This is a genomic window from Actinocrispum sp. NPDC049592, from assembly GCF_040675465.1.
GTDB lineage: Bacteria > Actinomycetota > Actinomycetes > Mycobacteriales > Pseudonocardiaceae > Kibdelosporangium.
This window is the reverse complement of the sequence record NZ_JBFAPA010000023.1, coordinates 56703-114373: the sequence shown is the minus strand read 5'-3', so window position 1 is coordinate 114373 and position 57671 is coordinate 56703. Positions and strand designations below refer to the sequence as shown.

General features: G+C 69.1%; 48 protein-coding genes and 1 pseudogene (1 of these 49 only partly in view). 23 read left to right on the top strand and 26 right to left on the bottom strand.

Features of this window, described 5'->3' with window-relative positions; all coding sequences use genetic code 11:
- From fxsT to AB0J95_RS43145, 8 genes and pseudogenes are all read left to right on the top strand, one after another.
- Positions 1-1260: the 3' end of an FxSxx-COOH system tetratricopeptide repeat protein gene (fxsT, locus tag AB0J95_RS43180; protein ID WP_364771330.1), read on the top strand. Its footprint begins 1686 nt before the window's first position; the window shows 1260 of its 2946 coding nt (coding positions 1687-2946); the start codon falls outside the window, past its left edge; the stop codon is at positions 1258-1260.
- 102 nt (positions 1261-1362) lie between these two features.
- Positions 1363-1554 (top strand): annotated as a pseudogene (locus tag AB0J95_RS43175) (cytoplasmic protein); the annotation flags it as partial.
- 29 nt (positions 1555-1583) lie between these two features.
- Positions 1584-2195 carry a hypothetical protein gene (locus AB0J95_RS43170; RefSeq protein WP_364771545.1) on the top strand — a complete coding sequence of 204 codons (612 nt, stop codon included), beginning with the start codon at positions 1584-1586 and terminating at the stop codon, positions 2193-2195.
- Positions 2196-2332: 137 nt separating this feature from the next.
- Positions 2333-5221, top strand: a complete 2889-nt coding sequence (locus AB0J95_RS43165) for an AAA family ATPase (RefSeq protein ID WP_364771328.1) — start codon at positions 2333-2335, stop codon at positions 5219-5221.
- A gap of 100 nt (positions 5222-5321) precedes the next feature.
- Positions 5322-6440, top strand: a complete 1119-nt coding sequence (locus AB0J95_RS43160) for a hypothetical protein (protein ID WP_364771326.1) — start codon at positions 5322-5324, stop codon at positions 6438-6440.
- Positions 6441-6478: 38 nt separating this feature from the next.
- Positions 6479-8377, top strand: a complete 1899-nt coding sequence (locus AB0J95_RS43155; protein WP_364771324.1) for a hypothetical protein — start codon at positions 6479-6481, stop codon at positions 8375-8377.
- Between the two features lie 111 nt (positions 8378-8488).
- Positions 8489-10018, top strand: a complete 1530-nt coding sequence (locus AB0J95_RS43150) for a right-handed parallel beta-helix repeat-containing protein (protein ID WP_364771322.1) — start codon at positions 8489-8491, stop codon at positions 10016-10018.
- Between the two features lie 18 nt (positions 10019-10036).
- Positions 10037-10885 carry a hypothetical protein gene (locus AB0J95_RS43145; RefSeq protein ID WP_364771320.1) on the top strand — a complete coding sequence of 283 codons (849 nt, stop codon included), beginning with the start codon at positions 10037-10039 and terminating at the stop codon, positions 10883-10885.
- Positions 10886-11011: 126 nt separating this feature from the next.
- Here AB0J95_RS43145 and AB0J95_RS43140 read toward each other — a convergent pair whose 3' ends face one another.
- Positions 11012-12184, bottom strand: a complete 1173-nt coding sequence (locus AB0J95_RS43140; protein ID WP_364771318.1) for an alpha/beta hydrolase — start codon at positions 12182-12184, stop codon at positions 11012-11014.
- A gap of 70 nt (positions 12185-12254) precedes the next feature.
- Between AB0J95_RS43140 and AB0J95_RS43135 the strand changes: the two genes are divergently transcribed.
- Positions 12255-12863 (top strand): helix-turn-helix domain-containing protein, encoded by a 609-nt coding sequence (locus tag AB0J95_RS43135; RefSeq protein ID WP_364771317.1) that lies wholly within the window; start codon positions 12255-12257, stop codon positions 12861-12863.
- Positions 12864-12888: 25 nt separating this feature from the next.
- Here the strand turns inward: AB0J95_RS43135 and AB0J95_RS43130 are convergent, their stop codons facing one another.
- Both AB0J95_RS43130 and AB0J95_RS43125 read right to left on the bottom strand, forming a co-directional pair.
- Positions 12889-14655: a DJ-1/PfpI family protein gene (locus AB0J95_RS43130; RefSeq protein ID WP_364771316.1), complete on the bottom strand. Its 1767-nt coding sequence runs from the start codon at positions 14653-14655 to the stop codon at positions 12889-12891.
- A 99-nt stretch (positions 14656-14754) separates the two neighbouring features.
- A complete protein-coding gene (locus tag AB0J95_RS43125; RefSeq protein WP_364771315.1) occupies positions 14755-17370 on the bottom strand; it encodes an AAA family ATPase in 2616 nt (871 codons plus the stop codon).
- A gap of 129 nt (positions 17371-17499) precedes the next feature.
- Between AB0J95_RS43125 and AB0J95_RS43120 the strand changes: the two genes are divergently transcribed.
- A complete protein-coding gene (locus AB0J95_RS43120) occupies positions 17500-17973 on the top strand; it encodes an SDR family NAD(P)-dependent oxidoreductase (protein ID WP_364771313.1) in 474 nt (157 codons plus the stop codon).
- A gap of 98 nt (positions 17974-18071) precedes the next feature.
- Positions 18072-19505: a S8 family serine peptidase gene (locus AB0J95_RS43115; RefSeq protein ID WP_364771311.1), complete on the top strand. Its 1434-nt coding sequence runs from the start codon at positions 18072-18074 to the stop codon at positions 19503-19505.
- 31 nt (positions 19506-19536) lie between these two features.
- Here the strand turns inward: AB0J95_RS43115 and AB0J95_RS43110 are convergent, their stop codons facing one another.
- Positions 19537-20100: a ferric reductase-like transmembrane domain-containing protein gene (locus AB0J95_RS43110; protein WP_364771309.1), complete on the bottom strand. Its 564-nt coding sequence runs from the start codon at positions 20098-20100 to the stop codon at positions 19537-19539.
- A gap of 101 nt (positions 20101-20201) precedes the next feature.
- Between AB0J95_RS43110 and AB0J95_RS43105 the strand changes: the two genes are divergently transcribed.
- Both AB0J95_RS43105 and AB0J95_RS43100 read left to right on the top strand, forming a co-directional pair.
- The gene (locus AB0J95_RS43105; protein WP_364771307.1) at positions 20202-20870 is read left to right on the top strand and encodes a response regulator transcription factor; all 669 of its coding nucleotides are present in this window, start codon (positions 20202-20204) and stop codon (positions 20868-20870) included.
- The gene (locus tag AB0J95_RS43100) at positions 20867-22237 is read left to right on the top strand and encodes a HAMP domain-containing sensor histidine kinase (protein WP_364771306.1); all 1371 of its coding nucleotides are present in this window, start codon (positions 20867-20869) and stop codon (positions 22235-22237) included. Before AB0J95_RS43105 ends, AB0J95_RS43100 begins: the two co-directional genes overlap by 4 nt.
- Here the strand turns inward: AB0J95_RS43100 and AB0J95_RS43095 are convergent.
- Genes AB0J95_RS43095 through AB0J95_RS43085 form a run of 3 tightly spaced genes read right to left on the bottom strand, consistent with a single transcriptional unit; the run spans position 22207 to position 24521 of the window.
- Entirely contained in the window at positions 22207-22794 is a 588-nt protein-coding gene (locus AB0J95_RS43095) for a hypothetical protein (protein WP_364771305.1), read from the bottom strand. The genes AB0J95_RS43100 and AB0J95_RS43095 overlap by 31 nt on opposite strands.
- Positions 22791-23093: a hypothetical protein gene (locus AB0J95_RS43090; protein WP_364771304.1), complete on the bottom strand. Its 303-nt coding sequence runs from the start codon at positions 23091-23093 to the stop codon at positions 22791-22793. Before AB0J95_RS43090 ends, AB0J95_RS43095 begins: the two co-directional genes overlap by 4 nt.
- A 51-nt stretch (positions 23094-23144) precedes the next feature.
- A complete protein-coding gene (locus AB0J95_RS43085; RefSeq protein ID WP_364771543.1) occupies positions 23145-24521 on the bottom strand; it encodes an amidohydrolase family protein in 1377 nt (458 codons plus the stop codon).
- 146 nt (positions 24522-24667) lie between these two features.
- On the opposite strand from AB0J95_RS43085, the gene AB0J95_RS43080 reads away from it, so the two are divergent.
- The 7 genes from AB0J95_RS43080 to AB0J95_RS43050 all read left to right on the top strand — a co-directional run bounded on the left by AB0J95_RS43080 (position 24668) and on the right by AB0J95_RS43050 (position 30966).
- The gene (locus AB0J95_RS43080) at positions 24668-25477 is read left to right on the top strand and encodes an IclR family transcriptional regulator C-terminal domain-containing protein (protein ID WP_364771302.1); all 810 of its coding nucleotides are present in this window, start codon (positions 24668-24670) and stop codon (positions 25475-25477) included.
- Between the two features lie 69 nt (positions 25478-25546).
- Positions 25547-26692 (top strand): CoA transferase, encoded by a 1146-nt coding sequence (locus tag AB0J95_RS43075; RefSeq protein ID WP_364771300.1) that lies wholly within the window; start codon positions 25547-25549, stop codon positions 26690-26692.
- Entirely contained in the window at positions 26685-27470 is a 786-nt protein-coding gene (locus tag AB0J95_RS43070) for a citryl-CoA lyase (RefSeq protein WP_364771298.1), read from the top strand. The genes AB0J95_RS43075 and AB0J95_RS43070 overlap by 8 nt, the downstream gene beginning before the upstream one ends.
- A 10-nt stretch (positions 27471-27480) precedes the next feature.
- Positions 27481-28344, top strand: coding sequence for an extradiol ring-cleavage dioxygenase (locus AB0J95_RS43065; RefSeq protein WP_364771296.1), 864 nt, complete (start codon positions 27481-27483; stop codon positions 28342-28344).
- Positions 28341-28703: a hypothetical protein gene (locus tag AB0J95_RS43060; RefSeq protein ID WP_364771294.1), complete on the top strand. Its 363-nt coding sequence runs from the start codon at positions 28341-28343 to the stop codon at positions 28701-28703. The genes AB0J95_RS43065 and AB0J95_RS43060 overlap by 4 nt, the downstream gene beginning before the upstream one ends.
- 2 nt (positions 28704-28705) lie before the next feature.
- Positions 28706-29647 (top strand): zinc-binding alcohol dehydrogenase family protein, encoded by a 942-nt coding sequence (locus AB0J95_RS43055; protein WP_364771292.1) that lies wholly within the window; start codon positions 28706-28708, stop codon positions 29645-29647.
- A 194-nt stretch (positions 29648-29841) separates the two neighbouring features.
- Positions 29842-30966: a transcription termination factor Rho, short form gene (locus AB0J95_RS43050; protein ID WP_364771290.1), complete on the top strand. Its 1125-nt coding sequence runs from the start codon at positions 29842-29844 to the stop codon at positions 30964-30966.
- 3 nt (positions 30967-30969) lie between these two features.
- On the opposite strand, the gene AB0J95_RS43045 is transcribed toward AB0J95_RS43050, so the two are convergent.
- Positions 30970-32697 carry an FAD-dependent oxidoreductase gene (locus AB0J95_RS43045; protein ID WP_364771288.1) on the bottom strand — a complete coding sequence of 576 codons (1728 nt, stop codon included), beginning with the start codon at positions 32695-32697 and terminating at the stop codon, positions 30970-30972.
- Positions 32698-32957: 260 nt separating this feature from the next.
- Here AB0J95_RS43045 and AB0J95_RS43040 point away from each other — a divergent pair, with 260 nt between their 5' ends.
- The 3 genes from AB0J95_RS43040 (at position 32958) to AB0J95_RS43030 (ending at position 37499) form a co-directional block, all read left to right on the top strand.
- Positions 32958-33170, top strand: a complete 213-nt coding sequence (locus AB0J95_RS43040; protein ID WP_364771286.1) for a hypothetical protein — start codon at positions 32958-32960, stop codon at positions 33168-33170.
- Between the two features lie 72 nt (positions 33171-33242).
- Entirely contained in the window at positions 33243-36869 is a 3627-nt protein-coding gene (locus AB0J95_RS43035) for a hypothetical protein (RefSeq protein WP_364771284.1), read from the top strand.
- A gap of 3 nt (positions 36870-36872) precedes the next feature.
- Complete coding sequence (locus AB0J95_RS43030; protein ID WP_364771282.1) at positions 36873-37499, top strand: hypothetical protein; 627 nt, start codon at positions 36873-36875, stop codon at positions 37497-37499.
- A gap of 4 nt (positions 37500-37503) precedes the next feature.
- Here AB0J95_RS43030 and AB0J95_RS43025 read toward each other — a convergent pair whose 3' ends face one another.
- The 18 genes from AB0J95_RS43025 to AB0J95_RS42940 are packed head-to-tail and all read right to left on the bottom strand — an operon-like array spanning position 37504 to position 56809.
- Complete coding sequence (locus tag AB0J95_RS43025) at positions 37504-38058, bottom strand: alpha-ketoglutarate-dependent dioxygenase AlkB (protein ID WP_364771280.1); 555 nt, start codon at positions 38056-38058, stop codon at positions 37504-37506.
- Between the two features lie 9 nt (positions 38059-38067).
- Positions 38068-38349 (bottom strand): hypothetical protein, encoded by a 282-nt coding sequence (locus tag AB0J95_RS43020; protein WP_364771278.1) that lies wholly within the window; start codon positions 38347-38349, stop codon positions 38068-38070.
- A complete protein-coding gene (locus AB0J95_RS43015; protein ID WP_364771276.1) occupies positions 38342-40393 on the bottom strand; it encodes an ATP-binding protein in 2052 nt (683 codons plus the stop codon). The genes AB0J95_RS43020 and AB0J95_RS43015 overlap by 8 nt, the downstream gene beginning before the upstream one ends.
- 4 nt (positions 40394-40397) lie before the next feature.
- Positions 40398-41945 carry a hypothetical protein gene (locus AB0J95_RS43010; RefSeq protein WP_364771275.1) on the bottom strand — a complete coding sequence of 516 codons (1548 nt, stop codon included), beginning with the start codon at positions 41943-41945 and terminating at the stop codon, positions 40398-40400.
- The gene (locus AB0J95_RS43005; RefSeq protein WP_364771273.1) at positions 41942-42448 is read right to left on the bottom strand and encodes a hypothetical protein; all 507 of its coding nucleotides are present in this window, start codon (positions 42446-42448) and stop codon (positions 41942-41944) included. Before AB0J95_RS43005 ends, AB0J95_RS43010 begins: the two co-directional genes overlap by 4 nt.
- A gap of 17 nt (positions 42449-42465) precedes the next feature.
- Positions 42466-43581, bottom strand: a complete 1116-nt coding sequence (locus tag AB0J95_RS43000; RefSeq protein ID WP_364771271.1) for a hypothetical protein — start codon at positions 43579-43581, stop codon at positions 42466-42468.
- Positions 43578-45521, bottom strand: a complete 1944-nt coding sequence (locus AB0J95_RS42995) for a hypothetical protein (RefSeq protein WP_364771269.1) — start codon at positions 45519-45521, stop codon at positions 43578-43580. The genes AB0J95_RS43000 and AB0J95_RS42995 overlap by 4 nt, the downstream gene beginning before the upstream one ends.
- Before the next feature lie 2 nt (positions 45522-45523).
- On the bottom strand, positions 45524-46711 hold the full coding sequence (locus tag AB0J95_RS42990) for a hypothetical protein (RefSeq protein ID WP_364771267.1): 1188 nt from the start codon (positions 46709-46711) through the stop codon (positions 45524-45526).
- 13 nt (positions 46712-46724) lie between these two features.
- On the bottom strand, positions 46725-48602 hold the full coding sequence (locus AB0J95_RS42985) for a phage tail protein (RefSeq protein WP_364771265.1): 1878 nt from the start codon (positions 48600-48602) through the stop codon (positions 46725-46727).
- The gene (locus AB0J95_RS42980; protein ID WP_364771263.1) at positions 48599-50569 is read right to left on the bottom strand and encodes a putative baseplate assembly protein; all 1971 of its coding nucleotides are present in this window, start codon (positions 50567-50569) and stop codon (positions 48599-48601) included. Before AB0J95_RS42980 ends, AB0J95_RS42985 begins: the two co-directional genes overlap by 4 nt.
- The gene (locus AB0J95_RS42975) at positions 50566-52446 is read right to left on the bottom strand and encodes a putative baseplate assembly protein (protein WP_364771261.1); all 1881 of its coding nucleotides are present in this window, start codon (positions 52444-52446) and stop codon (positions 50566-50568) included. The genes AB0J95_RS42980 and AB0J95_RS42975 overlap by 4 nt, the downstream gene beginning before the upstream one ends.
- The gene (locus AB0J95_RS42970) at positions 52443-52847 is read right to left on the bottom strand and encodes a GPW/gp25 family protein (protein ID WP_364771259.1); all 405 of its coding nucleotides are present in this window, start codon (positions 52845-52847) and stop codon (positions 52443-52445) included. The genes AB0J95_RS42975 and AB0J95_RS42970 overlap by 4 nt, the downstream gene beginning before the upstream one ends.
- A complete protein-coding gene (locus tag AB0J95_RS42965; RefSeq protein WP_364771257.1) occupies positions 52844-53533 on the bottom strand; it encodes a phage baseplate assembly protein V in 690 nt (229 codons plus the stop codon). The genes AB0J95_RS42970 and AB0J95_RS42965 overlap by 4 nt, the downstream gene beginning before the upstream one ends.
- Positions 53530-54705 carry a type IV secretion protein Rhs gene (locus tag AB0J95_RS42960; RefSeq protein WP_364771255.1) on the bottom strand — a complete coding sequence of 392 codons (1176 nt, stop codon included), beginning with the start codon at positions 54703-54705 and terminating at the stop codon, positions 53530-53532. The genes AB0J95_RS42965 and AB0J95_RS42960 overlap by 4 nt, the downstream gene beginning before the upstream one ends.
- Positions 54705-55376 (bottom strand): LysM peptidoglycan-binding domain-containing protein, encoded by a 672-nt coding sequence (locus AB0J95_RS42955; protein WP_364771253.1) that lies wholly within the window; start codon positions 55374-55376, stop codon positions 54705-54707. Before AB0J95_RS42955 ends, AB0J95_RS42960 begins: the two co-directional genes overlap by 1 nt.
- Positions 55373-55558, bottom strand: a complete 186-nt coding sequence (locus AB0J95_RS42950) for a putative phage tail protein (RefSeq protein WP_364771251.1) — start codon at positions 55556-55558, stop codon at positions 55373-55375. The genes AB0J95_RS42955 and AB0J95_RS42950 overlap by 4 nt, the downstream gene beginning before the upstream one ends.
- Before the next feature lie 4 nt (positions 55559-55562).
- The gene (locus AB0J95_RS42945) at positions 55563-56036 is read right to left on the bottom strand and encodes a phage tail protein (RefSeq protein WP_364771249.1); all 474 of its coding nucleotides are present in this window, start codon (positions 56034-56036) and stop codon (positions 55563-55565) included.
- The gene (locus tag AB0J95_RS42940; RefSeq protein WP_364771247.1) at positions 56033-56809 is read right to left on the bottom strand and encodes a phage tail sheath subtilisin-like domain-containing protein; all 777 of its coding nucleotides are present in this window, start codon (positions 56807-56809) and stop codon (positions 56033-56035) included. Before AB0J95_RS42940 ends, AB0J95_RS42945 begins: the two co-directional genes overlap by 4 nt.
- Positions 56810-57671 lie beyond the last annotated feature (862 nt).

The following is a 57671-nucleotide window of genomic DNA, read 5'->3' as shown; positions in this document are numbered from 1 at the left end:
CGCATGCACGGCCTGCTGCAGCGTGCGGTCCGCGAGCAACTGCCTGGGGCGCGGGCGATCGAGGTGGTCCGGGCGGCGGCCGACGCACTCGTCGCGTGCTGGCCCTCGGTGGACGTGGAGCAGGGGGCGATCTTCCGCGCGAACGCGGGTGCGTTGCAGCAGAACGGATCGGCCACGATGTGGCGGCCGGGTGAGGGCATTCACCCGTTGCTGATCCGCACGATCGACAGCCTCGGGTCGGCCGGGCAGCTCACCGCGGCGATCCGGTTGGCGCGGGAGTGGAGTGAGGTCGCGGCCGCCCGCCTCGGCCCGGCTCACCACGACGCTTTGGTGCTGCGCAACAAGCTGGCCGGGTGGCTCGGCGACGCCGGGCTGCTGGAGGATGCGCTTGCGTGCCTGCAAAAGCTCGTGATCGACATGGCCGCCCTTGGTCCAGACCATCCGACCGCGATCGCCGCGCGGCAGAACCTCGGCTACCAGTACGGCCAGGCCGGTGATCTTCCTCGGGCGGTGGCCGAGCTGACCAAGGCGCTGGCCGATCACACCCGCACGTTGGGCCCGGACCATCCGACGGTGTTCGGGTGTCACAGCCAACTTGCTTACTGGCGTGGGAAAGCGGGCGACACCGCCGGGGCCGTCGCCGACCTCGACTCGTTGGAACCCCGGGCCCGCCGTGTTCTCGGCCCGTTGCACACGATCACTTTGGACATCCGCGCGAACCGCGCCCGCTGGCTCGGGCACGCCGGTGATCACACCCAAGCGTCCACCGCGTTCGCCGATCTGTTGGCCGACGCGGAGAAAGTCCTCGGGTCCGCACACCGCGACGTGTCGGTCTACCGCCACAACGCGGCCTACTGGCGGTGGCAGTCCGGTGACGCCGAGGGCGCCGCGCGCGTGTTCGCCGAGGTCCTCGCCCAGCGCCTGCGCATGTTCGGCCCCAAACACCGCGACACCCTCGCCACCCGCCAGCACCTCGCCTGCGTCCGCGCCGAGCTCGGCGACCCCACCGCCCTCACCGACCTCGAATCCACCGTCACCGACATGACCGAGCTGTTCGGCGACACCCACCCCGCCACCCTCAGCGCCCGCACCGACCTCGCCGACCTCCACGGCCACCTCGGCAACCCCACCCTCGCCGCGTCAGCACTGGCGGACATCCTCGCCGACCACCTCCGTGTACTGGGCGCGGAGCACGAGTCGACCGTGCGAACCCAGGAACGGCTGGCCCATTGGCAAGCCCTGCCGGTCAGTCCGCAGTAGACACACCAGGGATTGGACCCGCGGTAACCCGGGTACTCCAGGGCGCGATGCGGACTTTTCTTCCGTACCCCGGCTACGGCTGGCGGCACCATCCCGCCCCACGTGCGTAGTCAGCCAGAGCTGGCGCCTGCCGACGAACTGCCGCCGTGGCTGGGCGACACGTCCTTCCACACCAGTCACCAATCCGCGCTTGTCCGCAAGGACGCCGCCCACTACCGCCCACACTTCCCGGATGTGCCCGACGACCTGCCGTACGTATGGCCGTCCTCAGACTGCCCCCGCAGGCCACAGTGACAATGAGGGACACTGCCGGGGTGATCACGATGGAGGCGGTGCTGGAGGTCTATGGCGGTGACGGCTTCGGGCTGTGGCCGGTTGCTGAGGTCGAGGGGTATGGGTTCATGGCGCTCAACGGCGGCCTCACGCCTGCCGAGGTCGGGACCGCGGTGATGCGCATTGCCAGCGCCAACGACATCGATTCCGGGCACGACGAGCGGCCGCCTCGGCCTGCGGACCCGCTCGGCGCCTTCCTGCACGGCCTGCTCACCGTCAACAGCCTGATCGCGCCCGGAGGGTTGCGGGTGGTTGACGGCGTCGCGGTTGTGCCGGGTTGTTGCAGTGGTCTTGAGGATTGGCGTGAGTGGTACGGCGTGCTCGATGGAGATGGGTGCGCGTCCTTCGGGCACGATCCTTTGCCGACCGCCGAACGTCGTGATGAGATCGTCCGACTGACCGTGGACGCCGAGCACGAGGGCGGCCCGGTGATCGACCTGTCGGTCGCTGAGCTGCGGGGCCTGCTGGTCCGCGCCGAACGTGACCTCCTCGATTTCCTCGCCCTGGCAACAGACTGGGCCCACCACCAGCTCTCTCACCACGCCGACTCGGTCACGGCCGCTCTTGCGCGTGCATTGGATCTGCGCCGGGAAGGGCAGTGATCCTGCAATTTCGGGGTGGGAGTGGACTGAGGGGCAGGCCAATGGGGCGTTTGGCGGGGTGATCCGTGGTGGGATGAGCCGGGATGAGCGGAGTTGTGGTGGGGTCGTGGCCGGATGGACCGCCGATGGTGCGGTTGGTGAGTCCGGCGATTGTCGGCCGCGAACGGGAAATGGGGGTGTTGGGGTCCGCGCTCGCTGATGCGAGGGGTGGGCGGGGTGGCGCGGTTTTCGTTGTGGGGGAACCGGGTTTGGGCAAGACGCGGGTGGTGCGTGAGGTTGTGCGCGTGGCGACCGCCGCGGACCAGGCCGTGATGCAAGGCAGGGCGACGTCGCCGTCGGTTCAGTTCCGTCCGCTCGCGGAGGCGTTGTTCTCGGCGCTGCGGCACAGTGGTGTGCCGGACGATCCCGAGCTGGCACCGTACCGGCACGCGTTGTCCCGGCTGGTGCCCGAGTGGCGCATGGAGCGGGTGCCCGGGGACGACGATTCCCTCGTGGTTCTCGGCGAGGCGGTGCTCCGGTTGCTGCGGCGGCTCGGGCGGGAGCGTGGTTGCCTTGTGGTGCTCGATGATCTGCACGACGCCGACGCCGAAACCCTGGCGGTTCTCGACTACCTCATCGACAACCTGGCCGGCGAACCGATCCTGGTGGTCGGCACACTCCGGCCGGATCCAGGCCGGACAGCGGATCTCGTCCGAGCGGCACAGCGGCGAGGCGTGGCCACCGTGCTCACACTGTCGCATTTGGACGATCAACAGGTACGGACGCTGGTCGCCGGCTGTCTCAACACGGCGGTCGAGCGGTTGCCCCAAGACGCCATCGGCCACCTGATCCGGTACGGCGAGGGAAACCCGTTCTATGTCGAGGAACTGCTGGCCGAGATGGTCGAAACCACCGGCGGCGACAGCCGGCACGGAGTTCCGGCAGCCGTCCTCGCCAGCGTCACCGCCCGGGTCGAACGCCTCGGCCCGCGCGGACTGGGTGTGCTGCGGTCTGCCGCCATGTTCGGCCAGCGGTTCCCCGCGCCGCTGGTGCGTGCCGTGACCGGTGTGGACGAGGCCGAGCTGCTCGGGATCCTGCGGGCCGGTGTCGACGGACGCCTCATCACGGTGCAGGACGACGGCTACTCGTTCCGGCACGCCTTGACCATGGAGGCGTTGCGGGCCGGGATGTTGCCACAGGAACGAGCCGCGCTGGCCGTCCGGACCGCGCAGGCCATCGAAGTCGGCCACCCCGACCTGCCAGGCGAATGGAGTTTGCTCGCGGGTGAGCTCTGGCAGCTCGCCGGCGAACGGGAACGCGCGGCGGAACTGCTCGGCCAGGCCGGTCGGCGGGCCGCGGCGCAAGGTGGGCTCAGCACCGCCATCGGGCTGCTCGAACGCAGCCTGGCCCTGCTGGACAACGGCGGCGACCTGCCGCCCGCCACCGCCCCAGTGCTGGAATCCTTGTTCGACGCCCTGGTAGCGGCCGGAGAAGTGGTCCGCGCCACGGACCTCAGCGCCCGGCTGGACGCGGCCGCTCCGAAGGAAGTGCGCATCACTGTCCACTTAGGACTAGCCAGAGCCGCCGCCAAGGCCGGGGAATGGACGGCGGGACGGCACGAACTCGGCAAGGCCCGGCGGCTGCTCGGTACACACGCAGGACCCGCCGCCACAGCGGCAGTGGACGTCGTCGCGGCACAGCTAGCGTTCACCGACCCCGCCCCAGGCAGGCTGGCCGAGGCCGAAGCGCTGGCAAAGCGCGCACTGGACGCCGCGACCGTGGCCGGCCTGCCAGAAACCGCTTGCGAGGCACTGGAAGTCCTCGGCACCTGCGCAAGGGTGCGTGACCTCGACGAAGCCGAGGCGCTGTTCGGCCGCGCACTGGACATCGCCGTGCGGCACGAACTCACCATGTGGCGCATCCGGCTGCTGTTCCACCTGGCCGCCCAGGTGGGCATCCGTTCCGCCGATCCGGCGGACCTGGTCGAGGCGCGACAGGTGGCGGGCGCGGCGGGCGCGTTGGTCACGGCCCTTGACATCATCGCCGAGCTGGCCGTGGTCCACCTGACTCGCGGCGAGTACGAGGAAGCGGAACGGTACGCCCGCGAGTGCGAACAGACCGCCCGCCGCCTGCGGCTCGGCGAGATGCCGTTGTTCGGCCTCGGCCTGCGGGTGTGCATCAGCGCCCATCAGGGCCGCCGCGCGGAAGCCACCGACCTGCTGGCCACATACGAGCACTTCGGCGGCGCGGACTGCGACTTCTCCTCCGCGGTATGGGGTTTCGGCATGGCGTTCTGTTCTTTGCTTGAGGAGAACCGGGAACGCGCGCTGACCGAGTTCGGCAACGCGGTCGAGGCGGAGGCCAACCGACCGCCACAGTACGTTTCCTACGCGCACGGACCGCGCCTGCTCCTCGCTGTGCTCGAAGGCAAGGAAGGTCGCGAGGACTACGAGAAGGCGCGGTCAACGGCCAGCGGGAACGCCCGATGGAACCGGGTGTTCCTGACGCTGGCCGCTGCTGTCCTCGCCGGGCGGGAAAACCGGCCGGACGCGGTCAGCCTTGCAGTGCAACAGTTCCACGAGGAAGCGGCGCCGTTCCCGTTGGCATTCCACCTCGGCTTGCGGTTGCTCGGCGGCGCGGCTGTCGACGGCGGGTGGGGCGATCCGGCGCCGTGGTTGCGCGCGGCGGAGGCGTATTTCCACACGACGCCCGCGCCACGGGTGGCCGCGGCCTGCCGGGCCCTGCTGCGACAGGCGGGCGAATCGGTCCAGCAGCGGCGGCGCGGAATCGACGCGGTACCACCACAACTGCGTGGCCTCGGGGTGACCGTTCGCGAGTACGAGGTGCTCGTGCTGCTCGCGGAACGGCTGAACAACCGTGAGATCAGCGAACGTCTTTTCGTGTCCCGAAGGACGGTCGACACGCATGTCGCGAACCTGCTGGCGAAGACCGGCCAACCGGACCGGGCCGCGCTGGCACAGCAGTACGTCGAGTCCATCGCCCCTGCTCAAGGCGACGAGCCGGCGGGGCTCGGCAATTCTGAGTAGGGCCAATCAGGAATCTCGGTATGGCTGCCGGATCAGCTTCGGCCGTTCGGTGGTTAGCGTTGCCGGGCAACATCAACCGGGGTCCACAGGGGAGCAACTGATGACGATGACAGGGTCAGCACCGATTACCGTCTGGCACTTCGACGACCGGCTGAAAGTCCCGGACACCTCCGAACTGCATGGCGTCACGGCCGTGTCAGTGACCGAGGCCTGGGCCGTGGGCAGCGTGGCAATCCTCGAAGGCACACGCAGACAAGCCTTGGTGGGACGGTGGAACAGCGACTTCGGCCGCGTGCCAAGCGCTCCGGTCGACCCCGCGCTGGACGTTCACCTCACGGCCGTGGACTGGGCCGGCGACACAGTGTGGGCCGTCGGTTACGTCTCCGACACCGTCAAAAGCACGCGGGCAAGGATCGAACGCTATGACCGGCAGTCTGCGGGGTCTGCCGGTGAAGCGGTGCCCGGCCCGCTCACCGATGGCGACAGTGCTCTCTACGGAGTGGCCATGGTGTCGGACAAAGACGGTTGGGCCGTCGGCGGGTCCGGCCCGGGCAAGAACGGTCTCACCAGGACGTTGATCACGCACTGGGACGGGACCGGCTGGACCGCGGTCCCGAGTCCAAGCCCTGGTACCCAGTACAACCAGCTCAACGCCGTCGCGGCCAGGTCCGCCGACGACGTGTGGGCGGTCGGGCACTGTGTCGACGTGGCCAGCGGCGGCCGGACCGAAGCGCTTGTCGTGCACTGGGACGGATCCGGCTGGACCCGGGTTCCGGTCCCGCGCACGCCGGGCGGCGGCGACCAGCTCCTCGGTGTGGCCGTGATCGGCAAGGACACCGTGTGGGCGGTCGGCACCAGCACCCGCGTGGTGCAGAACCCGGCCGGACTGCACACCGCGCTCGCTCTGCATTGGGACGGCTCGGTCTGGCAGGCCATCCGTCCCGGTGGGCCGGTCACGCAGTTCAGTGCTGTGGCAGCGAAATCGGAGACCGAGGTCTGGTTCGCCGGGTACGCCGAGGCCACCCCCGGCGCCGAGACCGCGCACATCGAACGCTGGGACGGGGTGCGGATCAGCCCCGACCGGCCGATGACGAACGACGCCCCGGCGTCGGCGCTCAGCGGCATCACCGTTGGGGCAGGACACATCGCGGCGGTGGGCTGGCGGACCACGACCGGCGGGCAGACCCCGCAGGCGGCGGCGCTCGTGCCGGCCGGCTGACATTCGGCCGTTCGTCCACAATGGAGGGGAGAGAAAGGATGGGGGCTGGGTTGTGCGACACCGGGGGAGGTGTCGCGGTCATCACCGGGGCGGAATCGCTGCTCGCGGCCGGGATCCAGGCGCAGGAGGTCGAAGGCGACCTGCTGGCCAGCCGGCGGTTGTTCGACGCTGCCTACGGTGAGGGCGTACGAACCGGCGACGGGCCCGCGATGGCAAGGGCCGCTTTGGGCTTCGCCGGGTTGTGGGTGCACGAGCACCGCACCGCCGCCGCGTCCGGGCTGGTGCGGGAACGTCTGCAGCAGTCGCTGAAGGTGCTCGACCCGGCGTCCGCCCTGGCGGTGCGGGTCCGGGTGCGGCTGGCCGCCGAGGCGGACTACCGGACCGGCGAGCACGCCACGACACTGGCCGCGCTGCGGCAGGCGAGGGCATCGGCGGATCTCGACGCGCGGCTGGAGGCGCTGAGCCTTGCCCACCAGTGCATGCTGGGTCCCGAGCATGCCGGGCAGCGCCGGGCACTGGCCGACGAACTGGTCGGCGCGGGTGTGAACGGGGCTCGCCGGACGGAACTGCTCATGGGCCTGTTGTGGCAGGTGACCGACCTGTTCCTGGACGCCGATCGCCAGGCCGAACGAAGGCTGCGCGAGCTGCGGGCCATGCTGGCCGAGCGGGACCACCAGGCGATCGGGTTCGTGGTCGACGCCATCGACGTCATGCTGGCCATCCGCGCCGGCCGGCTGACGCACGCCGAGCAGCTCGCCAGGGACTGCTTCGAACGCGGTGCACAAGCGGGCCACGCCGACTCGGCGGCGTGGTACGGCACGCAGCTTGTCGCGATCCGTTGGTACCAAGGCAGAGTAGCCGAACTGCTGCCCATGCTCACCGAACTCGTCGACGCGCCCACCATCAGCGCGGTGGACGACTCGTTCCAGGCGATGCTCGCGGTGGCGGCGGCGACGGCCGGAGATCACCCGACCGCCGAGCGGCTGCTGGCGCGGTTGCGCGGCCGAGGCCTGTCCGAGTTGCCGCGATCGGGCAGCTGGCTGGTCACCATGTGCGCCATCGTGGAGACGGCTCACCTGCTCAGCAATGCCAAAGCGGCCGCCCGGTGTTACGAACTGCTGGCGCCCTTCGCCGACCTGCCGGTGATGGCCGGGCCCGGGGTCGCCTGCTTCGGTTCGGTGCACCATGCGCTCGGCGTGGCGTCGTTGACGATGGGAGAGACGGACCGAGCGGTGGCTCATCTGCGCGAAGCCGTGCACCGCGACCTCGCGTTGGGCCACTGGCCCGCGGTCCTCGTTTCCCGGCGGCGCTACGCCCAGGCGTTGATGTACCGGAGTGGGCCGGACGACGAGGCCGCGGCGCTCGAGCAGCGTGCACAGGCCGAGCGGCTGGCGTCCGCGTTGGGCGATACGGTGAACATCGGTGCCGCGGCGCCGAACTCGGCACGGCCGGCAAGCATGACCCGGTCCGGCAGCCGGTGGCGGGTCGAGTGGGGCGCCCGGGCCGTCCTCGTCGACCACAGCGTCGGCATGTTGCACCTCGCCGTGCTCACCGCCAACCCCGGCACCGAGATCGCCGCGATCGAGCTGGTGGCCGGTCTCGACGCAGTGGCACGGGTGGTCAGCACAGCGTCCGTCCAACCCGTCCTCGATCCCGAGGCGGTGCAACGCTACCGGCGGCGTCTCGCCGAACTTCGCGATGACACCACCGCGTCCGCCCGGCGGGAACGCGAGTGGGTGCTGGCCGAACTGTCCGCCGCGACCGGCCTCGGCGGACGCCTGCGCACGTTCACCGACGGCCAGGAACGCGCAAGATTGGCCGTGGGCAAGGCGATCCGGCGTTCGCTGAGCCGGATCGAACAGGCCGACCCCACCGTGGGCGCCCACCTGCGGACCGCGATCCACACCGGGGTTCGTTGCTGGTACCGGCCTTCCTGACGCGCGGGGACCTGTCCGTGGTGTTCGCGCGGCTGGTGCCGTCCGATCCGGTTGGTCTGCGTGGCACGCCATGGCACGCCACAGAAGGTGAACGGACAGGAAGGACCGGACATGAAGATCACCAGCCGGCGGGCGCTGCTGGCGGCGGCAATGATCACCACACTGACTGCCGGGGCGGGTGTCGTGGTTCACGCGGACGCGCCGCCGAAGGCCGGGGCCGGACCGAGTGGCTGCTTCGACCCAGCGGCTTTCGGGGCTGTGCCGGACGATGGTGCCGACGACCGGGTTCCGATCCAGGCCGCGATCGACGCCGCGACCACCGCTGGTGGCGGCACCGTGTGTCTGGGCAGCGGGCGGTGGCGGGTGACCCGGGCGCCGGTGGGTTCGTTCGACCGGTTCGCCGCGCTGTCAACGCATGGCGCCCACCTGACCTTCACCGGCACCGGGCCGGGCACGGTCCTCGAACTCGTCGGCGACCAGCAGGCGGGAGCCGTCGCGGTGCTCTCCCTCGACCCCGGCGCGAGCGACATCACGGTGGCACAGCTGAAAATCGACACTTCGGCGACGACGAACACCGACGAGCAAACGCATGCGATCGCCATCGGATCGGGGGTGTGCGCGGGTGCTACCTGTTCGCTGCCGGTCGCGGACATCACCGTGCGCGACGTGGTCTTCGCCCATCCGGCCACTCCCGGGTTCCGCAAGGGTGACTGCATCCGGTTGCTGGGCAACACACCTGCCACCGCGGTGCGGCGGGTGACGATCAGCGGCGGGTCGTTCACCAGCTGCGCACGGTCCGGGATCGGTGTGCAGCGCAACGTGTTCTCGCTCGCCGTGCTGGGCAACCATTTCGGTGAACAGATCGGTGACACCGCGTTCGACGGTGAGGCGACCGGCGGTGACTGGGACGACGGCCTGCGACTGGAAGGCAACTCGTTCGCGGACTCGACCGTCACGTTCAGCGCGTCGCTGACGTCCTACCGGCACGCCACGATCACCGGCAACACGTTCAGCGGACGCGGACTTTCCCTGTACCGCACGCAAGACGTCATCGTCGCCGACAACACCTTCGACGTGACTGCAGTGGACGGCAGCGGCGCCATCGACATCGCGAACGTGGCCAGCGGCGACAAGATCGACAACAACCTGATCCGCCGGCACGGGGTTCCTGGTACGGCGATCAGGATCACCCCGCACAGCGGCGGTATCCCGGCACAGATGACGGTCACGAACAACACCATCATCACCGACGGCGACTCCAACGGGATCTACGCGGATTCGGTGCGCGATATCGGTATCCGGGACAACGACATCACGTTCACCGAGGCCGCGCCGAACGGGTCCGGCATCCAGCTGCAGGCCATCACCGGGCCGTTCAACGAGACGATGATCACCGGCAACACCATCACCGGACCGCTGTCGGACACCGGCGCCAACACCTACTTCGCGGCCGTGCGCCTCGACTCCCGGCCCGAACTGTTCCACGGCGTGACGGTCGCGCTCAACGCGTCGCACGGCGCCATCCGTTCGCTCCAATGCTCACAGCGCGCGCCGGGTGGGTTCGCGGAACCGATCGTCTCGACCGGCAACCGGTGGAACGTCGCACCGACCTGCGTGGCAGTCCTGCAACCAGGCCAGTAGCCCAAGGAGGAATGCGCCATGAAACTACGTGCCACCACGGTCGTGCTGGCCCTCACCGCCGGTGCGGTCGTGGCAACCGCCGTGCCCGCAGCGGCAGCGGTCAGCCCGAACACGTTCACGGTGGTGCTCAACTCGACCGCGGTCGCGCAGTTCACCCGGGGGTTCGCCACCGCGACCTGCCCGGCCGGTTCCGCCATGGTGTCCGCGGGCGGTGGTGGCGACGCGATCAACAGCATCGCGCCCACCGGGTTCGGCACTTCCGCGACTGTTAACATGACCGCAAGCGGTGCCGGGGAAAGCGTTTTCGCGCAGAGCCAATGCGCGCCCACCGCACAGTTCGCGGACTCCTTCGAAACCCGCGCACTGTTCCCGAACAACGGCACCAACCAGTACAGCGGCTCGGTGACCTGCCCCACCGGCTACTTCTCGTTCGCGGGCGGCGGGTTCTTCCAAACCGCCGCCGGCCTGGTCAGCACCACCGACTTCTTCCTGCGCACCAACACACCCACCGCACGCGGCTGGCGGGTGGAGGCGATGAACAACACCCGGTCGGACTCCCTGGTCGTGGTCGCCCGGTGCACGCCGAACACCGGAACGGTGATCCTGGAGGAGAACTACCCGATCAAGTTCGCGCCAGGCACCATTTCCGGCTCCGCCAACGGATACGCGCACTGCCCCGCCGGGATGCTGCCGATCGTCGGCGGCGCGAGCGTGACCAACGACGGCGACCCGGCCGCGGTCACGTCCTTCCTGACCTGGTCGCTCGCCGTGCGCGCCGGCCAGATCGGCTGGTTCGCCGCCGGTTCGTCGGGCGGCGGCGGCTCAGTCAACCCACGGCTGCACGTCATTGTGCGCTGCGGCCAATAACTCCCGCACAGCCGGCCACCTTCGCCTCTCTGGCCGGCTGTTCCCCAGGCAGAGGGCGGCCTTCGGCAAGGGCCGCCCTCTGCCACTGCAGTCGGCTGCCTCCCCGCGTACTACTCCAAACAGGTCTCAGGCCAGGGAGGGATCGGTGCGGACGTCGGCCACGATCTCGGGAGCATAAGCCGACAATGCGGCGACGAGGTCCCGGATGCTGTGGCGGACTTCGGAAGTGAGCTCGGCATGGCGGGCGACGTCGAGTTCGTTGGCCACGGTGAGCAGGGCGAAGTCCGCCAAGTCACTGCCGGTCAAGGGAATGACCTCGCCGGTGAACCGGTCGGTGAGCGGCAACGGCGTTTCGCCGAGGTGGGCGTAGGTGGGGCGCCGGGAGCAGGCGGCGTAGAGATACACGAACGCCTCCGCCTCGGGGCCGATCGCGGCCCGCAGCCGGGCTCGTTGGTCGAGCGGTAGCAACGCCGGCGGAAACCCGTCCGTGCCATAGGTGGCGTGGCAGAGCGCGGCGAGGCGCAAGCGCCGGCTCCCGCCCCAATCGCGCACCAACGATCGCACCCGTTGAAGATGGTCGAGCAGGTTCCCGCCGGGGTGGTCGATCTGTCCCGCACCGAGGTCACGAAGGAACGCGAGCGCCCGCCACTCGGCAATGGCCTCCCCCAACGCCACCGGTTGGTCGCGGGCGACAAGGTGTGAGGCGCCAGGGATCCGAGTCACCGTGGCGTGTGGGATCAAGCGCAGCAACCCGTCGATGTCCGACGCGGTGACGGCCGACCCGTTGTCGCCGTGGACAAGCAGGACCGGGAGATCCAGCTCCGCGGTGATCTGCCGCAGAAGTGGAACCCGGGCGAGGATGTCCTCGACGATCTCGGTGTGCGCATCGAGAACTCCAGCGGCGGCAAGGAAATTCCGGACCCTGGTGGGCTCCAGATCGGGCACGACGTCCACCAGCGCGAGACCCGCCACCCGAGCCCGGACCGAAGGATCGGCAAGGGCGGCAACGGCGGCGAGCCCGCCCAGCGAAGCGCCGACGACCACACAGCCCGGCGGCGAGGCGTGCACCATCGCGGCCACGTCGTCCGCGCAGGAAGCCAGTGTCCGCAAGGTGCCGCCAGTGTCCCCGTGACCGCGCTGATCAAAAGCCACACACCGAAACCCGGTGTCGACCAGCACCTCGGTGACCGGCCGCCACACCTGACGGCGCTCACCTCCGGCGTGCAGCAGCAGGACCGTCGGCCCGGAACCGGCCTCGTCCCCGTGCAGGACCGCGTCGGGACGGACGATGCGAACCATGGACACCTCCCCTACCTCGCACTCTCAAGGTAGGGACGCCTGCCTTGACCTGTCAAGGTAAGGTTCGGGCGTGGCTGGTTCACGCGTACGCCGTACGCCCGACGAAGCACGGCGCCTGATCCTCGACGCGGCCGAGAAACTGCTGGCCGAGGGTGGGGTCGCGGCCGTCCAGGTCCGGGCCCTCGCCGCCCGCGTCGGCATGACCGACGCCGGGATCAGCCACCACTTCGGCACCCGCGACCGCCTCCTGGAAGCCCTGCTGCGCCACGGTGGTCGCAAGATCCGGGCCGGGGTCGAGGAAGTGCTGGGTTCCTGGCTCAACAAAGGCGCTGATCTCGGCGAACTGGTCGAGGCGCTGGCGGTCCTCTATCGCCAGGGCTACGGCGAACTGGCCGTCGCGTTGCACGCCGCCGGATGGCGGGACGAAGGCTCCGGCATGCTCGACCCGGTCGTCGACGCGCTGCACGCGCTGCGCCCCGCCGACGTTCCAAAAGAGGACACCCGGCTCGCGGTCGCGGCCCTGCACCAAGCCCTGGCGACAGAACCCTTGTACGGCCCGGCTTTTCGTCGCAGCGCGGGACTGGACAACCCCGATCCGGCCGCTCAGCTGCGCTGGTGGACCGTCCACCTGGAACGATCACTCGGCTTGCCATCACACGAAAACCGCCCTGGCCGGTGAGCCAGGGCGGTTTCTCGAACCGTGGTCAGGAATGAACCAGTTCACCCATCGGCGCCGGGATGGTCGGCGCCGGAGCGGACTTGGCGCGGATCCGGCGGAACACGATGCCACCGGTGATCGCAACACCCGCGCTCACCAGGATCAGCGCGATCGGGACGATCGTCGGGCCCCACGGCCAGTCCTGGCCGGTCAGCTGGACATCCATCACCGGGTACTCCAGCGTCTTGGCGGCGAAGTGGGCGGTCGCCACGTCGTAGGTGCGGGCGATGTCGCGCAGCACCGGGTCGAACGCGAACTCGTCGGCTTGGTGCAAGTACTCGCCACCGGGCGCCCCGGCGTGCTGCCGGGCGGCGTCCAGTCCGGGCACGAGCAGCCGCTCGAAGTCACCTGCTGCGGCGATCTTCGTACGCGGCACGAAAGTCAGGCCGTGCTTGGACCGGATCGGCGCGTCGCCGACAGCGACCGTGCGGGCGACCATGGCCTGCTCGGTGTAGGACACGAACGCCGAGGCCAGTTCCAGCTCATCCGTGCCGTCCACCAGCTGCACACCGACGGTCGTCGGGCCGGTCTGGTACGAGGTGTTCAGCGGGGCCACGAAATCCGCCCACTGCAGACTGTTCTCGGGGATCCGGGCGGACGAGCCGGGCGAGTAGTACCGCCAGTGCACCCGGTTCGCAGCCTGCCGGGCGGTGTCGGCGTCGGTGAGGCGTTCCAGGATCCGCAGTCCACCGTCCACTCCGGACAGAACCCCTGCGGCGGTGATGATGTTGCCGTCGTCGACGTACCGCACACCGCGCTCCCAGTTGACCTTGGGGAAGTCGTTCTGCAGACCGGAAAGCCGCAGCCAGTGCGAGGTCGCCGGGCGTCCGTCGAGCAGGCCGGTCGCCGCGAGGGTGCGTGCCCCGGCACAGACGCTGACGGTCAACGCGCCATCCGTGTACTGCCGCCGTATCCAACCGGTGACCGAGGCCAGCTCAGTGGCGTCCATCTCCTGCTCGGCCGGGATCACAACGGCGTCCAGCTTGTCGCCATTGTTCCGAAGCAGCTGCCCCAGTTCGTCGAACGTCATGTCCGGCACGATGTCCAGGCCGCCGGTCAACGTAACCAGCCGCGCACCAGCCGATACGACATAGGTGTTCACCCGGCCGGTGCCGGCCAGCACGTCGTACGGTCCAAGCAGATCGGCGACGTTGGCGCCCTTGCTGCCCACGACGAACGCCACGGTCGGCTTCGACGGGTCGTGCTGCTTCGGCGTGGGGTCAACGGTCACGTGGTCAGTGCGTGCTTCGTAACGGTCGGCGAACCGGCCGATGGTGTTCGTCGCGGAGATCGCGGCCGCGGGCAGCAAAGCGATTAACACGACCGTCGCCCGCCAGATCCACTTAGGACGAACCGGTAACTTGTGGTGGTGGTGCGTGTATTCCTCGTGCCGCCACACCATCACCAACGCCATGGCGACGAACATCAAGGTGTGCCCGAGTGACATCACCAGCATCTGCGACACCGCGCCGAACCAGTACGGCACAAGCAGAATCACGAACGGGACGATCATCGCCAGGCCCATCTCGGCGATCCGCGGCCGGCTGTGCCGGCGCACGGCCATCCAGACCGACATGCCGATGGTCATGTTCGCGGCCATGATCAGGGTGTCGAGGCCGAACCGGCCGGTCTTCGGGACGACCATGCCGAGCAGCAGCATCCCGAGCAGCATCGCGATGGTCATCTCGGCGTAGTGCCAGAGGAACCGGCCGACCAGACGGGCTTTGCCGGTGCGGGGCTCGTGGGCTGTCATCGCTGGGCTCCTAACGTGGTGGCTTGATGGCTCCAACGCTAGGAATCCGGGCGGACCGGCGAATCAGCGAAATCGCCGGTCCTCAGTGCGGACCTCGGTTCAGGACGTCAACACCAGCCGCATGAGCTCGGCGCGGGAGGTGATGGCCGCCTTCTGGAAGACTTTCCGCAGGTGGTAGTCCACGGTCCGGGGGCTGAGGAACAGCTGCGCGGCGATCTCCCGGTTGGTCAGACCCTCGCCGACGGCCAGCGTGATGCGCAGTTCCTGTGGGGTGAGGGTGCTCAACGCGCCCGCTTCCGGAGTGCGCGCCGACTCCCCGGTGGCCCGCAGCTCGCCCTCGGCGCGGTCGGCCCAGGCGAGCGCGCCGAGGCGGCGGAAGTTCTCGGCCGCGGTCCGAAGATGGTGCTGTGCCTCGGAACGGCGGCGATCGCGGCGGAGCTGCTCCCCCATCAGCAACTCCGTCCGCGCGAACTCCAACGGCGCGTCGGCCAAGGCATGCAGGCGCAGGCTTTCGGTGTAGTCACCGTCGCCGGCCAAGGCTTGGCAACGAGCGGTGAGCGCGGCCAGCGCGGGCGAGTCGATGGGCTCGGTCCAGCGGGCGAATCGGGCCGTGGCCTCGGTGGCACCGGCGATATCGCCAGCCCGCACGAGGGCCTCGACGAGGTCCGGCATGGCGCCGGCCGCCTCGAAATGCCGCGCCGCCTCCTGGTGACGGCCCGCGACCAGGTCGATCAGCCCGAGCGCCCGCCTCGCGCAGGCCGTGGCGTCGGCCAACTGGAGGCCGGTGGCCTCGGCAAGCACGGAGTTGGCCAGCTCGGCGGCCTCCGCACGACCTCGGATGGCCGCGCACAACGCCAGCAGCCCGCGGTGGCGGCAGGCGGTGTTGGGTTGGCCGACTTCGGCGGCGAACTGGCCGCCTTCCTCGGCATACGCCTCGGCCAGGCCGAACTTCCCGCGCGCGATCTCGTCGGCGACCTGGTACTCGAGGTTCCACGCGAGTGCGCCAAGAGCACCCGTGGTCCGCGCCAGCTGACCGGCGTCCCGGCACAGCCGCCGCCCCTGCTCCTCAGCACCGAGCCAACGCGAAATCGCCCCGGCCAGGGTCATCGTGATCGGGTCGCTGAGCCCCTCCACCACGACCACCGGACCAGGCTCATCCCCCGTCCGGGCCCGGCAAAGTGCCTGCAGCAGGCGCAGGGCCGGTTCGGTGGGCGCCGCTTCGTCGAGCCAGCCCCGCAGGTCCGTCCACGCCTGCGGCTGGTTCGTCCGAACGCCCAGGTCGGCGTACATCGCGACGGTCGGGGTGAACCGTTGCGCGTCGATCCGCAGCGCGGCCGGGATCCACGGCCTGATCAGGTCCATCGCGTCCTCGGGTGACCCGGAGAACCCGGCGATGATCGCCCGCATGACGGCCACCGAGATCCGGTCGGCCTCGGCCAGCTCGGGTTCCCGCTCGGCCCGGTCGAGCAGCTCGATCGCCGAGGACGTGATCCCGCCCCGGATCGCCGCGCGGGCCGCGGTCCACAACCGCCTCCCCCGGCGCGGCCCATCCGCGGTGAGGTCGGCGGCACGGGTCAACGCGGCCATGGCAGCCGCCGGGCCACCGCGCAACGCCGCCTGTTCCGCGGAACGTTCGAGCTGCTCAGCGGCTTCTTCGTCGGGTCCTACGGCGGCCTGGGCGCGGTGCCAAGCCCTGCGGTGCTGGTCGGCGGGTGTGTCGAACGCGGACGCGAGGGCACGGTGAATCACGGCCCGCCGGTCGGCGGTGGCGCTGTGGTAGATCGCCGAGCGGATGAGCGGGTGCCGGAACACCAGGCGCGGCCCGTCATACGTCAGCAGCTCCTCGAGTTCGGCGCGGTGCAACGGATCCGGGTCGATCCGCAGCGAACCCGCCGCCTTCTCAATGGTCTCCACGCTGCCCGAGCCGTCCGCCGCGATCAGCTGAAGCAGCGGCAGGGAATCCTTGTGCAGGGCCTGGATCCTGGTCAGGAACGACCGTTTCAGCTCGTCGGTCATGGCCAGCGGTTCCTGCGTGCCCTCGGGTGGCAGGTGCGTTCCAGCGAGTTCCAGCAGCGCCAACGGGTTCCCGCCGGTCGCGGTCAGCAGGCGGTTCTGTTCGCTGTCGGTCAGCTGCCGTTCGGCCAGCAATGCCTTGGCGGCGTCCGGGTTCAGGCCCATCAGCGGGATCCGGCGCAGCAGCGGCAGATCGGTACTGTGGCCTTCGTCGGCACGCGCGGCCAACGCCAGCGCGATCGGCTCGTTGTCCAGGCGGCGAGCCACGAACGCCAGCGTCCTCAACGTCGGCTGGTCGGCCCAGTGCGCGTCGTCGAGCACGCACAGCACCGGCTTTTCGCCTGCCAGCAAGGAAAGCAACGACAGGGTCGACAGGCCGACGATGAACGGGTCGGGCGGAGCGCCGTGCGCGCGTCCAAAAAGGATGTTCAACGCCCCGGCCTGCGGAGCCGGCAGCTGGTCGACCGCGGCGAGCCCGGGCAGCAGGAGCTGGTGCAGGGTGGCGTAGGCCAAGTCGGCCTCGGGTTCGACACCGACCGCGCGCAGCACCTGGAAGCCGACGGCCTGCTCCTCGGCGCATGCCAGCAGCGCGGTCTTGCCGATCCCCGGCTCGCCGTGGATGACGACGCCGCCACCGTGGCCCTCGGCGGTCTTGCTCAACAGCGACCCGAGCAGCTCCTGCTCGTTGGCTCTCCCCAGCACCCGGCACAGCATAGGAAGCCCCGGCACCTGCGGCAACGGACAGACTGGCGACTTCACCGATGCGCCCGGGCCGTTCGGGTTCCTACCGTCGAAGGCGTTACCCACAGTCGCGAAGGGGGCGAGACCGCCATGAGGTGGACCGCCATCGTCACCGGCGCCGACCGGCCCACCGGTATCGCCGTGTCCAGCGCGTTGAGTGCGGCGGGCGCCAGCGTCGTGCTCGCCGCCGAAGATGCTCAGGCCCTCGTGGAGCTGGCGGCCAAACTCGTCGCCGCGGGTGGCCACGCGGTCGCGGTGCCGACGGACCTCACCAGTCCCATCTCGGTGCGGCGGCTGGTCGAACAGACCCTCGGCGCGTTCGGCCGGTTCGACGCCGCCTTCAACGACGGACCGGTGGCCTTGGCGCTGAGATATCAGGTTCCACCGATGCGGCGGGCGGGGACCGGAGCCATCGTCAACCTGGCTCATGACCAGGCCGTCGTCGATCTGTCGCGCTCGGCCGCCCGCGAGTCCGGGGTGCGGATCGAGGCCGTCGGTCCCGGCGTGGACGTCGACGCCATCGTGGACAGCCTTCGCTCAGGTGTGGCGATCCGCCGTACTTGATCGGTCCCACATGCGGATCTGGTGATCGACTGATGACCAACAGTCACCCTTTCGAGGGTCACTCGTTAGTGCAGTCAACCGCTGATGGGAGGCGTGTCATGGCCGAGCTGAGGTCTTTCCGAGCGTTGTTGCTGGCTGCGGTGGTGGTGGCGGCTCCGTTGGCCGCCAGTCCGGCGTCCGCCGCCGTGCTGGCGCCAGTGTCCAAGTCACTGTCCACTGTGGTCGCATCGGCGGCCGACGCCCTGCCGGTGTCGGTCATGGTGCACGGCTCGAATCTGGCCGCTGCCCAGGCAGCTGTGCAGCAGGCCGGGCTCCGGGCGGTCACCACGTTCAACCGGATCGGGGTCGTGGCCGCCGCCGGGACGGCCGGACAGGTGCGGGCCGTCCGAGGACTACCCGGAGTCACCTACGTCGAGGGAAATGACCCGATCCGGTTCTTCGCCGACTCCGGCACCGTCGCCACCCGTAGCCTCGAAGCCCAGCAGGGCGCGAGCAAACTCGACGGGTCCGGCGTGTCCATCGCGGTGATCGACAGCGGCATCGACCCGACCCACCCGGCGTTCATCGGCCCCGACGGCAAGACCCGGGTCGTGCGCAGCCTCAAAGGCGTGTGCCTGACCGACACCATGACGAACTGCCTGGTCGACGTGCCCACGAACGTCAACACGGACCTGCTGTCCCTTGGCGGGCACGGCACCCACGTCAACGGGATCGCGGCCGGCAACGCGTTCACGCTTTCCAACGGCACGCGGGTCGGCGGCTCGGCGCCGGGCGCGAAGATCGTCTCGCTGTCGGTCGGCACCGCGTTGCTGATCATCGGCGCCGACGCCGCGCTCAACTGGGTGCTGGAGCACCACGCGGCGCCATGTGGCACGCCGTCGGCGGCCTGCCCGCCGATCAAGGTGATCAACAACTCCTACGGCCCGTCCGGCGGCGGCGCGTTCGACCCGAACTCGGCGACCGTGAAACTCCAGCGCCAGCTGGCCGCGGAAGGGGTGGTCACCGTGTGGGCCAACGGGAACGACGGCGGTGATGGTTCGGCGAGCCTGTCCAACCCGCCCGGCATGGACCCGACCCCGGGCGTGCTGTCCGTCGCCTCGTACAACGACCTCGGCACCGGCACACGGGACGGCTCGGTGTCCGACTTCTCCTCGCGCGGTGCCGCTTCCGACTCGTCGACCTGGCCGGACATCTCCGCGCCGGGCGAGAACATCGTCTCCGCGTGCCGGCTCTACCTGCCGATCTGTTCGACCGGTCTGCAGCCGATGAACGGGCCGGGCGCGCTGGATCTGGGCACGTACAACGTCATCAGCGGCACCTCGATGGCCGCGCCGCAGATCACCGGCATCGTCGCGCAACTGTTCCAGGCCAAGCCGTCCGCGACCCCCGGCGACATCGAGAACGCGCTGAAGTCGACCGCCTACCGCTACACCGCGGGCGCGCCCTACCAGCAGGCCGGGCCGTACCTGTCCAGCTTCGACAAGGGCACCGGTCTCGTGGACACGGTCGCCGCCGCCTCCGCACTCGGCTGAAACCGTCACCCTGGCGGCAGCGGGTGGGCGCTCAGCGCTCACCCGCTGCGTTGCGCCTGCTGACGAACCACCGCTTGACCCGGCGGTGGCGTGGGATGGCGAGCAGGATGACCGCCACTGCGAAGAACACCGCGAATCCCGGGCTGCCAACGAGAACCAGGTGCACGACGACCACCGCGAAGATCGGGTAGATCAGCCGGTGCAGCCGTTTCCAGGACCTGCCGAGCCGGCGCATCGACCAGCGGTTGGAGGTCACCGCGAGCGGGATGAGCAACAGCGTGGCAAGCGTTCCCGCCGCCAGTCCGGCCTGGCCCACGGTACCGGTGAGCACGCCGTCCATCGCAGCCGCGGAAACGAGGTCCGTGAACGCGAAAAAGCAGGCCCACAAGGCGAAGTCGCGGCGCAGGACGAGGTTTCCACGCCGTCCGGTGATCGTGGCCAGCGGTGTGATCGCGTAACTCGCCAGCAGCATCAACATCGTTGCCGCGCCGAGGATGTTGGGCAGCCGTTCGCGTAACTGGGCCGTATCGTCCAGCATGGGAACGAGGGGTACGAGGATCGTCGCGGGCAGCACCCGCGCAAGGAGAAGAACCATGGCCGCGATGCTCGCCGGGCCGGGTGAGGACGGGCTGCCACCAAGGTAAGAGTTGGGTGAGGCCGTCCTCGGGATGGCGGTTGGCTCGGCACAATGCCTCCATGAACGCACGGATCCTGGTCGCCGATGACGACCGGGCGATTCGGGAGTCGTTGTCGCGGGCCCTGGAACTGGCCGGCTACGACGTCGTGCTCGCGGCGGACGGGGTGGCGGCGCTGGCCGCCGCGCACCAGGCGGAGGTCGGGGTGATCGTGCTCGACGTGATGATGCCCGGCGTGGACGGCCTTGGCGTGTGCCGGGTGCTTCGGGAACAGGGCGACCGGACGCCGATCCTGATGCTCACAGCCAAAGTGGACACCCCGGACCGGGTCGCCGGGCTGGACGCGGGCGCGGACGACTACCTGGTCAAGCCGTTCGAGTTCGACGAACTGCTGGCGCGATTGCGTGCGTTGCTTCGCCGTGCCGAGCCTTCAGCCGCGAGCGCGTTGCTGGTCGGCGATGTACGGCTGGACCCGGCCGCGCGGCGGGTGTGGCGAGGTGGCGAGGAGGTCACGCTTTCCCGGACCGAGTTCGACCTGCTGGAGTTGTTGATGCACAACGCGGGCATCGTGCTCGACCACGGCACGATCTACGACCGCATCTGGGGGTACGATTTCGGGCCCGCGTCGAAGAACCTCGCGGTGTACGTGGGCTACCTGCGGCGCAAGCTCGACTGTCCCGACCTCATCCGGACCGTGCGCGGTGTCGGCTACACGATGCGCCGATCATGACGCTGCGCACCAAGTTCGCCGTCGCGTTCGCCATCGTCGCCGGTCTGGCCATCGCCGCGGCGATGGTGTTGAGCTACCAGGCGATGGCCGCCCTGCTGAAAGTCGACACCGAGCAGACGTTCCGCGCGCTCGTCGACACCGTTGCCTTCGAGAGCAAGCGAACCGCCCTCACTCCGGACTCCTTCGCCTCTCCGCAGGGCGTTCTGGCGAATGTCGTGACCTCTCGGCAGGTCGTCACACAGGTCCTCGACGGCACCGGCGCGGTCCAGGTGCGGGACGAACAGAGTCCCGCGATCCCAGTCGATGAATCCGATCGCGCGATCGCCGCCAGTCCCTCTCCTGGCGCTCAGGCCGAACGCGAATTCATTGCCGGGGAACGGTTTCAGCTGGTGACGGTCGCGTTTGGCGGCGGGCGGGGCGCGGTTCAGATCGCTCAGCGGGCCAGCGAGACCGACCGGTTGCTGCGGGATCTGCGGCAGGCGGTGTTGCTGGTCGGCGTCGGGGTGGCGTTGCTGGCCGCGGCGGCGGGCTGGATGGTCGCGAACCGGGTCACCCGGCGGTTGGCGCGGCTGACGACGACAGCCGAACAGGTGGCTGTGACGGGACGGCTCGACACGCCGGTGCCGGGCGCGGGCCGGGACGAGGTCGGCCGGCTCGGCGCGGCCCTGGAGAGCATGCTCGGGCAGTTCTTACGGTCCCAGGAGGACCAGCGGCGGCTCGTGCAGGATGCCGGCCACGAGCTGAAAACGCCCCTGACCAGCATCCGCACCAACACCACCGTGCTGCGCAGGCTCGACGAGCTGAGCCCCGCGGCGCGGACCCGGCTGATCGACGACCTGGACAGCGAGACGCGCGAGCTGGTCACGCTGGTCAACGAGCTGGTCGAGCTGGCGGACGGCCAGTACACCGAGGAACCGGTGGACCGGGTCGACCTGGCCGTCCTCGCCCGCCGGGTCGCGGACCGCGCACACCGCCGGACCGGCCGCGAGGTGGTTGTGCGTGCCGGCGGCGACACCGTCGTCGAAGGCCGGCCTGTCGCGCTGGCGCGTGCTCTGGGCAACCTGGTCGAGAACGCGGACAAGTTCGCCCCGGGCGCCTCGCCGATCGAGGTCGAGGTGCGCGGCGGACAGGTGTCCGTGCTGGACCGCGGCCCCGGAATTCCGCCGGCCGAGGCCACGCGGGTGTTCGACCGCTTCTACCGGGCTGCTTCGGCACGCGGGTTGCCCGGCTCCGGCCTCGGCCTGGCCGTGGTGCGTTCCATCGCCGAGGCGCACAACGGTTCCGTCTTCGCCGGGCCGCGTCCCGGTGGCGGCGCGGCGATCGGTTTCACGCTGGCTCAGCGCAGCACGAACCCGGGCAGTTTGTAGCGGGACAGGTGGATCACCTGAGCGGCCTTGCGGATCTGGGTTTCCGAGTCCCAGGACCAGCCGAAGGTGTTGGCCAGGCGGTTCACCAGGTTGAAGATCAGGTTGACGTGCAGGGCGTCGACGATCGCGTCGTCCGGGACACCGGTCGCACGAACGACGTCGATGTCCGCTTTGGTCACCTCGTCGGGCGTGTGGGTGATCTTGGCGAGCAGGTCGCAGGTGGCCGTGAGTTGCGGGCGGGGCGTGGTGTCGTCGCTGACATCCAGTTCGCCGCGCGACTCGACGCGGGTCGTCTCGCTGTGCGCGGTGGCACAGAACAAGCACTCGTTCAGCCCCGACGTGATCGCGGCCATGTACTCACGTTCGCCCGCGGTCCAGTACGACGGTCCACGAAGGACCTGGTTGACGTAGCGGTTGAGGTGGCGGCCGAAGAACTCGGGGCGGTGCATCATCGTCTTGACGACGTCATCGACCTCCGCGCCGAGCAGCGACGCCGCCACCCGCTGGAACACCCGCGCGGGCAACCGATGGCCGTGTTCGAGAACCTCCAGCCTCATTCCGAGACCGCCCTCAGCCCCGCCTCGAACCGGTGCAACGCGGCCCCCAACGCGGCGGCCACCGTGATCTCGAAGACGGCCTCCTCGTCCATCCCGTCGGTCTTCAGCCCTTCGATGTCCTCGTCCGTGACCCGGTACGACGCCTCGCACACCTTCGCCGCATACCCCCGCACCGGCTCCGTCACCGACGTCCCGGCCGCCGCCGCGACCCGCACCTCCCGGTCGGTCACCCCATCACCCTCGAACACCGCCCGGCGCAGCTCCTCGAGCCGCCGCGCATGCCGATCCACGCAATCCATGCCCGGCAGTATCCGCCAGCCCCCTCCCGCAGGCCAACCCTCCGATGTGGACTACTGACCGTGGGTCGTGGAGCTTTGGTAGTCCGTGTAGGTGTAGGGGTTGTCGAGGACTTTGGTGGTGGGGATGTCGGGGTTCATGCCTTTTCGCCAGTTCTCGTCGCCGAGGGTGCTGCGGAGGTAGTCGACGGTCTGCTCGATGTGGTGGCGGGCGGTATCGAGGTCGATGTCGACCAGGGCGTGGTCTTTCTTGACGATGCGGCCGTCGATGACCACCGTGTGGATGTCGGCGCGTTGGGCCTGGAAGACGATGTGGCCGTAGGGGTTCAGGATCGGGAACATGGCCGGGGAGGCGTCGTTCTTGATCAGGATGAGGTCGGCCTTCTTGCCTTCCTCGAGGCTGCCGAGGTCGGAACGGCCGATGGCGTGCGCACCGCCGCGGGTCGCCCACTCGACGACCTGTTCCGCGCGCAGGGCCGCGTGCGTCACGGTCTGGTTGTTCTTGTGCGCCTCAAGGTGTTCCCGCGACCGGTCCGCGCTCAACGTGGAACGCATCGCGCTGAACAGGTCACCGCTCCACCACACGGAGGTGTCCTGGGACAGCGACACCGGGATGTCGTGCGCGCGCAACGCCCACGTGGGCGGGTAGCCCTGGCCCGCGCTCTGCTCGCTCTCGGTCGACACGGACACCGAACCGCCGGTGGCCGCGATCCGCTGGTAGGAGTCGGTGGACAGCGAGGCGGCGTGCACGTAGACGGTCGACGGCGTCATGAACCCGTTGTCGTACATCAACTTGATGCTGTCGTCACTCGTCGCGCCCCACACCCCGGCGTGTGTCGTGACCGAGAGGCCCAGATCCCGCGCGACCTCGAAAGCGGGCCGTTCCGGGAAAGCCGGGTCGCCGGTGACGTCGAACGCCATCTGGAACCCGAGCAGGTCACCGCCCGCGAGACCCGAGGCGAACGAGCGGAACTCAGAAGTCCCGGACCACGTACCCGGCGACTGCTGGATGTTGCCGTACGCCAGCACGAACCGGCCCGGCACCGCACGCAGCGCGTCCACGGCCGCCTGGGCGTGGTCGATGGTCTGCAACCCGTGCGACCAGTCCACTGTGGTCGTCACCCCGGCGTCGACGGACTCGATGGCGCTCAACAGGTTGCCCGCGTGGATGTCCTCCGGCCGGAAGACCTTGCCCCACTCCAGGTAGTACCAGACGAAGTACTGGGTCAGTGTCCAGTCCGCGCCGTAGCCGCGCATCGCGGTCTGCCACATGTGCCGGTGCGTGTCGATCATGCCGGGCATGACGATGCCGCCGGACGCGTCGATCTCCACGGTGCCCTCGGGCACCGCCAGGCCGGTCCCGACCGCGGCGATCCGGTCGTCCACCACCAGGACGTCGGCGCCGGGCAGCACGCGCCGGGCGTCGTCCATCGTCAGCACAGTCCCGCCACGCAGTACTACCGAACTCACCGCTCCAGCTCCTTTGCCTCGACGGGGTGACAGCGGACAAGTGTCCGCTTGTCGGTCGGCTGTGTAAAGCTACGCTTCTCGAACGCACATCGGGAGGGGAGGGCGACATGCCGCCACGCACCGGGACCGGCCCGGACTTCATCGAGGCGCTCGCGCGCGGCCTCGACGTGATCACCGCGTTCCAGCCCGGCCGGCCGGTCATGTCGCTGGCCGAGGTGGCCGAGGCGACCGGCCTGGCCCGGCCGACCGCGCGGCGGATCCTGCTCACCCTGACCGATCTGGGCTACGTGCGCACCGAGGGCCGCGGCTACTCGCTCACCCCCAAGGTGCTCGAGCTCGGCGTGGCGTACGTGCGGTCGATGGGCCTGTGGGACGTGGCCCGCTCGCACATGGAACGCTTGGTCGAACGCACGAACGAGTCGTGTTCGATCGCCCAGCTGGACGGGTCGGACATCGTCTACGTCGCCCGGGTCGCGGTGCCCAAGATCGTCGGGCTGTCGGTGCAGATCGGCACCAAGTTCCCGGCCCTGCCGACCTCGCTGGGCAAGGTCCTGCTCGCCGCGTTGAACCCGGTCGAGCTGGAGCGTGTGCTGGCCCAGCCGAGCCGGTCCGGCCTGACCCCGTTGTGGCAGCCGGACGTGACCGAACGGGATGCCGCCCTGCGTGAGGTCCGGGCGCGCGGCTGGGCGCTGACCGACGAGCAGCTGGCCAGGGGGATCCGGTCGATCGCCGCTCCCCTGCGCGACGGCGACGGCAACGTCGTGGCGGCGTTGAACGTGAACTGCCATGCCGCCGAGACCACCGTGGACTACCTGCTCGACCACCACCTGCCGCTGCTGCTGCAGGCCGCGGGTGACATCAGCGCGGACTACGCGCGGCTGGCCACGGTCCCGCACGTCACAGCATCGGCGGGTTGACCCGGAGCGGTCCGCGGCGAACAATCACGTTCGAGCGGACACCTGTCCGCTGATCGGACGGAGGTGGCCGTGTCGGGTGTGGGGCCGCTGTCCGGCCTGCTGGTGGCCGACTTCTCCCGCGTGCTGGCCGGGCCGTACGCCACGATGCTGCTGGCCGACCTTGGCGCGGACGTGATCAAGGTCGAGGGACCGCAGGGCGACGAGACGCGCACCTGGATGCCCCCGGTTCGTGGACAAGTGTCCACGTACTACCTCGGCGTGAACCGCGGCAAGCGGTCCATCGCGCTGGACCTGCGCGACGAGGCCGACGCGAAGGTGGCCAGGGAGCTGGCCCGGCGCGCGGACGTGCTGATCGAGAACTTCAAGCCCGGCGGGCTGGCGAAGTACGGCCTGGACTATGACACCGTCAGCGCCGCCAACAACGGCGTGGTCTACGCGTCGATCAGCGGGTTCGGCACCGGCGCGGGCGCCCACGTCCCCGGCTACGACCTGATGGTGCAGGCGATCTCCGGCCTGATGAGCCTGACCGGCGACCCGGACGGACCGCCGTACCGGGCCGGGATCTCGGTGTTCGACGTGATGGCCGGCAACCACGCGGTGATCGGCATCCTGGCCGCGCTGCGGCACCGGGACGCCACCGGCGAGGGCCAGCACGTCGAGGTCAACCTGCTCAGCTCGGCGCTCACCGGCCTGGTCAACCACAGCTCGGCCTACGTCGCCGGCGACGTCGTCCCCTACCGGATGGGCAACGCGCACCCGAGCGTGTTCCCGTACGAGCCGTTGCCGACCGCCGACCAGGACCTGATCGTCGCCGCCGCCAACGACCGCCAGTTCCAACGGCTGTGCGAGGTGCTCGGCATTCCCGAGGTCCCGGAGGATCCCCGGTTCGCCCGCAACGCCGACCGCACAGCCAACCGCGAGGAACTGCGGCCGGTCCTGGTGGAGCGACTCAAGACCCGCGGTGCCCAGGAATGGTTCGACGCGCTGGTGGCGGTGGGTGTCCCGTGTGGACCGATCAACACCATCGACGGCGGTTTCGAGATGGCCCAACGGTTCGGGCTCGACCCGGTCGTCGAGGTCGGCTCCGTGCCGACCACGAGGCATCCGATCAGGTTCTCGGTGTCCAGTGTGGACTACAAGCTGCCGCCGCCGGAGCTGGACGAGCATGGCGCGGAACTGCGCGCCTGGCTGTCCAGAGAGGACGATGATGCCTGAGTACCCGACCGCGCTGGGCGCCGCCGACCGCGAGACGATCACGTTGCTGGGCCACGACTTGGCCAAGGATGTGATGGGCGAGGTCGGGTTCGGCGAGCTGGCCTACTGGCTGGCCACCCAGCGGCGGCCGACGCCCGGCCAGACCAGGGTGTTCGAGGCCGTGCTTGCCGCGCTCGCCGACCACGGCTACACCCCCACCGCCATCGTCACCCGCCTCACGTACTTGTCGGCGCCGGACTCGATCCAGGGCGCGCTTGCCGCGGGCCTGCTCGGCGGCGGTTCACGCTTCCTTGGCGTCACCGAGGACACCGGCCGGTTCCTGCACGATGTTGTGTCCGCTTTGGACACAGTGCCGACCGGCGACACCGGCTGGGACCAGATCGCCCTCGACACGGTCAAAGCACAACGCGCGATCGGCCAGTTCGTGCCCGGTCTGGGGCATCACGTGCACAAGGACGGCGACCCGCGCACGCCCAGGCTGATGACCATCGCCCGCGAGGAAGGCCTCTTCGGGCCGCACCTGTCGTTGTTCGAGGCCATCGGCCGGATGCATCCGCGGGTCCTGGGAAAGACGTTGCCGCTCAACGGGGCCGGGGTCTGCGGCGCGGCTTTGGCCGATCTGGACCTGCCGATCGAGCTGCTACGCGGGTTCGCGTTGCTGGCCCGCACGGCCGGGCTGATCGGGCAGCTCGCCGAGGAACTGCGCCACCCGGTGGCCAACGAGATCTTCCTTTCCGTCGACCGCAACAACAAGCCCGTGCCGCCCGATCCTGCCTAGGAGAACCCCGATGGCCCAACTCGTCGCGGTGATCGCGTCCACGCACCATCCGTTCTACTACCGCGCCAGCACGGCCACCGGCGAGGACCGGCCGCCGTTCGCCGACGAGTGGGTGCGCAAGGTGGAGGCGTTCCGCGAGACGCTGACCAAGGCGCGGCCGGACGTGCTGGTGATGGTCGGCTCGGACCACTTCCACCAGCTGTGGCTGGACAACATGCCGCAGTTCCTGATCGGCAAGGCGCCGTTCTACGACGCCAACTGGTACAACGAGGAACGCGAGTTCGGCCTGCCGCGGATGCTCCTCAAAGGACAGGAGGACCTGTCCTCGTACATCCTACGCGAGGGCCTGGACGCGGGCTTCGACCTGGCCTTCTCCAACGAGCTGCGGATCGACCACTCGATCACCTGCCCGATCATCACCCTGCGGCCGCAGAACGACCTGCCGATCGTGCCGGTGTACACCAACATCTTCGCTCCCCCGCTGCCGCAACCGAAACGCTTCGTCCAACTCGGACAGACGATCCGCGAGCTGGTCGAGTCGTGGCCGTCGGACCAGCGGGTCGCGGTGATCGGCACCGGGCACCTGTCGCTGGAACTGGGCGGCCCCAGGCAGTTCGGCCCGCACGGGCCCGATCCGCAGTTCGACCAGCGGGCGGTGGAGTGGATCTCCACCGGCGACCTGGACGGCTGCCTGTCCGAGGTCACATTGGACAGTCTGCACGCGCCGGGCAACGCCACCCACGGGTTCATGGACTTCATGCTGATGATGGGCGTCGCGGGCGCCGGCCAGAAGGCCGACTACGTGGACACCTACGACCTGTTCCACACCATGGAGGCCTACTTCACCTGGTACCCCTCGGGAGGCACGCGGTGAGCAAGTACCTGCTGAACAAGTTCCTGTTCACTGTGGACCGCGATCCCGAGCTGGTCGAGTGCTACCGGGACGATCCACAAGGGACGGTCGCCTGGTGGGAGACCGAGTACGCCAACCGGATCCTCAACTGCCACACCGGTGAGTCCAGCACCTGGCTGCGGTTCGAGGACAACGAACGGCAAGCGTTGGCCACGCACGACTATCCGGCGCTGTTCGAGCTGGGCGCGCACCCGTTCCTCACGTTGACGCTCTTCATCGCGATGTTCGAGCGGGACCATGAGGTACCGCTGGGCTTCCAGCTGGAGTACGCGAGCAGGCTCTCGCACTTCACGTTGCCCTACCCCGACATCGCGACCTGATCATGCGCGCGGCGATCATCGAAGAGCCCGGACGGCCACCCGTCCCGGGGCACCTCGACCGGGCGAGCGCGACGGTCGAGGTGCTCGCCGCGCCCATCACCCCGCTGGACCTGTTGTGCGCCAGCGGGACCTCGTACTTCGGCGTGCCCGCCACGCCGTATGTTCCTGGCGTGCAGGGCATCGGGCGCGTCGATGGCAGGCTCGTGTGGTTCCCGACCACCGCCGGGATGCGTCCAGGCAACGGCAGTATGGCCGAGTTCGCCGCTGTGCCAACGGATGCGCTGGTGCCATTGCCCGATGACGTGGACCCGGTGCTGGTGGCGGCGCTGGGCTTGTCGGCCGTGGCCGCGCACATGAGCCTGTCCTGGCGCGGTTCGCTCGCGGCGGGCGAGCAGGTGATCGTGCTGGGCGCGGGCGGTGTGGTGGGTCAGGCCGCCGTCCAGCTCGCCCGGATCGCCGGCGCCCGAAGGATTGTCGCGGGCGCGAGGTCCGCCGAGGCCCAGTCCCGGGCCGCCGCAGCGGGCGCGGACGCCGTCGTCGCCCTCGACACCGAAGACGTGTCAGTGCTGGCCGAACGGTTCGCGGACGCCTGCGACGGGCCAGCCGATCTCGTGCTGGACCCGTTGTTCGGCGCTCCCGCGGCCGCCGCGGCGCGCAATCTCCGGGTCGGCGGGCGTTTGGTCAACCTGGGCAGCTCCGCCGCGGACACCTGTCCGATCGACTCCGGCACCCTGCGCAGCAAGTCGCTGCAGCTGCTGGGGTACACGAACAACGAGCTCACCGACGAGCAACGCACCGAGGCGCTGACGATGGTCGCGGCCCTGGCGGCGGCGGGCGAGCTGACGGTGACCTACGAGGTGTTCCCGCTGGACGAGGTCACCTCGGCCTGGCAGCGGCAGGCCGACGGCCGGGCGCAGGGCCGGATCGTGCTGGTCACGCACTGATTTGCATTTCCGCCGCAGGCTGGTTATCCTGCGGTTGTCTCCCTCCCGTGGATGCAGGCCCAACGGCCCCCCAGGAGTGAATCTTCAAGTCCCCGGCCCCGCCCTTCGCGGTGCGAAGTCGCGGCATACCCGGGAGTCATCAGGCAGGCGCCTCGCGCCGATGCCGCACACCCCCATGAACTCAAGGAAAACCCATGAACACCGAAACAATCTCAGCGACAATCCCGGCCCAGCGCACTGATGACACAGTGACTGTCGCCGGCATCCTGGACATTGTGGACGGTCACGCCGTCATCCGGGCCGAGGGCTACCTGCCCGGCCCCGGCGATGTCACCGTCCCGATGTCGTTCGTCCGCAAGGACGACCTGCGACGCGGCGACACCGTCACCGCGCTGGCGCACCCCTCCGGCCGCAACCGCCTGGTCCGGATCGAGACCGTGAACGACCAGCGCCCACGCCACGACCGGCCGAAGTTCGCCGACCTGGTCCCGCTCTACCCCACCGACCGGCTGCGCCTGGAGACCGAGCCGCACCAGCTGACCACCCGCGTGGTCGACCTGGTCATGCCGGTCGGCAAGGGCCAGCGCGCGCTGATCGTGGCGCCGCCCAAGGCGGGCAAGACCACTGTGCTGCAGTCGATCGCGCACGGCATCAGCAAGAACCACCCGGAGTGCCACCTGATGCTGGTGCTCGTCGGCGAACGTCCCGAGGAGGTCACCGATCTGGCCCGGGCGGTGCCCGGCGAGGTGATCGCGGCCACGTTCGACCGCCCGCCCGCCGAGCACACCGCACTGGCCGAGCTGGCGATCGAACGGGCCAAGCGCCTGGTCGAGACCGGCCGCGACGTCGTGGTCCTGCTCGACTCGCTGACCCGGCTCGGCCGCGCCTACAACCTGGCCGCGCCCGCGTCCGGCCGGATCCTGTCCGGTGGCGTCGACTCCACCTCGCTCACCCCGCCCAAGCGCCTGCTCGGCGCGGCCCGCAACATCGAGAACGGCGGCTCGCTGACCATCTTCGCCAGCGCCCTGGTGGACACCGGTTCCCTCGGCGACTCGCTGATCTTCGAGGAGTACAAGGGAACCAGCAACGCCGAGCTGCGCCTGGACCGCAAGATCGCCGGCAGGCGGGTCTTTCCCGCGGTCGACGTGGCCCAGTCCGGTACCCGCAAGGAGGAACTGCTGCTCTCCAGTGCGGAACTGGCTGCCACCAGGTCTTTGCGCGCTGCTCTGTCTCGTCGGGAGAACCCGACCGAGACACTGCTGGACACCCTGCGCAAGACCAGCACCAACGCCGAACTGCTCATCCAGCTCCCCCGCTGATGCTCACTCGACCAGCTTGCCCTCCTGGGACACCTCGGTCATCAGCTCCTCGATCTCCTCTGGCACAGCGGGGATCGGCTCACGGGCGACGCCCTTCTCCGGTGACCACACCATGTTCACCCGTAGTTCCGGATCCAGACGCGGATAGTCCGTCCGGTTGTGACAGCCGCGAGTCTCCTTACGCTCCAACGCCGCCTCCATCGTCGCGCGAGCGGCCAGCACGGCGGCCCTGAGGTCGAAGGCGTGCGCGAGGTCCTGGAACCCGGCGATGTCCGGATGCACGCCGACGTTGGTCATCCGCTGCTCGATCGTGTCCAGTTCGGACAGTCCGGCCAGCAGACCGGCCTCGTCCCGCACCACGCCAGCATGGGCGGTCATCGTGTCGCGGACAGCCCGTTGCAGGGCGCGGACATTCTCCGGGCCGTCGGCCTTCAGCAGCCGCGCGATCTCGGCGCGAGCTTCGCCGATGGCCTCGGCGGACCGGCGTTGTGCGCCAAGGTTCTTCGAGTACTCGGCGGCCGCCTGACCGGTGATCCGACCGTACACCAGCAGTTCGATCAACGAGTTGCCGCCGAGGCGGTTCGCGCCGTGCAGTCCGCTGGCCGCCTCTCCGATCGCGTACAGACCGTCCACCTCGGTACTGTGGTCCTCCGGGCGCACCCAGACGCCGCCCATCGAGTAGTGCGCGGTCGGCGCGATCTCGATCGGGTCGGTGGTGATGTCGAGCATCTGCACGTCGAGCATGGTCTGGTACACCCGCGGCAGCCGGGTCATGATCGTCTCGCGGGGCAGGTGCGACACGTCCAGCCACACGCCGCCCTTCGGGGTACCGCGGCCCTCCTTGATCTCGGTGTAACAGGCCAGCGCCACTCTGTCCCGTGTGGACAGTTCCATCCGTTCCGGGTCGTAGCGCGCCATGAACCGCTCGCCGAGCGCGTTGCGCAGGATGCCACCCTCGCCCCGGGCGGCCTCGCTGACCAGCGTGCCCGCCGCGTTCTCCGGTTCGATGATCCCGGACGGATGGAACTGGACCAGCTCGGGATCGCGGATCCGCGCCCCGGCCAGGACCGCCAGCCGGAACGAGTCGCCGGTGTTCTCGTCGCGCCGGGACGAGGTGCGGCGCCAGATCCTGGTGTGCCCGCCGGCGGCGAGGATCACCGCGTCGGCGTGGATCCGGTAGTACGTGCCGTCGTCCAGGTTGAACCCGTACGCGCCGAAGACCACATTGTCGCGGACCAGGATCCGGGTGATGTACACGTTGTCCAGGATCGGTACACCAAGCCGGGTCGCCTCGCCGACGAGGGTGCGCTGGATCTCCAGGCCGGTGTAGTCACCGGCGAACGCGGTCCGGCGGTACTTGTGCGCGCCGAAGAACCGTTGGGAGATCCGGCCATCCGCCTCGCGCGCGAACGGCATGCCCCACAGTTCCAGGTCGTGGATCCCGCGCGCGGCGCCCTGTGTGACGATCTGCACAGTACGCGGGTCGGCGAGCAGATAGCTCTCCTTGATGGTGTCGGCGGCGTGTTGTTGCCAGCTGTCCTCGGCGTCCATGGTGGCCAGCGCGGCGTTGATCCCACCCGCGGCCAGTGCGGTGTGCGTGTCCGCCCTCGGCCGCTTGCCCACCGCCAGGACGTCCACCCCGGCTCGGGTCAGTTCGATCGCGGCGCGCAGCCCGGACCCGCCCGTGCCGATGACGAGCACGGATGTGGCGATCGTGCGTTCGGAGTTCATCCTCATCACCTCTGACCAGAGGACCGATCCGAGACCGGTTTCGTGACAGCCCGGCCGGGCGAACTGCGTCACACCACCCACGATGGACTCGTCCGACCAATTCACGTGGTCCACTGTGGACTCGCCCGCTTGGCCGAACCGGTTGCGGCGGTTGGCGATGCACGGCCCGGGCGCGGGAACGATCTTGCTGTCGCTACTATGCACAACCGGGCTTGGCGATCCGACCTGGTCTCGTACTCCACGCCGATCATGGAAGCGAGATGTTCGGGACGGCGCCGCGACCCGCGCGCGTGCAATGGCATTGGTGGCGCTCGGGCTGGGACGGCCTGGTGCACGCGTGGTCCCTGCCGGACGAGCCGTCGACGTTCCTCGTGACCGCGTGTGGCCGTCAGACCACCATCGGACGCATTGTGTGTGACCAGAACGCTCGCGTGTGCACTGCGTGTGTGCGCGTGGTCACCGTGGCGGAGTGACGTTCCGGCGACACCTCAGTGACGGCCCGCCTGTCATCTTGGGGTGCCACCGGAACCCTGTGGGGGTCGTCGATGCCGTTGCCGCCCAAGGCGCTCAAGCCCCGGCCGAAGGCGGCTGCGCAGAAGGTGGCGGTCCCGCCGAGGATGCGGCCGCGGAAACCGGTTCCGGTGTCCAATGCGGCTGTTCAGGCCGCGGTGCGGGCCGACCGGAAACCGTTGCCGGACAAGGCCGCGCCGGTCGCCCAGGACGAGGTCGGCAACGCGGCCGTTGCGCGACGGCGTGGCCCGGCGACCGATCCGAAGTTCGCGGTGCTGAAGAAGGACGTTCAGCACAAGAAGAAGATGGTCGCCTCCTCGCATCCGCCGCCGCGGGCCGAGGCGGTCTCCGCGCAGGACGCCTCGGTTCCGCCGAAGGACGACGCGCAGGCGCAGGGCAAGACCGCCAACGCCGAGAAGATGAACGAAGCCAAGCCGAAGGAGTTCGACAAGGCGGCGTTCATCGCGGCGGTGGAGAAGGCCATCGAGGCCAAGACCCCGAAGAACCTGGACGAAGCCGACAAGTTCGCCGACTCCGGCAAGCCCGAGGAGGTCAAGGCCGAGGTTCAGGGCCAGGTCGGCGACGGCAAGAAGGACTCGGCCGAGGACATCGCGGACACCACCGCCGCCGCACCGGACACGTCGGTGGCGGTGGAGAAGAAGGTCACGCCGATGGCGCCGGACCGGCCGCCCGGCGCCCCGGCCGCGCCCGATCCGGCGAACGCCGTGCCGGACAGGCAACCCGCCTCCGCGACCGACATGTCCGCCGGTCCGGCCCAGGTCAACCAGCAGATGGCCGATGCTCAGGTCACCGAGCCGCAGCTGCGGAAGTCCAACGAGCCCACGTTCAACCAGGCCTTGCAGGCGAAGGGCAAGGCCGAGGAGCACTCCGAGGCCGCTCCCCCGCAGCTGCGCAAGGCGGAGGCCGTCGAGCTGAAGTCGGCCACCACCCAGGCGAAACACCACGGCGGCAGCGCGATGGCCGCGATGGGCGCGCGGCGGGTGGCCACCGGGCAGCAGGTCGGTTCCGGCAAGAAGGGCGCCAAGTCCCGCGACGAGGACAAACGCGCCGAGGTCACCGCCGGGCTGCAGAAGGTCTTCGACACGATGAAGACCGACGTCGAGGCCATTCTGTCCGGTTTGGACACCAAGGTCGACGAGGCGTTCACCAAGGGCGAGAAGGACGCGCGCATCCAGTTCACCCTCGAGTACACGCGCAAGATGAACGAGTACAAGGACGCGCGGTACTCGGGGATCATCGGCAAGGCCAAGTGGGTCAAGGACCAGTTCGCCGGCCTGCCCGACGAGGTCAACAAGTTCTACGACGAGGCGCGCACCGGTTACGTCAGCCGGATGCGCCAGGTCATCTCGACCGTGGCCGACATCGTGGGCGCCGAGCTGACCAAGGCGAAAACCCGCATTGCCAAGGGCCGCGACGAGATGCAGGCCTACGTGCGCAAGCTTCCGGCGGACCTGCAGGCGATCGGCAAGGACGCGATGGCCGGGTTCGCCGACAAGTTCGAGGAGCTGACCCAATCGGTCGACGACAAGGGCAACGAACTGGTCGACACCCTCGCGAGCAAGTACGTCGAGTGCCTCAAGGCGGTCGACGACCAGATCGCCGCGGAGAAGGAGAAGAACAAGGGCCTGGTCGACAAGGCGATCGGCCTGATCGGTGATGTGATCCGGACCATCAAGGAGCTGATGCACCTGCTGCTGGCCGTGCTGGCCAAGGCGGGCCAAGTGGTCCACCTGATCCTCGCCAGCCCGGTCACTTTCCTGGGCAACCTCGTCACCTCGGTCGGCGCGGGCCTGAAGTTGTTCGGCAGCAACATCGTCCGCCACCTCGAACAGGGGATCATGACGTGGCTGCTGGGCCGTGCCGCCGAAGCAGGCCTCCAGCTCCCCGCCAAATTCGACACCCGCGGCGTCCTGACGATGCTCGCGGGCCTCATCGGCCTGACCCCCCAAGCGATCTGGGCCCGCGTCACCCGCAGGCTGCCCCCACAAGCGGCCGCCGCCGCCGAATCCGCCGTCCCCCTCGCCGCCGAGGTCCGCAAACGCGGCGTCGCCGGCATGTGGGAGGACCTCAAGACCCGCATCGGCGACCTCCGCAAAGACCTCCTCGACAAAGTGATCCAGTACGTCACCCCCACCATCGTGATGGCGGGCATCACCTGGATCCTCTCGCTGCTGAACCCCGCCTCCGCCTTCGTCCGCGCGGTCAAGCTGATCATCGACATCGTCCGCTTCATCGTCACCCAAGCACGCCAGATCTTCGACTTCGTCAACGCGGTGCTGGACGCCATGATCGCCATCGCCCGCGGCGGCACAGGCGGCGTCCCGGCCCTGATCGAACGCGCGCTGGCCCGCTCCATCCCCGTCCTGCTGGGCTTCCTCGCGTCCCTGCTGGGCATCGGCGGCATCGCCGCCAAGGTCAAACAGATCGTCCAGGCCATGTCCAAACCCGTCGGCCGCGCCATCGACTGGGTCGTCGACAAAATCGTGGCCCTCGTCAAGAAGGCCTGGTCCAAGCTCAAAGGCGCCTTCTCTCCCAAGAAACCCAAACGCCCGCGGAAACCGAAACGCCCCTTCGACCACGCCGGACCGCACCGACCCAAACGCCCGGCAAAACCGCACGCACCGAAGAAACGCCACGACAAGCACGAGAAGGAACCGGACAAAAAGGTCCGGCTGCGCAAGGCGATGGATGCGGCAGTGACCGCAGTCAAAGCCCTGGGAGACAAGGCGACACCCGCCACGGTCAACTCCGCTCTCGCCAAAGTGAAGGCTCAGCACGGACTTACCAAGCTGACGGCCGTCCACCACGAGGATGTCTGGCGGTTGCGGGGTGCGCTCAATCCCGAGGCGGAACGCGATGTCCCCGACGCGACCGACGAAGAACTACGGTTGATCGACGACGGCGTGGCATCGGTGGAGGAACGCCGAGCAGTGCTGACCGCCGCACGCGGGCTTGTCCGCAACGAGGCCGCGATCTCAGCCGTGTTCGACCGCATCCGGCAGAACCAACCAGGCCGCAAGAAGGCGATCCGCATCTTCCAGTCGATCGTGAAGAACAATCTCCGGAACGGCTATCGGATCGATGCCCAGGAAAAGAACACGTTGAGCGGCGGCCGGCAGTTCGACATGCACTACTACGGGCTGCACATCTCCCCGCTGGCCGCGGTGGGCGGGGTGCGACGGGCTCTGTCCACCGGGCTACCGCTCGGTTTCGCCTACGTCAAGGCGGTTTCGGTGCCGCAGGGCGAGATCCCGGTGGCCGCGCTGGCATTCGACCTGTTCATTCACCCCGCCGTGACGGCGGCGAACATCAAGGGAGTGGGCAGCGAGATGTTCAAGCTCGCCGCCGCGCACTTCAAGACCGAGTACGAGGCAGTGGTCGCCGAATGGGGCAGGTTCGACTTCTATACCAAGGGTGGGCGAGCGGACGACATGTCCGACAACCTCAAGGCGTACATCGCGGCCCGCCGTGCGGGCAAGCTTCCGGAGGTCGCGGTCCGGGCGACCTGGACATATCGCCGGGCCGACGACATCTACGGCCATGTTCCGCTGCACGTACAGGTAGAGGAGGCGGTCGACCTCCGTCACAACGATCCGCCACGCAACGCGCTCGCCGTGCGTGCGACAATCAGGCCGAGGTGAGGCATGGAGGTGCAGCTTTTCGACAGCGCCGGTGGGTTCCTGTTCCGCTTCCACCCCATGGGACCGCTTTCCCGGCTGTTCGATCGCTTCCTCGCCGCAGCGGCTCCGAATGCCGAGCTGGGGCAGGATGCCGAGCTTTCCGCCGACCAGGTGCGAGCCGGGTTCCCGGTGCTGGAGTCCGCGCTCCGCGAGGAGCTCGACACGGCTCTGGCCCAGGGCAAGGGCGAGCCCCGGACGCTGCCCATGGAGATCGGCGCGGTTGCGATCGACGTCCTTGGCAGGCGGCTGTTCCTCGACCTCCGCTCGGACGACGACCTCACTTTGTCCAGAATCAACACCCTGGTCAGCGCGTTGCGCGGGATCACCCGGACTGTTCGGGTTCTGGTTGTTCCGGATGCGCCGCTTCTCACCCGTCTCGTGGCGGCGGCCGTGCAACACGCCGAAGGCCCGGTGCTCGTCACCGATCTGCAGGCCGGGGTGCTCGAAGACCTGGAGCCCGAGGACGCCGAACTGGTCCGGCGACGCGGACTGGGCCTCGAGGTCGCCCACCTCGTCGACCTGGGACTCATCACCGAGACGAACTCCGGTCAGTTGCGCGCCACCAGCAAGCTCCGCACGATCATCCTCTGAGGACTCAGTTCTCGGTGAGGACGGTTCGGTAGGTGAGGGAGACGCGGCGGGCGCGGGGTGTGCGGGTGCCGTTGATGAGGTCGGATTTGCGCGGGGCGATCTCGTGGCGCCATTTGTAGCGGGAGTCGCCGGACATGATCAGCAGGCTGCCGGGGGCCAGCGGGATGTCCACTTTGGTCTCGTCGAGGCGCATGGTGAACAGGCAGGCGGAACCGAGGCTCAGGGAGATGATGGTGTCGGCGAAGCAGGGAACGCAGTCGATGTGCGAGGAGATGCCCTGGCCGGGTTGGTACTCGTTGACGATCAGCTGGTTCAGCGCGCCGGGGACGTGCCCGTCGGTGTGCAGGCGGGTCGCCAGCGTTGCAGCCCAGGGTGGGAGCGGGCCGAGGTAGGACTCGCGGTCGACGTTACGTTTCGTGTAGTCGTAACGGTAGCCATAGTGCTGGACGCGGCGCCGCAGATCTCCGCGCCACGGCAGGGAGTCGATCGTCGCGAGCAGGGCGTCTTGTTCGCCCTGGGTGAGATAGTCGGAGACACACGTTAAACCAGGCACGGTCACCGGCCAACCCTACCGGCCCGGCCGCGTTTCGGTCTGAGGCAGGGCCATGGGGATCATCCGCATGGCGGCGCCCGCGACGGCGGCGTTGCCGGCGTGGTCCTGGCCCGCGGTGAGGGTGGTCTCGGCGGGGATCACTGAGGAGTGCAGGGATTTGGCGGTTTGGGCGTTGCCGACGACCGCCGGGACCATCACGAGGGGTGTGTGGCCCTTGTCGGCGGCGGAGGCGGTGCGCAGCTCCTGGGCGTTGGCCGGCGGGGCGGGTGGGCGCTCAGGTGGCATGAGGTCAGGCATCGGGCGCACCGTTCAACAGGTGAGCGTACGAACCCAGCTCGGCCGGGCGGAGCAGGCGCGCCTCCCGTTGGAACTGCCGGGCCACACCGCGGATGACATGCCACATGGTTATGACCGCGGAGTCGGTGTCGGCGGCGGACAGGGCGGCAGTCCGCGCGGCCGAGGCGATCCCGGCGCCGGTCATGTCCAAACGGGACAGCACATCCATGTCGACATCCGGCGCGAGCGGAGCCTCAGCAGGAAAAGCCAGCTGCCACAGGCGAAGCCGCTCAGGAACGCCGGGCCGGGGGAAGTGCACCACGAAGTGGAACCGGCGGGTGAACGCGGGATCGATGTTCTCCCGCAGGTTGCTGGTCAGGATCACCAGTCCGTCGCTGGCTTCGAGGCGTTGCAACAGATAACCGACCTCGAGGTTGGCGTACCGGTCGGTGCCGTGCTTGACGTCCCCGCGTTTGCCGAACAGCGCGTCGGCCTCGTCGAACAGCAGCACCGCGTGGCTCTCCTCGGCCTGCCGGAACGCCTCCTCCATGTTCTTCTCGGTCTCCCCCACCCACTTCGACACCACCTGCGCGAGGTCGACCTTCAACAGCTCCAGCCCCAGCATCCCGGTGACGATCTCCGCGGACAACGTCTTCCCGGTCCCCGGCTCCCCGGTGAACAACGCCTTCACACCACCATGAGCCGACCGCTGCGCGAACCCCCAGTCCTCGGCGATCCGCGGCCACGCCCGGAACGCTGAGGCGATCTCCAGGATCTGACCCAGCTGCCCTTCCGGCAGCACAAGGTCGTCCACGGTCCGGCGCGGCACAATCGACTGCACAGCACTGTTATTGCGCCCACGAGTGACGGTCGCGATCGCGGGCTCAACGTGATCGAGCGGATGCCCGTCCACCAGCCGGGCACCACTCGACGCCACCGAAGCCACCGCCCGCAACTCCCCGCCGCTCATCCGGTACCGAACAGCGAGATCCTCCAGCAAAGTCCCATCGAGATGGGGCAACGCCGCCGACCACATCGCCCGTCGATCCCGATACCCGGGAACAGGAATCATCACCTCCGCGTAGGACCGTGCAGCCAGCAGACCAGCGGGCCGCCACGGAGTCAACCCGGTGAGACACACCGGGATACGCGTCCGCAACAGCGTTTCCGCGACACCAGGCGGAATGTCGTCCGTGGGAACCCACAACACCGCACCCAGGGCGGCAGCCGCACGAAGCCCGGCCTCGGGATCGAACGTCAAGCCACGCAACGGCATCCCAGCCGCACGAGCCAAAGCCTGAGCGGCATCAAGCTGACCGTCGAGCGGGCACCCCCACAGCCCGACGAGGTCGATCTCCCCCGCCCCCAACGCCTCCCCGAGACGATCCGTGGCCGGCGAAGGCGCCACGACCGGCGGCTCAGCGGCCGCGACCTCGCCCGGATCGTGCCCGAGCAAACCGACATCCCCGCCCCAGCCAAGCAGGAACTCGAACACCCCAGGCCCCAGCATCAGCTCCTGAGCCAACTCCCCGGGCGACTCACCATAAGCCCGCACCAAACCATAGCGCCGCAGCACCCCCGAAGGACCAAGCGCCCGCCGCCGTTCCAACCGAGCCGCGGGCTTGTCCGCCAGCACAGTCACGATCAGCTCGACACAAGGCAACCGCCGGTTGAGATTGTCCACAATGTACGCATAGATCCGCTCATACGCGCGGTCCAGCTCGGGAGCGGCGACCAACAGCAGGGCATCCTGATCCGCCCGCGACAGCCCGAAACGAGTCGCCAGCGCGTCCAACGGCAGAGTCTCGCCCTGAGCGGAGGCCGCGCGGCGCAGTTCTCGCTCTGCTTCGACCTCGCGCTCGACAACGACATTCGGTGCGGTCATCGCGGCCGTGAACGCGTCCACTTGTTCCAAAAGCACACTCACCTGCTCGTCGGTGACGCAGTACGGCACGAGGTCGGGCCGCGTGAGCTGGGCGGCGATCCGCGCCTGCCGTTCGACCGCCGCCCGGAGCGCCTCGTGCAGGGCAGCCATCCGGATCCGCAGGTGTTCCACCGCCGACATCACATCACCCACCCGAGAACGTCAGGGTCCGGCCACCCAGCCACACCACATCGGACACATCCGCCAACAACCCGGCCCGTAGGAGATCCGCGTGCCGCCGTCCTAACGGGACACGAACGTGCACGGCCTCCGGCGAGAACCGAACCATCCCGTCCAGATCGGTGAACCGCCGCAAAGCCAGGACAGGATCCGGAGTCTCCCGATCACGCCACAACATCCACGCGATCGTCCCCAACCCCAGACCGGCCGCCAATGTCAGGCTCCGATCGAGGTCCCCGCCGGTGTCCGGCGGAACGGCGGGCCGCTCGACCACCAGAGCCTGCACCAGATCAGCCACCCGAGCAGCGTGCTCCGGAAGCTCAGCCGCCAGTCGCACATCAGAAACACCGTGAGTCCACAACGGACTGCGCCAAGGCAAACGCTTCCCTGGGTCGCCACGCAACGGCCGCACATCAGTCAGGAACGGAATACCGGCCGCGGCCAGATCCCGGAAACACCCGGACGGCAACGAACTGGTACACACCAACACCGGTGGCCGCCCACACGCCTCCCAGTGCGGCACGATCCCGGCCACGTCGGCAGCCCACGCGATCGGAAACGTCCCCTGGGAGTCGACCAGCAGAAGATGATCGTCCACACCGGTCAGCACCAGCGGCAGCCCGAAATCATGCCCCCGGCACAACGACAACGCCAGAACACTGTCCAGGACCGGCAAAGCAGGACGAACCTGGCGAGCAAAGGAGACCAGGTCAGGAACCGGCTCAAGACCGGCGAACGCAGCCGCGACCTCATGATCACGCTCCTGCCGCCGCCATCCGCGCTCAACCACCCCAAGAACCTTGTAAGCCAACGCGGCCGCGAACAAGGAGGCGTCGACCTGCACCCCAGCGAGCGCAGGACCGACCGCGTCGAGGTAGCCGGTCCGCGCCAACGGTCCGGCAAGCAGGAACGGCAGCACCGACCAGACCTGCGTCTCGGCCTTGGCGGCACGGACCTCGACCAGCGGCTCCCGAGTCACCTCATCCGGCACCGGCAGATCATCAACAGTCGCAAGCCCCAGCCGGGCAAGCACCGCATCGACCACAGTGGACTCCGCTCCGTGCATCAGAGTCCGGGCATACAACAGCACAGAAGCGTCCGGCAGTGAAGCCAGCACCGCTGCCAGCTCTCCCCGCTCGGCCAGCTCAGCGAAGAACCCGGCCACAGTCTGCGGAGTCCAGACCCTTTCCTCAGCGAACTCCTCCGCCACAGCGGACACCGGCTCCGCAGCCGCACTCACCTCGATCGGCGAGGACACAACGTCCGCCGGAGAACCCCCACCAGGCCACGAATCCGGCCCCAGACGCACATCGAGGGTCACCGGCTCGGTGATCTCGATGTCCGGCCCGTCACCCTCCAGCACTGAAGCAAACCGGGCAGTCAACAGATCCGGCACGGTGTCGAGGACCTGTTGCACCAGGCCACGAGGATCGGGGCCCCAGCTCCACCCACCGCGCCTGACCACCGTCACCTGACAGCGGAGCACAGTGATCTGCGCGGTGGGTCCGGTCATGACCGGCTCACCGAGTCCAGCCGGCCCGCCCAGCCTTCGACAAGCACCAGCACCCCGTGCTCGCCAGTGTCCACTGTGACCGGTAGCGAGACCGTCTTCTCGTTCACCGGGATCTCCCCCACCAGCAGGTGAACGGTCTGGCCTTCGGCGACCAGGGCGATCACCTTGGCTGCACGGGAGGTGTTCTCCAGCGGGACCGTGACGGTCAATCTGGTGCCGTCGAGTTTGATCTCGTTGGTCCACGAGGCCAGCCGGGCAAGGGTCGGCTTCGGCTTCCCGTCCACCGTCTCCACACCGAAACCGAAGGCGTTGTCGAACACTCCCGGCTCATCGTCCACAGTGGCCGCTGCGAGCTGCCGGTCCGACAAGGGAAGGACGGCGGTCTCCCCGGTCGGAATGGAGATCCGGATCGGCAGCGACGACCCGGCCAGCGAGGCCACGTCCACGGCCGCGACCCCGCCGGTGACCGCGACCGCGCCCACCACATGGCCCGTCTCTGCCACGTACACAACGGAAAGGCTCATCCCTGGTCACCGCCATTCGTCGCCGGGACGGCCGCGAGCACCAGGAAGTCGACCGCCCCGGGCTGCTCGGTCACCACGGCCGGGGCGGCGGTCGGGTCGTACACCCGGACCCGGCATCGCACCCGCCCATCGCCGTCCACCCCTACGTCCACCGGACTCTGCAACGCGAACGCCGTCGCCGTCGGTACAGTTCGTGGCGTCACCTGAACATGCACCACCACCCGGCCGTCCGCGACCTGCTCCCGCGTGACGCCGGAAGGCAACGGCAACAGCATCCCGTCGGTCGCGATGCCGGAGGTGACGAGCACGCTGCCCACTGACATCCGGCCGCTGAAACTGCCCTCGATGCTGAGGTTCCCGTTGGCCGCCACGGTCATCAGCGGTGAGACGGCTCCCCCGCCCTGATACAACCCGAAAACGAGTTCGGGCTGCTCACCGCCGGACACCACGACCGCGGGCTGGCCTTCGACCGCCGAACTGGTCCGCAAAGTCAGCGAGCCCGACCGAGCCGTAACAGTGTCAGCGCGAACACCCGCATACCGAGGCCCAACCTTGCGGGCAGTCGGGACCACGCCCATGAAGTGACCATCGCCCCACTGGACGTAGCCCAGCAGCACGAGCCACCGCGCGGGTGGGCTGGCCAGCGGCGTCCCGACCGGCGGGGCCTGCTGCTCGGCCACGAGCCGCTCGTCACCGAGCCGTCCAAAGAGGACCTGGTAGGTCTCCTCGACCCGGTTGGCGGCACAGGATCCCGTCCCAGACCGGTCGATGGCGGTCAGGAACACCGGGTAAGGCTCGTCCGGTAGCCCGTCGGCCCCGTTGACCTCGGCGAAGTCGCTCTCCCGTAGCACCACTGGCGAGGGCACGACGATTTCCCGGCCGGTCCCGTCCACCGCCATCCCCGGCGACACCGTGACCTCGACGAACCGGCCCTTGGTGGCCGGGTCCGTGCGGGACTCGGTGGTCAGGGCGAGTCCTTCGGCGATGCCCCAGTCGTGCAGGTACTTCGCGTGCCGCGCGGCCGCGCCACGCGCATGTTCCACCGTGGCCGCCAGGTCCGCGGCGGCGAGGACCTGCCCCTCGTGGAACGCGGGTCGCAGTGGAGCGGTCACGAGGACTCACCGGACTTCTGGGCGCGGCTGCCGGACCGTGGACGACGCTGCGGCGCGGGCTTCTCCGGTTGGTTCCGCGGTTGTTTCTCGGGCGGACTCTCCAGTTCGGACAGACGTGTTCCGAGCTGTTCCTGTGCGGTGGACAACTGTCCACGTAGGCCTTCCAGCGCCGCCGTCAGATCCGACACCTGAGCCCGCAGCACCTGAAGCTCGTGCAGGCTGTCGGAGATCTCGCTCGGCGTGGTGTAGACCTGCTCGTGCAGCGGCTTCGGCGGCGTCTCCCCCGGCGCCCGCGTGAGCAGCAGGTTCAGCATCTCCTCCAGGTCCCCGCTGCGCTGCCAGACGTCCAGCAGTTTCTCGGCGACCGGCCTCGGCACCTCGCCCTCCGGCAGGGTCGGCGGCGCGAACACCGGAACCGGCTGGCAGCACAGGCGTTCGGCCAGTTCCCGCAGCCGGTACAGCTTCGGCAGCCACTCCCCGTACGCGGAACCGCCGGGCAGGACCTGTTCCCTGGTCGCGGAACAGACCCGCACAACGTCACAGTCGTCCAGTTCGACGTGCGCCAGCAGGACATCCGTTTCGTCACAGGATGTACACGGCGGGGTCAGTGTCGAACACGCTGTGTCACCAAGGAACCGCATGACCGCCACGGTGAACCTCCCGGCAGCGTCGGCGATCAGCTGCAGGTCAGGGACGGTGATCGGGTCGGTGTTCTTCGGGTCCGGCGCTGGCAGCAACTGCGGGATGGACACCTGCGCGATAAGTGTCCGAAGTGAACAGTCCGCGAGCCCGGAGGTCCGGTCCAGCCGGCCGAGCAGCCATTGGCGGACCTGGGCGATGTCCGACCGGAACTCCACCTGCAGGGCGTTGCTCAGCGGCGTGCCCTGAGCCAGCATCCGGACCTCGATGGGCGCGTCCGGGTCGCCTTTGTCCGGCACAAGCCGGGCACGGGTCTCGGTGACCACCGCACGGGCGATCGAGTGGTGCAGCGGCTTGCCCGGCCACACCTTCTCCGGGTCGATCCCGGCGAGCCGGTCACACGAGGTGCCGAGCACGCTACGGGCCTCCTGGATGTTCGCCAGGTCTTGGAACTGGTCCTTGAGCTGCTCCTGCCCGGCAGCGTCGTAGGTGTCGTACCTGGCCACGGCGCTGGCCAGCGCGCGGACGTGCTCGATCAGCTCGACCGCGCCCTCGGCCGGCGGGGTGCCGGTCCCGCTGTCCTTGAGCCAGGCCAGGTTGTCGGCGAACCGCGTCGCGTCGGCCGCGTCGAACCGGAACGTCCGGCCAGAGCCCAAAGCCGCGGCCCCCATGGCGTCCACATAGAACCCGAATCGCTGCACCTGGGTCCGGACCGGGTCGGACTTCGCCGGGTCACCCAGCACGTTCAACAGTTTCGTGCCCGGGTTGTAGCGATGGTCCTCCGCGGAGTCGCACTTGACGACGAACTTGAACGCCTCCCGGATCCGGGACGGCACGCAGCCCGGCGAGGGACACGGCTCCTCGGTGGCGTACGGCGTCACCGGATCGACCGGAAGCTCCTCGTACCGCACGAAAAGCCCATAACGGCGTTGCCCATCTTGGTCACACGGGTCCTTGCAGTCCACACCGAGCGAGCTGATCCGCAGCTCACGGACAAGGGCCTGCACGTCGACCTGTTCCTTGCAGTCCAGCACGATGTCGTTGCCCGCGCAGTCCAGCGCATGACCCGGGTGCACGATGACTTTGCCGCCACCACACGGGTCGCAGGACACCTCCAGGCCACAGACGACGCCAGGCCCGTAGATGTTCTTGTTGTGCAGGCGGGTCTTGCCGGTCGTGTAGTCGACCAGCAGGCCGAGATCGTCCTCGGTGAGCAGCTGGCCGGCGAAGAAGCGGGGCCGCACGAAGGCCGACGGCCGCGCCGACGTACCCCCGCAGCCGCAACCGCAGTCTGTTCGCATGATCAGGACTCCTTCACGAAGAACCAGCTCTCGAAGACGTCCCCGCCCGCGCCGGTGCCGGACGTCCACGGCCCGATCCCGGACGGCGGCACGTCACAGCCGTGCGTCTCGGTCTGGACCTCTGCCGACGCGCCGATGGCCGGGACCTTGCCGCCGACATTGGTCCCGTCCACCGGGCGGCAGCAGCGGTCGAGGATGAACGCCGCCCGCACGCTCACCAGCACGCGGTCGCCGTCCTGCAGGATCTCACGAGTGGTCTGGCGGTACCGGAAATGGTCGGTGAACTCGGCGGAACCGTCCGGCTCCTCGAACTTCCCGCCCATGTACCAGGTGGACGCGTTGCGCCCGGCGCCACCCTCGATCACCTGGATCTCGACCACCCCGGGCTTGAGCGTGTCCACCCGGACGTTGTCCGAGAACTGGATCACCAGCCCGCCGTCCTCGTGTTGCGTGCCCAGCAACGCCTTGGCTTCGTCCACTGTGTACGTGTTACCGTGGATCCAGTTGACGCCGGTGATCACGGTCGGCACGTGCTTGCCGAACGGACGGCGGATGTTCATGTGGATCTGCTCGCGGCGGACCGCCCCGCGTAGATCCACATCGTCGATCCGCGCCAGCCACAAGGTCTTGTGGTCACACGGTTCGCAACAGGTGGAGCAGCGTTCGTCCTTCGGCGGCTCGCAACCGGTGACCCGGACCTTGTAGCTTTCCTCGATGTAAGCGCATTCGGTGTCCGGTGTCTCCGCGCAGGCGTCATTGTAGACCGCGCGGGTCGGTTCGACCGCGCGCTCGCAGTAGTCGATGCCCACCCAGATCGTGGTCTTGTCGCGCTCGTCCTCCGGCAGCGACTCCAGCAGGTCGATCCGGCACCCACCACGCACGACGACCTCGTTGCCGTCGCAGTCTACCGCGAGGCCGGGCGTGAGCAACACGGTCGCGTTCAGCTGCCCGTGGCCACCACCGCCTGTGTCCACTTCGGACTCAGCGGCCACACCGAAGATGGGCTCGATCTTCAGGCCGCAGACCACGCCGTAGCCGAGCAGGCACCGCATGCGCAGCTTGAGCTTCTCCCGGAAGTACTCCTGTTCCCGCTGGAAGTCCCGGGCGCTGAGCATCTGCCCGTGGAAGTACCGCAGCCGGCGCAACGGCGGGGCGTCGAACCCGGTGGTCTGTGTCTGTGTCTCCGTCATTCCCCTTGTCCTCTCAGAAACTCTCCGTATGCACACCGACGGCGGAGACCACTCCGACGCTCACCCCGCGGCGCGGGCCGCGAGGACCGGGGCGCAGCACCCCGTCCCGGTTGAGCCGCACCCGGCCCAGCACCGGCGGGGGCAACGGCACGAATGCGGTGTCAACGCCCACTGTGGACTTCGACCCGATCACGAATCCCAGCTGTCCCACGCGGACCGAGCCCACGGTGTGCGCGGGTGCCTGACGATCCACCAAGCGGCGCAACGCCTTCTCAGCGGCCGAGCCCGCGGGCAGGGACACGCTGAACCGGTGGGCATGCTCGCTCAGCGGGTCCTTCTCCGGGTCGCCGAAGGCTTTCAGCGGTGCCCCGCCGAGTACCGACCGGCCGATCCGCAACCGGGTCGAGGACCGGCCGAACAGCCGCACCGAGCCCAGACCGGGACCCGATCCGCCGGTGTGCGCCCAGCGGCGGTCGGTGGCCAGCTCGTTGATCACCGGCGTCCGGCCGAACACGATCTCGATCGCCCGCTGCAGTGCCCAGGGTGTGCCACGGCGCCGGTACAGCTCAGGCGCTTCGGCGACTAGCTTGCGCCGGATCTCAGCGTCCCAGCCGGACTCGAACGACAGGCCCAGCAACCCGGCCAGCCACGGCACTACCCGATCAGGCACGCCGGCCGGGTCCAGCAGGGCCGGGTAACGCTCGACCACCCGGTCGATCTCGGCCAGTGAGGCGTCGAACAGGGACAGGAACCGCTCGGTGAAGTCATCGGCGGCCGGGTCCTCGCGGAACGCGGGCGGCAGCAGATCGGCGCTGGTCACGCGCGGGAAGTCAAGCCGCACCCGGCGCACGACCGGGGTCGCGGTGCCGTCGCCGGTCAGCCGCAGGCTCAGCATCAGGAACCGGCCCGGCGGCTGGTCGACCAGGAAGTCCGTACTGCCGGCCGGCGCGGTCTGCCAGTCGGTCTCGTCGAACTGGTTGTCCTCGGACACCACGATCCGCGCCTGAACCGCCGTGCCCGACGGCACATCCGCGGTCAGCCGGACCCGATGCCAGCGGCAGCGCGAGATCCCGCTGTCGATCATGGCCGTGACGAACTCGCCTTCCCGCACGTACTGCACCGGATCAGGCGACGCATCCTGTGGCTCGCCTTCCCAGGTGTAGCAGTTCTTCACCGGACCGTCGGCGCCGTTCTCCTTGAGACAGAAGCCGTCGTCGTCAGCCGATACGAGCGTGCTCGACGGGAGTTCCTTGGTGAGCTCGTCCAGTGTGGACGTCCCAAAGGGACCGCTGCGATAGATCCGCAGCCGCCCGTCATCCTCGGTGAGCAGCCAGATCGTCTTGCCCGGCCCGGTACGCAGGCCGATGATCTCACCGGTCGCGCCGGTCGGGATCACCCCAAGAGGTCGTCCGTCGGAACTGAACCGCCACAAGTCCGTGCTGCCCTGACGAGCCACGAGTACCTTGTCGCCGGGTGCCAGAGCGGCCCACCGGGCGTCGCGCAAGTGGATCACGCCCGCGAGTTGTTCGCCCTGGCGCCGCCAGACCATGACCCGGTTCGACTCGACCACCGCGAGGCGGTGACCGCGCGCTGCTACCGAATACGGCTCGTGCAGTCGCACTGGAACCCGTGTCCAGCCGCACGCATCCCGGTGCAGGAGTTTGGTTCCGGCGATCAGGTACCAGGCGCATGACTGACAACCGGGCGCCAGCCGCCGGTCAGGGAACCATGGCAACAGCTGACTGCGGGACGGGCCGTCGGGATCGCCGGTGAAGGCCAGCCGGATGCCGTCCGGGTCGGCGAACCCGACGATGTCCCGCACATCCAGTTCGTCCCAGCCGACGTAGGCGTCGAGCAGGCGGAAGGTCGCGGGCTGCGGTGCGCAGGTCACGGCGTGCCTCCAACAGGGATCAGCAGCGGCCGTCGCGGCCAGACCAGGGTGTTCGGCGGCAGAACGTGATCCGTGCACGGCGGCAGCCGTAGCCCGTCCACAGTGAGCGAAAGCTGGGAGACCGCAATGATTCCGCCGACCGTCAGCAGCCTGCGGACCAGCGCGCTGTGCCGGAGTGCGCCGCCGAACGGCCACCCTGCCCCGTCTTCCCCGCCTCGTACGGGATCCAGGTACGTCGTCAGCGCATCCCCCGCCCGGGCAAGGACTCCGGCACGGTCCTGGTCCTCGTCCACGACCACCCACGCCTCCACCGCCACGTCGTGGAACACGGCCGGAGCGGCCACGACCGTGACCCCAGCCGGGGCGACTTCCCGGGTGAGGAAGTTCGCCACCGCGTGCAGAGTGGCCGCAGCGGGGATCGGCGGCTCGCCGGTCGGAGCGACCACCAGAACCCCCACCACACCAGGGATCGGTTTGCCCGCGAAGTCCGGATGCAGCCCAGGAACCCCATGAGCCCGCGCGATCTCAGCGCCGGGCGCGCGAACCGCCAGCAAACCGTAGTCAGCAGGCGCTACCGCCCGGCCGCGCGACCGCAATTCCCCAACGCCCCGGCGGATCGCGTCCGCGTCCGGCTCAGGGTCGGTTCCGCCGGAGGCCGCGAACGGGTTCGTCACGCCGGTCACGAACGGCAACGCCGTTACGACACTGCTGACCGCGTTGGCCCGGACGGCGCCGCTCGATCCGCCGCCGACCCGGTAGCGGATCGCCCGCACGTTCCGGAACCCTGGCGGAACCGCGGCTCCGTTGATGCCGTCGCCGAACGTGACCTCGCCCGTCGCATAGTCCACAACGAACACCCGGTCGTCCGCGCCGAACCCGGCGAGGCTGTCGACCTCCCGCCACTTCGGGCGGGGATCCGTGGTGGTGCCGAAGACATCGGCCCCGGGGTCGTCGTCGACCTCGATCTCGACCGTGCCAGGCAGGATCGGCACCTGGCTGAGGCGCATCCGTCTGCGGCCGGCCGCGCCCGGGTCCTGGATCGGTTGCAGCGGTTCGTCTCTGATGGTCCGGGCGGCGGTCGCGGAGACCGTGTTCAACCGGACTCCAGCCAGGACGGGCGGTTGGGCGAACTCGCCGTGCGCGATCTGGACCCGCAGCCAGCGCATCGACCGGCCGAGCCTGCTCGCGGGCGCCCAGTCGCGCGGAACCCGCAGCTCAAGGGTCCCGCTGACGGTCAGGCCACTGGTGTCATCGCGGACCACGTCGGCGGGGACGAACCTGCTGCCGTCCAACACATCCCACCGGAGCAGCGGGCCGGGCTCCAGCGCGGCAGGCGACGCCGCTGGCTCCGGCACTCCGGCTTGCACGACGAACCCCAGTGAGATCGACGGAAACGGGCTCGCGGTGCCGGCCAGGCCGATCCACAGACCGTTTCCGGGCGTGGGAATCAGGCCGAAGGGAGCGAACGCCCGGCCTGTCAGGGGAACCGAGTCGAAGGAGCCGTCCTCTTCGGTGGCGAGCGCCGCGAGGGCGGCCGGGGTGGCGAACAGGTCATGATCCGTCTCGTAGATGATCTGCCCATCGGGCCCGGAGGCGGCCGCCTGGAAGCCGGCCGGGACCAGCACCGAGCGGCCATCCGGCGGGGTCACCGTGAACTGCAACAGGGCCGCGGCGGCGGTGGCGGCCCTCCGCCGGACCCCTGCGGTGTTCAGGTGTTCGGCGAGGATCTTCTCCGGCAGCCGGTTCACCCTGGTCAGAACGGGTTCGACCTGGGTGCCGAACAGCCGGACGAGGGCGACGCCGGCGTCCTGGCGGTCCGGATTGGTCCAGTCCGGGGTGTAGCCGGGGATCCGGTCGCGGATGTCCGAGCGCACGGCCTCGCGGGTCGCGTCGACCAGCTCGGGCCGGCCGTTGGTGATCCGGCCTTCGCCCTCGGCGTCGCGCTCCCACCACACGTCGCTGGTCACGTGAGCCCCTCCCCTGGTTCGACCGCGGGCACGACGGTGGTCCGGACCTGTCGGAGCATCGGCAGCTCACCGGGCTTCAGGGGCACATCGGCGCAGGACTCGAATGTGCCGTCCAGGCTGATCGCCACGCTCGCAACGTCCGCCAGATCGCCGAGCGCCTTCTGCGCTGCCCGTACGAGCGCAGAGGGTCGCAGCGCCTCGCCGAACGGCCACCCGGTCTGGTCTTCGCCGCCGGTCAGCGGGTCGAGATAGCGCCGCAACGCATCGGCGACCACGGTGGACACTCGGTTGCGATCGGCGGGCGAACCGGACAAGTCGACGGTCAGGGTCACCGGCCGGTACTTCGGCGGGCGGACGAAGACCTCGGCGGTGAGCAACCTGGCCCCGTCGAGCCGCTTGGTCACTTCGCACAGCATCCCTGGGTCGGGTTCTGGCGCCAGAACGATGTCCGACGGAACCGACGGGACAATGTGGACGGTGACCGCACCGGGAACGTTCGAGCATGGGAAGCCCGGATGCTCACCCAGCGCGGCGAAGGCGCGGGCCACGTCGACGCCTGGTGTGGTGACCGCGAGGGTCTCGTAGTCCTCCGCCGTGACCGCCCGCGTCACCTCGCCCAGTGCCCCTGCGGCACGTTCCCGCGCCTCCGCCACGGTCTCTGGGTCCGCCCCGCCTTCGGCCTGAACCAGGTTGGCGGCAGCCACAGGCAGGTCCGCACACACCCAGTTCGCAGTTGTTCCACCGTTTCCAGCTCGGCCGCCGCCGAGGACGTACTCCACCTCGGCATCCTTGGTGCGCTGGGGGATCCGGCCGGTGAGCCCATCGCCGAACACCAATGCACCCTCGGCACGATCGAGCCGGAAGATCCGGTCGGCTGAGGCACCGAACGTGAAGTCCTGAACCTGCGTCCACGGCTTCCCATCGAGCTTCAGGGTGGCTTCGAGAAGCCTGTCTTCGGCGTCCGGGAGTACAAGGTGCTGGCCGGGCAGCTTCAGCCAGGTACTCATCTGGCCGGCGAGATCTTCCGGCGAGACACTCCGCGTCTCTCGGTTGCGTGCCGTTGACACGTTCACCGCGACTTGCAACAGCCTCGGCGGCGCCGAGAACGTCGCCGCTTCGGTCGAGACCCGTAGCCCTTTGTCCTCTGTGGACCAGTTCGGCGGTGGCTTCAGCCGGACGATGCCGGACCGCCGGAACCCACCGGTGCCGTCTTCGACCTCCGCGAACTGTCCGGTGTTCTCGCCGTCCGGCCGGAAGAACGACCATGTCAGTTTCGCGGCCGGCGGGATGTTGTGCGCTGCTCCCGGCAACCACTGCGCGGGCACCTCAGTGTCCACTTCAAACAGTAGCGAAAGCCAGCCGTCAGTTGACATTACTCCGGTGAACGGCAAGGTGAACCGCACATCGGCAGGGTGCCCGTCAGTGGCGAATAGCGGCACACCGTGGCGGGCACGCAGGTCTGCCGTCCGGTCGCGGTCTGTCCACACGGTCACTTCGCCGTCGAGCGGGAACACCGAAACGTCCTCGTCCACGGTGAACGTGATGAGCCGCGTGGGGTCGCGCGAGAACACCGTCCCTTTTGGAACGAGCCCGACGTCGCTGGTCAACTGGAGCACAGTCGTCGCGGGCTGAGCCGGGCGCGGCGGGTCCAAGCCGAGCAGACGCAGGATCGCGACCACGAGCGCGTCCGGCACCTGGTCGAGCCAGTACAGGCGCTGTTCCAACAGGTAGGCGAACAGCTCCAGGAGCGTGACGCCGGGGTCGGAGGGTGCGTGCAGGGTCCACATGCCGCCCGACTCGGCTGGGATCCGGCGGCGGATGGCCGCCATCATGTCGGCCCAGGTCAGGTCGTCCAGGACGGGCGAAGGCAGGGTCATGGCGTACTCCCGGTCAGGCCGACGTAGAACGGGAACACAAGGTTCGCCTTCGTGTTGCTGTGCCGGACCCGGTACACAATGGACACTGTCACGCGGGTCTCGTCCTGCGGATCGGCTTCGGCGCGGACCTCGTCCAGTTCGACCCGAGGCTCGTAGGTTCGCACCGCGTCGGCGATCGAGCTCTCGAGGTCGCGCAGGCTCTGCACGCTGCCAGGGGCGAACAAGGACTCCTGTGCCTTGGTGCCGAAGTCGGGGCGCATGACCCGCTCGCCGGTTCCGGTCAGCAGCAAGGCTTTGAGGCAGTGCTCGACGCTCTGCTCGCCGGCGGCGTAGCCGAGGCGGCCGGCTTCGTCGGGCAGGATCGGGAACCGCCAACCAGTGCCGAGGAACTCGTCGCTCACGCTGTCCTCGCTTTCTTGGCCAGCACCGACGGGGTCAGCGGCGGCGTGGGCGGTGCGCCCTGCGAGGCATGCGTGTGCGAGTTGAACGCCTGCAGCAACGCATTGCCCAGCACCAATGGCTCATTCGCGCCGGTGCCGATGTCCACGGAGGACGCGTCGATGGTCACCTTGGGCGCCTTCACCGTGACGTCTCCCTTGGCGGTGATCGTGATGCCCGCACCCTCGGCCGCGGTGATCCGGATTTCCTTGCCCTGGTCGTCCATTTCCAGCAGATGCCCGGCCGCCGACTTGATCCGGACGGCGGCCTTGTCCTGGGTGTCGTCGAGCAGGACCTCGTGGCCGTGCTTGGTGCGGATGATCTTCTGGTCCTGACCGTCTTTTCGGGCGGTGGGCGGCTTGTCCACGCCGTTGTAGAGTCCACCCAGGACGATCGGGAACCGCATGTCCCCGTGGATGAACGCAACGAGCACCTCGTCGTTGACCTCGGGGACGAACACCGAGCCGTAGCCGTTGCCCGCGTAGAGCTGGCTCACGCGGATCCAGTCGGTGACCGTGCTGTCGTCGAACCACGGGAACTTCACCTTGACGCGACCCTCGTCGTCGCCGCTGTTCTCCACGACCAGAGCCTCGACCACGCCGTAGTAGCGCTGATCGGTGCTCCGGGCGCGGGGCGCCATCCTGGTCATTTGTCCCCCTGGTGGATGCGCCGGCCGGTGAACTGGGTGAAGAACCCGCTGGCGCCCAACGTGTGTTCGACGCATTTGACGAAATACGTGCCGGAGAAACGGGTTCCCAGGCCGAAGATCTCCAGGTTGTCGCCTGGCCTCAGTTCCGGCAGCCCGGCCACCCGCCCGGTCGCGGTGATGAACTCGTATGCCCGTTCGCGCAGCAGGCTGATCGCCAGCTCTCGGGCCTCCTGGTCGCTGGTGACCGGCGCGTCGACCAGAACCTCTTGCCTGCCGCCGAGTGTGCTGTCCGCCGCCTCCGGTCCACTTTGTCCGTCCGCCGTGTTCTGTCCGGCCGGAAGGTTGTCCACGGTCGCGGTGAACGCGATCTCTTGCTTGGTACGGGGATCCCAGCCGCGCACGGTCAGCTTGCTGACCTGTTTGGACACTGTCAGCGTCGGGGTGAAGTCGATCAGGTTGGGCACCAAGCCTTCCGGTTGCCCGGACGGCCCGGTCGTGAGTCCCGGCGCATACGCGAGGCGGTAGACGCGGATGGTGCCGCTGTCCCGGCCGTCGGTGGGCTTGATGAAGTACAGGGTGTCCTCACCGGACGCCGGATCCGGCAGTATGTAGCAGTCGAAGTCGAGGCGCTTGGCGCGTTCCATCAGGAAGCTGGCGTCATCCTGGTTCTTCTGCACCACGATGTCGTGCACCGGGCCCTCGCGGGTGACCGTGATCCGCAGGTGGTTGCGTTGCGCGATCTGCTCGGCTATCTGCCAGTCGGGCATGTTCCGGTAGATCTTGGGCTCGTTCCCGGCCGGCTTGCGGTCCTTGAGCTTGATCATCCCGTCCACGCCGCTGATCGTCACCGTGGGCGACGCCGAGTCGGTGAACTTGGGGCTGAGCGTGGTGATCGTGCCGGTCGCCACCGTCATCAGCTTGTCCGCGTAGCCGAGCCGCACCGAGACCCTGGCCCCCAGCTGGAGCTCCGGCGAGTCGCTGTGCTTGAACTTCAGCGTCGCGTCGTCCCAGTTGTTCAGTTCCAGGTCGAACCCGGACATCTCGTCGATGTCCCGGTGCACCTTGATGTCGATGATGTCGTTCTTGGTGGTCGGATCCATTCGCAGGCCCTCGATGTGCACTTCGAACTCGGGCGCGTACCGGTCCGGTGAGGCGACTTCCGGCGTGGTCATCAGGGCAGCCTGGGCACGGTCAGGACCTGGCCGGGGCGCAGGTCGCGCGGGTCGGTGATCCCGTTGGCGCGGGCCAGCTCCCGCCACGCGTCCGGTCTGCGGTACACCGCGGCCGAGATGCTGCTCAAGGTGTCGCCCCGGCGGACGACATAGCTTTTCTCCACGGTGGGCGATGACCTCGGCGGGTCGGACACCTGCGCGGCGGCCGGGCGGAACTCCTTGAGTGACAGGTCAAGCTGGGCCCGCAGCGGCACTCCGTCCGGCCGGAACAGTTGATAGGCGATGTCCAGCTTCTCCATGACTCCGGTGAACACCGCTTCGTCCCAGACGAACCGGACGATCGGCGGCGCGTGCTCGCGGCTGTCCGGTCGCATCAGGTTGCGCAATGCGTTGACATACTTGGTTCTGACGTTCTCCAGAGTGTCCGATGTGTCCACCAGCGCCTGGACGGTCAGTGTCTCGGAGCCGCCGCGGACGTACTGGATCGGCGGAGTCTCCAGGCCGGGGATGGTGATCTCCGCGAACGTGTTGGACTTGCTCAGCTTGTAGTCGGTCGGGTTGAACCGCAACGGGATCCGGCGCTGGCGTTCGTCGGCGATCACCGGCCGGACGATCTCCAGCCGGGCCAGCGCCGCGCCCTGCCGCGCGAAGGTCACGGGCGTGATGCTCACCAGCGTCCCTCCTCGTCGTTCAGCTTGCGGTCGCGTTGGCTCTGTTTGGCCCTGGCGCACTCGTCTTCGTAGAGCCGGGACCACGCCTGGATGTGTTTGTTGAACATGCGGGTGAACACGGCCCCGTCGTCACCGTCCACTTGGAACCGGACCTCGAGGTTGTGGATGATCACGTTCGGCATCGGCTCACCTCAGCACCTTCGTCAGGCCTTCGTGCGCGATCTCCAGCTGTTCGACGGCGATCGCGTTCTGCTCGGCGTGCAGGTCCGGGCCGGTCCACTTCGCCGCGAGCCCGCCGTGAAACGCCCACGACACAACGGCCGTACCGTCGATGTCGAGCAGGATCACCGCGCCATCGCGGCGCGCGCCCAGCGACTCGGTCAGCCCGGCCTGGTACCAGTCCCACAACCCGGTGTCCTTCGTGACCCCACGCTTCAACGTGATCCGATTCCACGAATGCCTGAGTGGCAACTGGTGCACCGAATCGTTGCGGCCGCCCTCCGCGTAGCTCGTCACTTCCAGCTGCGCGCTGAGACCCGTCACCTCCTGGAACGCTCCAGCGGCGACGAGCGGCAGCAGAAGTGCTTGCGCCGCTGGCAGATACGCGTCGCCGGGGTCGAGCGTGACCAGGAACCGGTACTTGGGCAGGGGATCAGTCATGCCTCGATCACCTCCAGCGCCCGGTCCTGGCCCAGCACCAGCTTGAGCAGGATGAACTCCATCGGCACCGCCGGCGCGACCTCCACGTGGCAGACGATCTGCTCCGGGTCGTCGTCGACGGTGATCCGGAACGCCTCTTCGGGTCTGGTTCCCTTCAACGCGCCCGCGCGGAACGCTTCGAGCAGCACGGAGGTGACCGCACGGACGAGGGTCAGCCGGAGCTCGGGAGTGTTGGTGTCGAAGACAAGCGGGGTCGCCACCCGCCGGATCGCCCTGGTGATCAAGTGGATCAGGCGGCGGTGGGCCACGAACCCGTTGAGCGTCCGGCCTCCCCACACCACCAGGCCGCGGCCGCGGGTGCAGCGGACCAGGTTCACGTTCGCCTCGAACAACCGGGCCTGTTGGGGCTCCGGGAGTTCCGTCGCCAGGTCGACCGCTTCGAGGACCACCGCGTTGGCGGGCGTGTGGTGGGCGCCGCGTTCGGCGTCGAGCCGCGCGATCACCCCCGCGATGTGGCCGCTCGCGGGGACGGTCGCCGTGGGAGTCCTCAGCGCGGGGAAGTACACCGCCGCCGCGTTGCCCTGATCTTTGAACGCCTCTGTCCACGCCACGATGTCGTCCACCGACGTCAGCTGCGGCGGCACATCCAGCACCACGAGCCGATCCAGCAACGGCTGCACCGTCCGCAGCAGCTCCAGCACCGTATCCGTGTGCGCCGCGCCCACCAGATCCGTCCCCAGATCCGGCACCGCCACCAACGCCGGCTCCGGCAAATCCCCCTGCCGCGCGATCGCCGCCCGATACTCCCCCTCCCCCGGCCCCGTCTCAGAACCCCCACCCAGCACCAGATCCCACCCCATCGAGATCGGCCCAGAACTGTCGGTCCCCCTTGCTAGCGTGGAAATCGGGGGGTCCCCAGGCCGGGTACCCTCGTCGCGGCGTGCCGCCGGCCCACCCGGACGCGCCGGATAAGCGGCGACCGACCCCCACGGCGACGAACCCTTCGAAGCCGTGGCAGAGCCGCTCGATGCAGGCGTACCCCATGGCGGGCCGCTCGATGGAGACCCGCTAGGCGTCGAGGCGCCACTCGCGCCCCACGGCGGCCCATCGGCCACGGAAGGACGGGGCTCGGCGGCCTCAGGGCCCCTGGCGCCTTCGGCTTGGGGAAGACCGGGCCCGGCGGCCTCGCCGCCGACCGCCGAGGATCCGGCGGACACCGGATGGCCTCCGCCCGCCGCACCCCAAAGCGGCCCTCCGGCCCCTGCCGAAGCAGGGCTGCCGGGCGCCGGACTACCCGGCTCGCCCGAAGGCGGACCAGGGGCCGAGGACTCCGCGACAACTCCTTCGGCCCGGGACACGCCGAGACCCTCGGTCTCGGCGCCAGGCGCCGAGGATCCAGCGGACACCGGCCGGCCTCCGCCCGCCGCACCCCAAGGCGGACCTGTGGACGCGGGCCCACCGGGAGCTGAGTTACCCGGCTCGCCCCATGGCGGACCGTCGGCCGACGATTCGGTGGGCCCGGGCCCAGGCGGTGTGCCGCCGGGCACGGTCTGCGCAGAGGTGGGCGCGCCCCGAGGTGGGCCAGCGATCTCGCCCGAGCCAGAGGGTGCGGGGGTTAGGTGGATGAAGCGGGAG

What these genes read in the sequence shown, in the direction of transcription:
- AB0J95_RS42990 (WP_364771267.1), bottom strand. Translation starts at nt 46,711, where the DNA reads ATGACGGAGACACAGACACAGACCACCGGGTTCGACGCCCCGCCGTTG.
- AB0J95_RS43050 (WP_364771290.1), top strand. Translation starts at nt 29,842, where the DNA reads ATGAACACCGAAACAATCTCAGCGACAATCCCGGCCCAGCGCACTGAT.
- AB0J95_RS43040 (WP_364771286.1), top strand. Translation starts at nt 32,958, where the DNA reads ATGTTCGGGACGGCGCCGCGACCCGCGCGCGTGCAATGGCATTGGTGG.
- AB0J95_RS42945 (WP_364771249.1), bottom strand. Translation starts at nt 56,036, where the DNA reads ATGACTGATCCCCTGCCCAAGTACCGGTTCCTGGTCACGCTCGACCCC.
- AB0J95_RS43115 (WP_364771311.1), top strand. Translation starts at nt 18,072, where the DNA reads ATGGCCGAGCTGAGGTCTTTCCGAGCGTTGTTGCTGGCTGCGGTGGTG.
- AB0J95_RS43130 (WP_364771316.1), bottom strand. Translation starts at nt 14,655, where the DNA reads ATGACAGCCCACGAGCCCCGCACCGGCAAAGCCCGTCTGGTCGGCCGG.
- AB0J95_RS43140 (WP_364771318.1), bottom strand. Translation starts at nt 12,184, where the DNA reads ATGGTTCGCATCGTCCGTCCCGACGCGGTCCTGCACGGGGACGAGGCC.
- AB0J95_RS43045 (WP_364771288.1), bottom strand. Translation starts at nt 32,697, where the DNA reads ATGAACTCCGAACGCACGATCGCCACATCCGTGCTCGTCATCGGCACG.
- AB0J95_RS43065 (WP_364771296.1), top strand. Translation starts at nt 27,481, where the DNA reads ATGGCCCAACTCGTCGCGGTGATCGCGTCCACGCACCATCCGTTCTAC.
- AB0J95_RS43020 (WP_364771278.1), bottom strand. Translation starts at nt 38,349, where the DNA reads ATGCCTGACCTCATGCCACCTGAGCGCCCACCCGCCCCGCCGGCCAAC.
- AB0J95_RS43120 (WP_364771313.1), top strand. Translation starts at nt 17,500, where the DNA reads ATGAGGTGGACCGCCATCGTCACCGGCGCCGACCGGCCCACCGGTATC.
- AB0J95_RS43155 (WP_364771324.1), top strand. Translation starts at nt 6,479, where the DNA reads ATGGGGGCTGGGTTGTGCGACACCGGGGGAGGTGTCGCGGTCATCACC.
- AB0J95_RS43145 (WP_364771320.1), top strand. Translation starts at nt 10,037, where the DNA reads ATGAAACTACGTGCCACCACGGTCGTGCTGGCCCTCACCGCCGGTGCG.
- AB0J95_RS43015 (WP_364771276.1), bottom strand. Translation starts at nt 40,393, where the DNA reads ATGTCGGCGGTGGAACACCTGCGGATCCGGATGGCTGCCCTGCACGAG.
- AB0J95_RS43030 (WP_364771282.1), top strand. Translation starts at nt 36,873, where the DNA reads ATGGAGGTGCAGCTTTTCGACAGCGCCGGTGGGTTCCTGTTCCGCTTC.
- AB0J95_RS43160 (WP_364771326.1), top strand. Translation starts at nt 5,322, where the DNA reads ATGACGATGACAGGGTCAGCACCGATTACCGTCTGGCACTTCGACGAC.
- AB0J95_RS43085 (WP_364771543.1), bottom strand. Translation starts at nt 24,521, where the DNA reads ATGGACGACGCCCGGCGCGTGCTGCCCGGCGCCGACGTCCTGGTGGTG.
- AB0J95_RS43070 (WP_364771298.1), top strand. Translation starts at nt 26,685, where the DNA reads ATGCCTGAGTACCCGACCGCGCTGGGCGCCGCCGACCGCGAGACGATC.
- AB0J95_RS43150 (WP_364771322.1), top strand. Translation starts at nt 8,489, where the DNA reads ATGAAGATCACCAGCCGGCGGGCGCTGCTGGCGGCGGCAATGATCACC.
- AB0J95_RS43035 (WP_364771284.1), top strand. Translation starts at nt 33,243, where the DNA reads ATGCCGTTGCCGCCCAAGGCGCTCAAGCCCCGGCCGAAGGCGGCTGCG.
- AB0J95_RS43105 (WP_364771307.1), top strand. Translation starts at nt 20,202, where the DNA reads ATGAACGCACGGATCCTGGTCGCCGATGACGACCGGGCGATTCGGGAG.
- AB0J95_RS43095 (WP_364771305.1), bottom strand. Translation starts at nt 22,794, where the DNA reads ATGAGGCTGGAGGTTCTCGAACACGGCCATCGGTTGCCCGCGCGGGTG.
- AB0J95_RS42965 (WP_364771257.1), bottom strand. Translation starts at nt 53,533, where the DNA reads ATGACCAGGATGGCGCCCCGCGCCCGGAGCACCGATCAGCGCTACTAC.
- AB0J95_RS42960 (WP_364771255.1), bottom strand. Translation starts at nt 54,705, where the DNA reads ATGACCACGCCGGAAGTCGCCTCACCGGACCGGTACGCGCCCGAGTTC.
- AB0J95_RS43110 (WP_364771309.1), bottom strand. Translation starts at nt 20,100, where the DNA reads ATGGTTCTTCTCCTTGCGCGGGTGCTGCCCGCGACGATCCTCGTACCC.
- AB0J95_RS43100 (WP_364771306.1), top strand. Translation starts at nt 20,867, where the DNA reads ATGACGCTGCGCACCAAGTTCGCCGTCGCGTTCGCCATCGTCGCCGGT.
- AB0J95_RS43010 (WP_364771275.1), bottom strand. Translation starts at nt 41,945, where the DNA reads ATGACCGGACCCACCGCGCAGATCACTGTGCTCCGCTGTCAGGTGACG.
- AB0J95_RS43055 (WP_364771292.1), top strand. Translation starts at nt 28,706, where the DNA reads ATGCGCGCGGCGATCATCGAAGAGCCCGGACGGCCACCCGTCCCGGGG.
- AB0J95_RS43090 (WP_364771304.1), bottom strand. Translation starts at nt 23,093, where the DNA reads ATGGATTGCGTGGATCGGCATGCGCGGCGGCTCGAGGAGCTGCGCCGG.
- AB0J95_RS42995 (WP_364771269.1), bottom strand. Translation starts at nt 45,521, where the DNA reads ATGCGAACAGACTGCGGTTGCGGCTGCGGGGGTACGTCGGCGCGGCCG.
- AB0J95_RS43080 (WP_364771302.1), top strand. Translation starts at nt 24,668, where the DNA reads ATGCCGCCACGCACCGGGACCGGCCCGGACTTCATCGAGGCGCTCGCG.
- AB0J95_RS43170 (WP_364771545.1), top strand. Translation starts at nt 1,584, where the DNA reads ATGGAGGCGGTGCTGGAGGTCTATGGCGGTGACGGCTTCGGGCTGTGG.
- AB0J95_RS42950 (WP_364771251.1), bottom strand. Translation starts at nt 55,558, where the DNA reads ATGCCGAACGTGATCATCCACAACCTCGAGGTCCGGTTCCAAGTGGAC.
- AB0J95_RS42975 (WP_364771261.1), bottom strand. Translation starts at nt 52,446, where the DNA reads ATGACCCTGCCTTCGCCCGTCCTGGACGACCTGACCTGGGCCGACATG.